The sequence below is a fragment of the Citrobacter sp. Cb023 genome (genome assembly GCF_030336805.1).
GTDB lineage: Bacteria > Pseudomonadota > Gammaproteobacteria > Enterobacterales > Enterobacteriaceae > Citrobacter > Citrobacter braakii.
Window position 1 is genome coordinate 57,672 of sequence record NZ_JAOWCV010000025.1, and the last position, 57,671, is coordinate 115,342.

54 protein-coding genes (1 of these 54 only partly in view) are annotated in these 57,671 nt (G+C 50.7%); 31 read left to right on the top strand and 23 right to left on the bottom strand.

The annotated features are described in order from the left end of the window. Both OGW44_RS01590 and fabI read right to left on the bottom strand, forming a co-directional pair. On the bottom strand, nt 1–592 hold the 5' portion of the coding sequence (locus OGW44_RS01590; RefSeq protein WP_049269480.1) for a carboxymuconolactone decarboxylase family protein. Its footprint begins 554 nt before the window's first position; only the first 592 of its 1,146 coding nucleotides appear in the window; the start codon lies at nt 590–592; its stop codon lies beyond the left edge, outside the window. A gap of 199 nt (nt 593–791) precedes the next feature. Further along, nucleotides 792–1,580 (bottom strand): enoyl-ACP reductase FabI, encoded by a 789-nt coding sequence (gene fabI, locus OGW44_RS01595; protein ID WP_047417281.1) that lies wholly within the window; start codon nt 1,578–1,580, stop codon nt 792–794. Nucleotides 1,581–2,021: 441 nt separating this feature from the next. Here fabI and OGW44_RS01600 point away from each other — a divergent pair, with 441 nt between their 5' ends. Further along, nucleotides 2,022–2,711 carry an EAL domain-containing protein gene (locus OGW44_RS01600; RefSeq protein WP_047500365.1) on the top strand — a complete coding sequence of 230 codons (690 nt, stop codon included), beginning with the start codon at nt 2,022–2,024 and terminating at the stop codon, nt 2,709–2,711. Between the two features lie 38 nt (nt 2,712–2,749). On the opposite strand, the gene sapF is transcribed toward OGW44_RS01600, so the two are convergent. From sapF to sapA, 5 genes are read right to left on the bottom strand one after another with little or no spacing between them, the layout of a single operon-like run. Next, entirely contained in the window at nt 2,750–3,556 is an 807-nt protein-coding gene (sapF, locus tag OGW44_RS01605; RefSeq protein WP_016153235.1) for a peptide ABC transporter ATP-binding protein SapF, read from the bottom strand. A gap of 1 nt (nt 3,557) precedes the next feature. Beyond that, the gene (sapD, locus tag OGW44_RS01610) at nt 3,558–4,550 is read right to left on the bottom strand and encodes a peptide ABC transporter ATP-binding protein SapD (RefSeq protein WP_016153234.1); all 993 of its coding nucleotides are present in this window, start codon (nt 4,548–4,550) and stop codon (nt 3,558–3,560) included. Beyond that, nucleotides 4,550–5,440 carry a peptide ABC transporter permease SapC gene (sapC, locus tag OGW44_RS01615; RefSeq protein ID WP_016156640.1) on the bottom strand — a complete coding sequence of 297 codons (891 nt, stop codon included), beginning with the start codon at nt 5,438–5,440 and terminating at the stop codon, nt 4,550–4,552. The genes sapD and sapC overlap by 1 nt, the downstream gene beginning before the upstream one ends. Continuing rightward, entirely contained in the window at nt 5,427–6,392 is a 966-nt protein-coding gene (gene sapB / locus OGW44_RS01620; RefSeq protein ID WP_003020545.1) for a peptide ABC transporter permease SapB, read from the bottom strand. The genes sapC and sapB overlap by 14 nt, the downstream gene beginning before the upstream one ends. After that, entirely contained in the window at nt 6,389–8,032 is a 1,644-nt protein-coding gene (sapA, locus tag OGW44_RS01625; protein WP_016153232.1) for an ABC transporter substrate-binding protein SapA, read from the bottom strand. Before sapA ends, sapB begins: the two co-directional genes overlap by 4 nt. 787 nt (nt 8,033–8,819) lie before the next feature. On the opposite strand from sapA, the gene OGW44_RS01630 reads away from it, so the two are divergent. After that, nucleotides 8,820–9,728: an SDR family oxidoreductase gene (locus OGW44_RS01630; RefSeq protein WP_049041200.1), complete on the top strand. Its 909-nt coding sequence runs from the start codon at nt 8,820–8,822 to the stop codon at nt 9,726–9,728. A gap of 105 nt (nt 9,729–9,833) precedes the next feature. Here OGW44_RS01630 and pspF read toward each other — a convergent pair whose 3' ends face one another. Beyond that, complete coding sequence (gene pspF / locus OGW44_RS01635) at nt 9,834–10,823, bottom strand: phage shock protein operon transcriptional activator (RefSeq protein ID WP_029139556.1); 990 nt, start codon at nt 10,821–10,823, stop codon at nt 9,834–9,836. Nucleotides 10,824–10,978: 155 nt separating this feature from the next. On the opposite strand from pspF, the gene pspA reads away from it, so the two are divergent. From pspA to OGW44_RS01710, 15 genes are all read left to right on the top strand, one after another. Beyond that, entirely contained in the window at nt 10,979–11,647 is a 669-nt protein-coding gene (pspA, locus tag OGW44_RS01640; RefSeq protein WP_016153228.1) for a phage shock protein PspA, read from the top strand. A gap of 54 nt (nt 11,648–11,701) precedes the next feature. Next, the gene (pspB, locus tag OGW44_RS01645) at nt 11,702–11,926 is read left to right on the top strand and encodes an envelope stress response membrane protein PspB (RefSeq protein WP_016153227.1); all 225 of its coding nucleotides are present in this window, start codon (nt 11,702–11,704) and stop codon (nt 11,924–11,926) included. Further along, on the top strand, nt 11,926–12,285 hold the full coding sequence (pspC, locus tag OGW44_RS01650) for an envelope stress response membrane protein PspC (protein WP_003020497.1): 360 nt from the start codon (nt 11,926–11,928) through the stop codon (nt 12,283–12,285). The genes pspB and pspC overlap by 1 nt, the downstream gene beginning before the upstream one ends. 8 nt (nt 12,286–12,293) lie before the next feature. Next, the gene (pspD, locus tag OGW44_RS01655; RefSeq protein ID WP_003833267.1) at nt 12,294–12,524 is read left to right on the top strand and encodes a phage shock protein PspD; all 231 of its coding nucleotides are present in this window, start codon (nt 12,294–12,296) and stop codon (nt 12,522–12,524) included. 164 nt (nt 12,525–12,688) lie between these two features. Then, on the top strand, nt 12,689–14,395 hold the full coding sequence (locus OGW44_RS01660) for a sugar phosphorylase (RefSeq protein WP_137352000.1): 1,707 nt from the start codon (nt 12,689–12,691) through the stop codon (nt 14,393–14,395). Nucleotides 14,396–14,411: 16 nt separating this feature from the next. Further along, a complete protein-coding gene (locus OGW44_RS01665) occupies nt 14,412–15,704 on the top strand; it encodes an ABC transporter substrate-binding protein (RefSeq protein ID WP_019076863.1) in 1,293 nt (430 codons plus the stop codon). A gap of 20 nt (nt 15,705–15,724) precedes the next feature. Further along, the gene (locus tag OGW44_RS01670; protein WP_003840754.1) at nt 15,725–16,606 is read left to right on the top strand and encodes a carbohydrate ABC transporter permease; all 882 of its coding nucleotides are present in this window, start codon (nt 15,725–15,727) and stop codon (nt 16,604–16,606) included. After that, on the top strand, nt 16,593–17,435 hold the full coding sequence (locus OGW44_RS01675) for a carbohydrate ABC transporter permease (RefSeq protein WP_003020474.1): 843 nt from the start codon (nt 16,593–16,595) through the stop codon (nt 17,433–17,435). Before OGW44_RS01670 ends, OGW44_RS01675 begins: the two co-directional genes overlap by 14 nt. A gap of 27 nt (nt 17,436–17,462) precedes the next feature. Beyond that, nucleotides 17,463–18,515, top strand: a complete 1,053-nt coding sequence (gene ycjQ / locus OGW44_RS01680; protein ID WP_016153224.1) for a D-guloside 3-dehydrogenase — start codon at nt 17,463–17,465, stop codon at nt 18,513–18,515. 16 nt (nt 18,516–18,531) lie between these two features. Further along, the gene (gene ycjR / locus OGW44_RS01685) at nt 18,532–19,320 is read left to right on the top strand and encodes a 3-dehydro-D-guloside 4-epimerase (RefSeq protein ID WP_016156634.1); all 789 of its coding nucleotides are present in this window, start codon (nt 18,532–18,534) and stop codon (nt 19,318–19,320) included. Between the two features lie 10 nt (nt 19,321–19,330). Next, on the top strand, nt 19,331–20,386 hold the full coding sequence (gene ycjS / locus OGW44_RS01690) for a D-glucoside 3-dehydrogenase (RefSeq protein ID WP_016156633.1): 1,056 nt from the start codon (nt 19,331–19,333) through the stop codon (nt 20,384–20,386). Next, the gene (locus OGW44_RS01695; RefSeq protein ID WP_185654648.1) at nt 20,383–22,659 is read left to right on the top strand and encodes a glycoside hydrolase family 65 protein; all 2,277 of its coding nucleotides are present in this window, start codon (nt 20,383–20,385) and stop codon (nt 22,657–22,659) included. The genes ycjS and OGW44_RS01695 overlap by 4 nt, the downstream gene beginning before the upstream one ends. Then, complete coding sequence (gene pgmB, locus OGW44_RS01700; RefSeq protein ID WP_181636646.1) at nt 22,656–23,324, top strand: beta-phosphoglucomutase; 669 nt, start codon at nt 22,656–22,658, stop codon at nt 23,322–23,324. Before OGW44_RS01695 ends, pgmB begins: the two co-directional genes overlap by 4 nt. Nucleotides 23,325–23,334: 10 nt before the next feature. Beyond that, nucleotides 23,335–24,417 carry an ABC transporter ATP-binding protein gene (locus OGW44_RS01705; RefSeq protein WP_016153219.1) on the top strand — a complete coding sequence of 361 codons (1,083 nt, stop codon included), beginning with the start codon at nt 23,335–23,337 and terminating at the stop codon, nt 24,415–24,417. Between the two features lie 68 nt (nt 24,418–24,485). Next, on the top strand, nt 24,486–25,391 hold the full coding sequence (locus OGW44_RS01710) for an OmpG family monomeric porin (RefSeq protein WP_185654647.1): 906 nt from the start codon (nt 24,486–24,488) through the stop codon (nt 25,389–25,391). A gap of 29 nt (nt 25,392–25,420) precedes the next feature. Here the strand turns inward: OGW44_RS01710 and OGW44_RS01715 are convergent, their stop codons facing one another. Further along, complete coding sequence (locus OGW44_RS01715; protein WP_185654717.1) at nt 25,421–26,431, bottom strand: LacI family DNA-binding transcriptional regulator; 1,011 nt, start codon at nt 26,429–26,431, stop codon at nt 25,421–25,423. 228 nt (nt 26,432–26,659) lie between these two features. On the opposite strand from OGW44_RS01715, the gene pspE reads away from it, so the two are divergent. The 4 genes from pspE to tyrR all read left to right on the top strand — a co-directional run bounded on the left by pspE (nt 26,660) and on the right by tyrR (nt 31,267). Continuing rightward, complete coding sequence (gene pspE / locus OGW44_RS01720; RefSeq protein WP_049040220.1) at nt 26,660–26,977, top strand: thiosulfate sulfurtransferase PspE; 318 nt, start codon at nt 26,660–26,662, stop codon at nt 26,975–26,977. A gap of 142 nt (nt 26,978–27,119) precedes the next feature. Next, nucleotides 27,120–28,517: a YcjX family GTP-binding protein gene (locus OGW44_RS01725; protein ID WP_185654646.1), complete on the top strand. Its 1,398-nt coding sequence runs from the start codon at nt 27,120–27,122 to the stop codon at nt 28,515–28,517. Next, entirely contained in the window at nt 28,514–29,575 is a 1,062-nt protein-coding gene (locus OGW44_RS01730) for a YcjF family protein (RefSeq protein ID WP_046274547.1), read from the top strand. Before OGW44_RS01725 ends, OGW44_RS01730 begins: the two co-directional genes overlap by 4 nt. Nucleotides 29,576–29,722: 147 nt before the next feature. Continuing rightward, the gene (gene tyrR / locus OGW44_RS01735) at nt 29,723–31,267 is read left to right on the top strand and encodes a transcriptional regulator TyrR (RefSeq protein WP_016153213.1); all 1,545 of its coding nucleotides are present in this window, start codon (nt 29,723–29,725) and stop codon (nt 31,265–31,267) included. A 53-nt stretch (nt 31,268–31,320) separates the two neighbouring features. Here the strand turns inward: tyrR and tpx are convergent, their stop codons facing one another. Continuing rightward, a complete protein-coding gene (gene tpx / locus OGW44_RS01740) occupies nt 31,321–31,827 on the bottom strand; it encodes a thiol peroxidase (protein WP_016153212.1) in 507 nt (168 codons plus the stop codon). 115 nt (nt 31,828–31,942) lie between these two features. Here tpx and ycjG point away from each other — a divergent pair, with 115 nt between their 5' ends. Beyond that, nucleotides 31,943–32,908, top strand: a complete 966-nt coding sequence (gene ycjG / locus OGW44_RS01745) for an L-Ala-D/L-Glu epimerase (protein WP_019076858.1) — start codon at nt 31,943–31,945, stop codon at nt 32,906–32,908. Here the strand turns inward: ycjG and mpaA are convergent. Beyond that, nucleotides 32,883–33,611: a murein tripeptide amidase MpaA gene (gene mpaA / locus OGW44_RS01750; RefSeq protein WP_016153210.1), complete on the bottom strand. Its 729-nt coding sequence runs from the start codon at nt 33,609–33,611 to the stop codon at nt 32,883–32,885. The genes ycjG and mpaA overlap by 26 nt on opposite strands. 184 nt (nt 33,612–33,795) lie before the next feature. On the opposite strand from mpaA, the gene mppA reads away from it, so the two are divergent. Continuing rightward, complete coding sequence (mppA, locus tag OGW44_RS01755; protein ID WP_185654645.1) at nt 33,796–35,409, top strand: murein tripeptide ABC transporter substrate-binding protein MppA; 1,614 nt, start codon at nt 33,796–33,798, stop codon at nt 35,407–35,409. A 107-nt stretch (nt 35,410–35,516) separates the two neighbouring features. On the opposite strand, the gene OGW44_RS01760 is transcribed toward mppA, so the two are convergent. Beyond that, entirely contained in the window at nt 35,517–36,287 is a 771-nt protein-coding gene (locus OGW44_RS01760; RefSeq protein ID WP_065554831.1) for a DeoR/GlpR family DNA-binding transcription regulator, read from the bottom strand. Nucleotides 36,288–36,404: 117 nt separating this feature from the next. Between OGW44_RS01760 and OGW44_RS01765 the strand changes: the two genes are divergently transcribed. Beyond that, on the top strand, nt 36,405–36,788 hold the full coding sequence (locus OGW44_RS01765) for a VOC family protein (protein ID WP_047417311.1): 384 nt from the start codon (nt 36,405–36,407) through the stop codon (nt 36,786–36,788). 215 nt (nt 36,789–37,003) lie between these two features. Continuing rightward, nucleotides 37,004–37,411, top strand: coding sequence for a cupin domain-containing protein (locus tag OGW44_RS01770; protein ID WP_185654644.1), 408 nt, complete (start codon nt 37,004–37,006; stop codon nt 37,409–37,411). Nucleotides 37,412–37,612: 201 nt separating this feature from the next. Here the strand turns inward: OGW44_RS01770 and OGW44_RS01775 are convergent, their stop codons facing one another. Further along, a complete protein-coding gene (locus tag OGW44_RS01775) occupies nt 37,613–38,644 on the bottom strand; it encodes a mechanosensitive ion channel family protein (RefSeq protein WP_185654643.1) in 1,032 nt (343 codons plus the stop codon). Between the two features lie 243 nt (nt 38,645–38,887). Here OGW44_RS01775 and OGW44_RS01780 point away from each other — a divergent pair, with 243 nt between their 5' ends. Continuing rightward, nucleotides 38,888–39,148, top strand: coding sequence for a DUF2534 family protein (locus tag OGW44_RS01780; protein WP_003020403.1), 261 nt, complete (start codon nt 38,888–38,890; stop codon nt 39,146–39,148). A 48-nt stretch (nt 39,149–39,196) separates the two neighbouring features. Here the strand turns inward: OGW44_RS01780 and uspE are convergent, their stop codons facing one another. From uspE to ogt, 3 genes are all read right to left on the bottom strand, one after another. After that, nucleotides 39,197–40,147: a universal stress protein UspE gene (gene uspE / locus OGW44_RS01785; RefSeq protein ID WP_016153204.1), complete on the bottom strand. Its 951-nt coding sequence runs from the start codon at nt 40,145–40,147 to the stop codon at nt 39,197–39,199. Nucleotides 40,148–40,298: 151 nt separating this feature from the next. Then, on the bottom strand, nt 40,299–41,051 hold the full coding sequence (fnr, locus tag OGW44_RS01790; protein WP_003020397.1) for a fumarate/nitrate reduction transcriptional regulator Fnr: 753 nt from the start codon (nt 41,049–41,051) through the stop codon (nt 40,299–40,301). A gap of 194 nt (nt 41,052–41,245) precedes the next feature. After that, nucleotides 41,246–41,761: a methylated-DNA--[protein]-cysteine S-methyltransferase gene (ogt, locus tag OGW44_RS01795; RefSeq protein ID WP_185654642.1), complete on the bottom strand. Its 516-nt coding sequence runs from the start codon at nt 41,759–41,761 to the stop codon at nt 41,246–41,248. Nucleotides 41,762–41,974: 213 nt separating this feature from the next. Here ogt and smrA point away from each other — a divergent pair, with 213 nt between their 5' ends. Further along, a complete protein-coding gene (gene smrA, locus OGW44_RS01800; protein ID WP_053388543.1) occupies nt 41,975–42,538 on the top strand; it encodes a DNA endonuclease SmrA in 564 nt (187 codons plus the stop codon). Between the two features lie 12 nt (nt 42,539–42,550). Here smrA and OGW44_RS01805 read toward each other — a convergent pair whose 3' ends face one another. Together OGW44_RS01805 and OGW44_RS01810 are read right to left on the bottom strand one after the other, a co-directional pair. Further along, on the bottom strand, nt 42,551–43,783 hold the full coding sequence (locus tag OGW44_RS01805; protein ID WP_016156622.1) for a GGDEF domain-containing protein: 1,233 nt from the start codon (nt 43,781–43,783) through the stop codon (nt 42,551–42,553). 67 nt (nt 43,784–43,850) lie between these two features. Further along, a complete protein-coding gene (locus OGW44_RS01810) occupies nt 43,851–45,965 on the bottom strand; it encodes a putative bifunctional diguanylate cyclase/phosphodiesterase (protein ID WP_141895304.1) in 2,115 nt (704 codons plus the stop codon). A gap of 410 nt (nt 45,966–46,375) precedes the next feature. Here OGW44_RS01810 and OGW44_RS01815 point away from each other — a divergent pair, with 410 nt between their 5' ends. From OGW44_RS01815 to dbpA, 4 genes are all read left to right on the top strand, one after another. Beyond that, nucleotides 46,376–47,485: a methyl-accepting chemotaxis protein gene (locus OGW44_RS01815; protein WP_016156620.1), complete on the top strand. Its 1,110-nt coding sequence runs from the start codon at nt 46,376–46,378 to the stop codon at nt 47,483–47,485. Between the two features lie 156 nt (nt 47,486–47,641). Continuing rightward, a complete protein-coding gene (gene zntB, locus OGW44_RS01820) occupies nt 47,642–48,625 on the top strand; it encodes a zinc transporter ZntB (RefSeq protein ID WP_016156619.1) in 984 nt (327 codons plus the stop codon). 275 nt (nt 48,626–48,900) lie between these two features. Beyond that, nucleotides 48,901–49,068 carry a proline-rich small protein YnaL gene (gene ynaL, locus OGW44_RS01825; RefSeq protein WP_016153197.1) on the top strand — a complete coding sequence of 56 codons (168 nt, stop codon included), beginning with the start codon at nt 48,901–48,903 and terminating at the stop codon, nt 49,066–49,068. A gap of 28 nt (nt 49,069–49,096) precedes the next feature. After that, nucleotides 49,097–50,470, top strand: a complete 1,374-nt coding sequence (dbpA, locus tag OGW44_RS01830) for an ATP-dependent RNA helicase DbpA (protein WP_131350867.1) — start codon at nt 49,097–49,099, stop codon at nt 50,468–50,470. Between the two features lie 49 nt (nt 50,471–50,519). On the opposite strand, the gene ttcA is transcribed toward dbpA, so the two are convergent. The 5 genes from ttcA to nifJ all read right to left on the bottom strand — a co-directional run bounded on the left by ttcA (nt 50,520) and on the right by nifJ (nt 57,552). After that, complete coding sequence (gene ttcA, locus OGW44_RS01835) at nt 50,520–51,455, bottom strand: tRNA 2-thiocytidine(32) synthetase TtcA (RefSeq protein ID WP_016156617.1); 936 nt, start codon at nt 51,453–51,455, stop codon at nt 50,520–50,522. A gap of 198 nt (nt 51,456–51,653) precedes the next feature. Then, entirely contained in the window at nt 51,654–52,088 is a 435-nt protein-coding gene (uspF, locus tag OGW44_RS01840) for a universal stress protein UspF (protein WP_016153190.1), read from the bottom strand. A gap of 81 nt (nt 52,089–52,169) precedes the next feature. Continuing rightward, nucleotides 52,170–52,382, bottom strand: a complete 213-nt coding sequence (locus tag OGW44_RS01845) for a KTSC domain-containing protein (protein ID WP_016153189.1) — start codon at nt 52,380–52,382, stop codon at nt 52,170–52,172. Between the two features lie 145 nt (nt 52,383–52,527). Next, nucleotides 52,528–53,661: a porin OmpC gene (ompC, locus tag OGW44_RS01850; RefSeq protein ID WP_016156616.1), complete on the bottom strand. Its 1,134-nt coding sequence runs from the start codon at nt 53,659–53,661 to the stop codon at nt 52,528–52,530. A gap of 366 nt (nt 53,662–54,027) precedes the next feature. Beyond that, entirely contained in the window at nt 54,028–57,552 is a 3,525-nt protein-coding gene (nifJ, locus tag OGW44_RS01855) for a pyruvate:ferredoxin (flavodoxin) oxidoreductase (RefSeq protein ID WP_185654641.1), read from the bottom strand. Nucleotides 57,553–57,671: the final 119 nt, after the last annotated feature.

Consider the following 57,671-nt stretch of genomic DNA (forward strand, 5'->3'; position numbering starts at 1 on the left):
GCTGTATATCCAGCCCCGGTATTCGGCGTACCGGATGTCCAAACCAGGCCTGAAACAGGGCCACGGTCCGGGCCTGAAAACCGACGAAGCCGATAATTTGATTCATCAAAATACTATCGCTGGTGGTCAGCCCGACCGCATCCAGATGCTGGCGATCGCGTGCGCCTATCACGTCAGGAGAGCTGGCAAGTTGGCGAGCATATTGGGTGATTTGCGCCAGCCGATGGTTACTTTCCCGTGACGAGTCAGGACCAGGAAGCGGTGTTAACCGCGCGGCATAGTGATTGCACAATCGCTGGACGCCATACACCTGAGCGACGGTTAGCGCCGTACTCATCCGCTCATAGGCGCTGAATGTGTGCATCTGATTCAGGTTTACGTGAACCGGGAAGAGAACCTGGGCAAGTTTACGGGCAGGGGTTAACCAGGATTGAAAAGGCAAAAGGGCGTCATCAGGTATCGCCAGATCCAGTAAAAAGCTGTCGTCGACATGAGCGGCTTCCGGCACCAGCGGCAGAATATCTTGCGGATGCTTGCTGGATTGCGTCTCATGATACCAGTGGCTTTTGCCTTCAATTCGGCGTTGTTCCATGGGCGGTCCTTGGTCTAAAAAGTGGCGACCCGGACACGTCGTCTACTACTACGCCGGATCGTTTGCGCTGCAATATCCTGACGTAAGCAGAAGAGGGGATGAAAGATTGTTCCGTGATAATAAATATCAGAAAAGTATATATGGCGGCGGGCAGAGGAGAGTCATGGGCGGGGCAAGACCGCCCATAGAAGACTTACGATTATTTCAGTTCCAGCTCGTTCATTGCCGCGATACTGAAGCCACCATCGACGTGAACGACTTCACCAGAGATGCCGGCAGCAAGATCGGAGCACAAAAATGCTGCGGAGTTGCCCACATCTTCAATGGTTACAGTGCGGCGAATCGGCGTAACCGCTTCACAATGCGCCAGCATTTTACGGAAATCTTTAATGCCGGAAGCGGCGAGTGTACGGATAGGACCGGCGGAAATAGCGTTCACACGCACGCCTTCAGGACCCATCGCATTAGCCATATAGCGGACGTTCGCTTCCAGTGAGGCTTTTGCCAGGCCCATCACGTTGTAGTTAGGGATGGCGCGCTCTGCGCCCAGATAGGATAGCGTCAGCAGCGCTGAGCCTGGGTTCAGCATGGAACGGCAGGCTTTTGCCATCGCCACAAAGCTGTAAGCACTGATGTCATGAGCAATTTTGAAGCCTTCGCGGGTGACTGCATTCACATAGTCGCCATCCAGTTGGTCTGCGGGCGCAAAACCAATGGAGTGCACGAAACCGTCGAATTTCGGCCAGGCTTTGCCCAGTTCGGTAAACATTGCATCAATGCTGGCGTCTTCCGCCACATCACACTGCAGTACGATGCTGGAACCCAGTTGAGCTGCAAATTCTTCGACGCGGCCTTTTAGTTTGTCATTCTGGTAGGTGAACGCCAGTTCAGCCCCTTCGCGATGCATGGCCTGAGCGATACCCCAGGCGATGGACAGTTTGCTGGCAAGACCCGTTACCAGAATGCGCTTACCGGAAAGAAAACCCATAGCTTTAATCCTTATGGTCATTGCTTATTTTTAGCAATCAATGAGTTATGATCACAATTTGAAGGTGTTTCGAAATGGGGCAGCAATTATATCCCACTCTTTGTGCCTTGTAGAATAGTTATCATCCCTTACTGATAATCACTTTTCATTACACATGAGGGTTATAACACTTTCGCTGGTTAAGTCTCATTCATTCTGCGAAGCGCGGGGGGATGGAGAAAATACAAGGCTTTAAAGGCATCTCAATGGTATTATTAACTGCTAGCTTATGTTTTAAAACATAGCAATGTAGGAACTTTCTTAAAACAAAAAATATGACGGTATTCAGTTCGTTATGATATATTGTTTTTATCGATCGATATTGATACATTGATCGTTATTATTGATTGATTGTGATTAAAAGTGCATTATCAGGAAGTTATGATCAATTGGAGTGGTCTTATGCACTATCATTTCATCGCGGAACCGATGAGAGACACAACTGATACGTTACTGGGTGTTGAGATGAGCGTCCGGTTTGCTTCAGATACGGTTTCGCCGATACATCCAGAGTTCATCATTTCAGCGTGGAATAGCGAACAAAAACGTAATTTCATGCTCGAGCAAATTCGATTAATTGCCGAAAAGCGTAATTGGTTTGAGAGCCACAACCTTTTCTGTACTCTGAACCTCATTGATGAAATGGCGCTGCTGGCAATTGGCGACCCGAGCGTTAAATCGGCGCTACATGCCATGCCTTTTGTCGCCCTGGAACTTTCAGAGCGTTTTCTGACGAATACCGTATGTCTGAATAATCTGCTGATTAATTCACTTTGCGACGGTCCAAACGCATTATGGCTGGGCGATCTGGGCTCCGGCAGCATTGGGGCCAGTCCGCTGGTTTGCGGTCGTTTTGATGTGGTGAAGTTGGATCGTGGTTTTTTCCTGGATCAGGCTGAAAAACCGATGTTCCCGGTGCTAATTAAAAACATCCGCGAATATTGCGACCGCATTGCGGTGGAGGGCGTGGAAACCAAACAGCTTATCGACGAAGTAGGCGCGGCTGGTGTTTGGGTGATGCAGGGATCCCTTTTCCCTTCGGTCGCGTTTAGCGAGGTTGATACACTGCTCTTACCAAATGTTTGTCACTGATTGCAAAATTGCCCTCCGGTTGAGGAGGGCTGCATCTGCTAGCGATCTTTACGCCATGCGTCAGCGGTAAGCGCTTCGCCGAAATGACCGGCGATCAGGCGACGGGTCAGCTCATGCAACGGCGAGGCCAGAACATCTGCTGTACTGCCGCGTTCAACCACTTCACCCTGGTGCATGACTAATACCTGATCGCTGATGTGCTTCATCATGCCGATGTGCTGAGTCACATAGATATATGAAATCCCCTGTTTTTCCTGTAATTCCAGCATCAGATTGATGAGCTGCGAACGCATCGACATGTCCAGAGAGGCCAGGGCTTCGTCGGCGATAATGACTTTGGGGCGCAAAATGAGCGCTCGGGCAAGGCCCAGACGCTGTTTTTGTCCCGGAGCCAGCATATGCGGGTAATAACTCACATGGTCAGGCAACAGACCGACCATCCGCATGGTCTCGATGATCTGTTTGCGGCGCTGTTCAGGCTCGAGGTCGGTGTTCAGACGTAGCGGAAAATCGAGGATCTGCGAAATACGTTGCCGTGGGTTAAGCGACGTTGACGGATCCTGGAAAATCATACGGATACGCTGACTACGGAATGAATAATCACCATATTTTAACGGGTGATCGTCAATCAGCAGCTCACCGCTGGTGGGCTCAATCATACCGGCCAGCATCTTCGCCAGCGTAGATTTACCGGAACCATTTTCACCTATGACGGCGAGCGTCTGACGCTCGCGCAGGGTAAAGCTCAGGGGCTTAACGGCCTCAACGGTCTGACGGCGGAATAAGCCCGTCCGGTAGCGAAAGGTTTTGCTCAGATTACGAACTTCGAGCAGGGTTTCTACCATCTCACTCTCTCTCCATGTTCAGCGGGAAATGACAGGCGTAGAGATGATTCTTTGCTCCGGTCAGTCTTGGGGTTTCGATACATTCGCGCTGAGCATAAGGGCAGCGCGGCCCCAGACGACAGCCGATAGGTAATTGTTCCAGCAATGGAATGGCTCCTGGCATGGTATTCAGGCGGCTTTTGTGCGGCATTGCGCTACCAAAATCAGGAATGGCGCGAATCAACGCTTGGGTATAAGGATGATGCGGAATAGTCACCAGCTCTTTACTGGGCGCAGTTTCCACCGTTTGCCCACAGTACATCACGTTAATTTTGTCAGCCCACTGGCTGAGCATTTGCAGGTCATGGCTGATCAGCAAAATGGTGGTATTGCTGTTTTGGTTCAGCCGGGTCAGCAGGCGGAAAATTTGCGCCTGAGTGGTTGGCTCCATCGCGTTCGTTGGTTCGTCGGCAATCAGTAAACGCGGCTGATTAGCCAGGGCGATTGCGATCATCACCTTCTGGCATTCGCCGTCGGTCAGTTCATACGGGAAGCTGCGCATCGCATCTTTATGATCTTTTATCCCGACGCGGTGCAGGAGTTCAATCGCGCGGCGTTTACGCCAGCCGATACGCTGCCACCAGCGGCCTTTATAAGTCCATGCCGGAATATTTTGCATCAGTTGTCGTCCAATGCGCTCAGACGGATCGAGACACGATTGCGGTTCCTGAAAGATCATGGAAACGTTATGGCCGACCAGCTTGCGTCGTTCACGCGCGGAAAGGCGCAACAGATCGATATCATCAAAGCGCATGCGGTCTGCGGTTACGCGCCAGTTATCTTTAGCGACGCCGCAAATGGCCTTGGCGATCAGGCTCTTGCCCGATCCAGATTCACCAACCAGTCCGCGGATTTCACCTTCATTGAGGGTCATGCTGACGCGGTCAACCGCCTTCACCCAGTCGTCGCCGGTTCTGAATTCAATGGTCAGGTTGCGGATATCCAGTAATGGCATTATTCCACCCCCGCAATAATTGCCCGGCGCACGCCATCTCCCAGCAGGTTAACCAGCAGCACGCTTATCATAATCGCCGCACCTGGCAGCATAACCGTCCAGGGTGCGACATAAATCAGCTCCAGCGCGTCGCCAAGCATGGCTCCCCATTCTGGTGACGGCAACTGTGCGCCAAGGTCGAGAAAACCCAGCGCGGCGATGTCCAGAATCGCCATCGACAGCGCACGGGTGATTTCAGTGATAAGTCCGGCGGTAATATTGGGCAGAACGGCGAACCACAGGATATTGAGCGTGGTTGCGCCGTCCAGGCGAGCGGCGATAACGTACTCTTTTTCCAGCTCGTCATGCACCATGCTGTAGACGGAGCGTACCATGCGCGGCAGCAGCGCCAGCCAGACGGCAAACATCGCGTGTGTCAGATGCGGTCCGGCAAAGGCCACCACAATAATTGCCAGCAGCAGCGAAGGGATCGAGAGCAGGGTGTCCAGAATGTGGTTCAGCACCGCGGAGCGCAAACCGTGCGTTGCACCGGCAACCACGCCCAGTAACAGGCCACATAGTGTGGCGGCGAGGGTAACGACAAACGCGCCGCCAACGGTCGGGGCCGCGCCGCTGAGCAGGCGACTTAACACGTCACGCCCGAGATCGTCAGTTCCGAGGAAAAATGAGACTTCGCCATAGCGCGACCATGACGGCGGTAAAAGCTGATAGCCGAGAAATTGCTGGTCGATGCCATAAGGGGCAAACCAACCACCAAAAATACACAGAATCGCCAATCCTGCGCAGCCATACAGGCCGATCATCGCAGTCGCATCGCCGTAAAAATTGCGCCATGCGGTGCGCAACGTACCCGGCGGGCGCTTTTCGCTGTAGACGCTATCGTAAGGCATACCATTCCTTATGTTTCAGAGGGTTAGCCATAGCACCCAAAATATCAGAGATGACGTTAACGATGATAACCAGTGAGCCAATCACCATGACGCCCGCCGAAATTGCCGCGTAATCCTGCTGGCGAATTGCGTTAATCAGCCAACGGCCAAGACCTGGCCAGCTAAAGACCATCTCGGTGATCATCGCCAGCGTCAGCATGGTGGAAAACTGTAAGCCCAGACGCGGGATCACCGGCGGAAGGGCGTTGTGCAGAACGTGACGGCGCAGAATGGTTAAGCGTGACAGACCGCGCGTGGCGGCCGCTTTAACATAGTTTTGATCAAAGACCTCAATGGTGCTGATTCGCATCAGGCGAATAACTTCCGTGGTAGGGGCGACGGAAAGCGTCAACACCGGAAGCACCATGTGACGGATTGCGCTGACCAGCATTTCATCGCGCCAGGGCGAGTCGGAGATCCACGCATCAATAATGGCAAATCCGGTAACGGGCTTCACTTCATAGAGAAGATCAAAGCGTCCCGAAACGGGAAGCCAGCCGAGAGTCAGTGAGAAGAGCAACGTTAGCAACAGCGCCAGCCAAAAAACCGGAATGGAAAAGCCCATCAACGCTAAGGCGCTGATGCAGCGGTCCTGCCATTTGTTCCGCGTGATCCCTGCCAGCATACCAACGGGGATCCCAACCATCAGCGCAAAACCAAAGGCCAGAATGCACAGTTCCATCGTCGCCGGGAACACCTCCTTCAACTGTTCTGAAATCAACTGGCCGTTAATACTGGATACACCAAAATCCCAGTGAATGAGGCCATTGAACCAGAATACCCAGGCGTTCCACAGCGATGCACCCTGTAACGGCGCATGAGGCGTGAAGTAGCTCAGGCTGAATCCAATAAAGGTCAGGAAGAAGAGGGTGACCAGCAGCAATAAAAAACGACGCAGGGTGAAGATAATCATGGCTTTTTCACCTCATCTTTCTTTTCCCTGGAAACCCCGGCAAAAGATGCATTGCCGAACGGACTCAGCACCAGTCCTTTGATATCGTAACGATAAGCCTGCAGACGCAGTGAAGAGGCCAGCGGCAGAATCGGTAACTCTTTCGCGAGAATATTTTGCGCTTCGTCATAGGCATCAATTCGCGATGAGAGTTGCTGCGAAGAGAGGGCCTTGCGCAGAACGCTGTCAAATTCCGGATTACACCAGTGGGCGAAGTTAGTCTGCGAGTTGATGGCGGCGCAGCTTAGCAACGGTCGGAAAAAACTGTCAGGATCGTTACTGTCCGTCGCCCAACCGGATAACGTTAGATCATGGTTCATATCCATTAATCGCGCCTCCTGAAAACGACCTTCTACCGGAATGATTTTAACTTTTACACCCACCTGAGCCATGTCAGCCTGAATCAGCTCGGCGGTTTTCAGTGGACTGGGGTTCCAGGCCTGAGAACTGGTGGGTACCCAAAGCTGTAATGTCAGGTTCTCCAGCCCCAATGCTTTTAACTGCTCGCGCGATTTTGCCGGATTGTACTCTGTAATTTTAGCTTCGTTGTCATAAGCCCACGAGGCGCGAGGCAAAATAGATGCTGCGGTTTCCGCCGTCCCGTAGTAGATGGACTGCATCAGCCGTTGGTTATTAATGGCCAGCGCCAGCGCATGCCGCACGGCGGGATTATCCATCGGTGGTTTATTGGTATTGAATGCCAGATAGGCGATGTTCATCCCCGGGCGCAGGGTCAGACGCAGGCGCGGGTCATCACGCAAAATGCTGAGCTGACTGGCGGCAGGCCAGGCCAGAACATCACACTCACCGGTCAGGAGTTTCGATAGACGTCCGGTGCCGCCAGAACCGAGGTCCACAACCACCTGCGGCATCAGAGGAGTACCACGCCAGAATTTTTCATGGCGCTGCAGTCGAACATATTGCCCTGCGCGATTCTCCGAAAGCTGGTACGGTCCGGTGCCGACGGGTTGTCTGTCGAGCAACTCCTGACGATCCTGTTTTGCCAATTTAGCCGCATATTCTGCTGACATCACGGAGGCATAATGCGTGGCGAGGTGCCACATGAAGGAGGCGTCGGGCTGAGTTAAGCGGAACTCAACGGTGTTGTTGTCCAGCTTGCGTACGCTTTGGACGTTATCGGCGAACTGTAGGCTGTCGAAGTAGGGGAAACTGCTACCGTTTACATTGTGCCACGGATGCTGGCGATCAAAGATGCGCTCGAAGGTAAACACCACGTCGTCTGCATTCAGTTTGCGGGTGGGGGTGAACCAGGCCGTCTTCTGAAACTGGACGTCACGACGCAGATGGAAGCGGTAGGTTGCGCCGTTATCCAGCACCTCCCAGCTTTCAGCCAGCTCAGGCACCAGTCGATAGGTGTACGGATCGACATCGAGTAGTCGGTCATACAGCTGGGCTGCCAGGGTGTCGACGATAAGACCGCTGCTCGCTTTTTGCGGGTTAAACGTATTGACCTGCCCGCTAACGCAATAGACAAAGCCGCTGTCACGAATATCAGCATGCGAAGCCTGTTCAGGCGCGGCAGCAGCCTGACCACTCAGAAATCCAGCCATCACGATCAGAGATGATAAAACCAGGCGCATAATTTTAAAGGATTATAAATAAAGAGGCTATCTTACTAATATTTAATGACATTTGCCATTACCGTTTGTGTTTGGGGACCGCACAGGTGATAACCGCGAATTCAACATCGCGACAGGGTCACCCTTCATACCCGCTATCCACTTTGAATTTACTCTGTTAACTATCTTAGCATTTTCATGACCCATCTGACTCGTTAAAACGCGGGATTCGCTGGCTGACAGAAAAATGTGAGGGGGACGTGGGGGAAAGTGACCATGACCGCCAGGAGAGAGCATCAGCAATATCGCGGGGAAAGTGAAATATAAAAAATAATCTCATAATGGCGGTATGGATAATTTCATTCGTTCTCCATTTCGATAGGGCTGAGATGTTAAATTTGGTTGCTATTTATTTATGCTGATTGTTGGATAATTCTTAAATGATAACGAGTATTGAATCATAACGTTGGTAAAATATAAGCGAGGCGACGTAGGTAGATGAATACAGGAAAAACAATTGCATAGGACTCTATTAACCTCTCGCTTCTGAGTGGTATCTCGTTACTCAATAAAATTGTCTGGCCTGTTAAGGTTTTATTTATATATCTCATTGATATATATGGATTTAAGTGCTATGGGTTAAGCAGGGGTTAATCTCATAAAATACTCGAAAGCGCGATACGGTGATTAGTGTATCGGTAGAGGTGATATTACGCGAAATATTAAATTGCGGTGAATTACAAAGGTCATGCCACTCATTTTGGTCTACGCTTAATAATCTTTGTGATAAAAAATGAGAGGTATTTAAATGGCTGACTTAAACAATGAAAAAAAGACCATCAATAAAACTCATTCTGCGCGTTTTCCGGCACCGCCTTTTCCACAGCAGAAGCAACCCTTCCCAGGGCTGGCCGGAAAAATGCAACCGCGTCCCGATCATGGAGAGGAGAGCTATCAGGGAAGCGGTCGATTGAATGGGCGCAAGGTATTAATTACCGGGGGGGATTCAGGGATTGGCCGTGCTGTTGCCATCGCTTATGCCCGTGAAGGCGCTGATGTTGCGATCAACTATTTACCTGATGAAGAAGACGATGCGCGTGAAGTGGTCGACTTGATAAAAAAAGCAGGCAGAAATGTCGTGGCTATCCCCGGAGATATTCGAGATGAAACTTTTTGCGGCCAACTGGTTAAACAGGCGGTAATAGGGCTGGGTGGGTTGGATATCCTCGTCAATAATGCGGGTCGTCAGCAATTTTGCGAGTCTATTGAGGCGCTCACCACAGAAGATTTCGATGCCACATTCAAGACTAATGTCTACGCTATGTTTTGGATCACCAAAGCGGCTATCCCCCATCTTTCACGAGACAGCGTGATAATTAATACCTCCTCGGTACAGGCTTATGAGCCTAGTGAAATCCTGCTTGACTATGCTCAGACCAAAGCGGCGATCGTGGCATTTACTAAATCGCTGGCGAAACAGCTGGCACCGAAAGGGATACGGGTTAATGCCGTAGCGCCAGGCCCATACTGGACTGTACTGCAATGCTGTGGCGGTCAGCCACAGGAAAAAGTGGAGAAGTTTGGGGCAAATGCACCGCTGGGTCGTCCGGGTCAACCAGTGGAAATTGCGCCGCTTTATGTCACTTTGGCCGCTGAAGAGAACAGTTATACATCCGGCCAGGTTTGGTGCTCTGATGGGGGGACAGGGACCCTCTGACGTTTATGCTCCGTGAGTCGAAAAGTCAGAGGGGAAAGTGACTTTAATGGACGAGTGCTGACAATAAAGCGTCAAACCCTCCAATATAACGTTGGCAGAGGCGCGCTAAATCTGGTGTTTCTTAAGCAACGCGCGTAGCTGATGGTAAGTCAGACCCAGTAACTCAGCGGCTTTTTTCTGATTAAATTTCGCCTGCTGCAAGCTGGTTTGTAGAAAGTCTTTCTCTTGTTGCTGCTGGAATTCACGCAGATCCAGCGGTAATGCTACAGATGTCTGCTTTGGTGGTGCTGCCTGTGGCTGCGCAACGTGGCGGCGGAAGGGGTCAATGATGATCTCATCCAGCGGGTAATCGCTGGTACCGTGCCGGTAAACGGAGCGCTCCACGACGTTTTTCAGTTCACGAATATTACCCGGCCAACGGTAATGGAGGAGGGTTTCTCTGGCCTCGGCGCTGAATCCCGGAAAAAGCGGTAACCCGATCTCGCGGCACATCTGAATGGCAAAGTGTTCGGCCATTAACATGATGTCGCTTTGACGCTCGCGTAGTGGGGGAAGTTGCACCACGTCAAAGGCCAGACGATCCAGCAGGTCCGCGCGGAAAGTGCCTTCGCTGACCATACGTGGCAGGTCGGCATTGGTCGCGCAGACCAGACGCACGTTAACCTGCAAGGGCTGGCTGCCGCCGACGCGTTCCAGCTCGCCATACTCAATTACGCGCAGCAGTTTTTCCTGTACCAACATTGGCGCGGTCGCCAGTTCATCAAGAAACAGCGTGCCGCCGTCGGCGCGTTCGAAACGTCCAGGATGGCGTTTTTGTGCACCGGTAAACGCACCGGCTTCGTGACCAAACAGTTCGGAATCAAGTAAGTTCTCGTTGAGGGCCGCGCAGTTAAGCGAAATAAATGGGCCCTGCCAACGGCTGGAGAGGTAGTGCAGGCGGTTGGCAATAAGCTCTTTCCCCGTACCTCGCTCACCGATAACCAGTACAGGTTTATCCAGCGGCGCCAGATGAGAAACCTGTTCCAGCACTTCAATAAAGCTGTTCGCTTCGCCCAGAATATTGTCTTTGTATCCTGCCATGATGAAATTCACCACTTGTTAGTGTTATTCACCAATTTACCCTAATTCTCCCGTCAGGTAAAATTGGATATTTACATTAAAATCAATTAGTTAAAAAGTTGGCACGCCAAGTGCATTACGAAAACAGCAGGGCATAGCCCGATATCAGAACAGTAAGTGAGGATTACATTATGGGTATTTTTTCTCGTTTTGCCGACATCGTGAACGCCAACATTAATGCGTTGCTGGAAAAGGCTGAAGATCCGCAGAAACTGGTGCGGTTAATGATCCAGGAAATGGAAGACACGCTGGTTGAGGTGCGCTCAAACTCCGCACGCGCTCTGGCAGAAAAGAAACAATTATCTCGCCGTATCGAACTGGCCAGCGCACAACAGGCAGAGTGGCAAGAAAAAGCCGAGCTGGCGCTGCGTAAAGAGAAAGAAGATTTGGCGCGTTCTGCCTTAATCGAAAAACAGAAACTGACTGATCTGATTGCTTCTCTGGAGCATGAGGTGACGCTGGTTGACGATACGCTGGCGCGAATGAAAAAAGAGATCGGTGAGCTGGAAAATAAACTCAGTGAAACCCGTGCTCGTCAGCAGGCATTGATGCTGCGCCATCAGGCTGCGAGCTCTTCGCGTGATGTTCGTCGTCAACTGGACAGCGGTAAGCTGGATGAAGCGATGGCACGCTTTGAATCTTTCGAGCGTCGTATCGATCAGATGGAAGCTGAGGCCGAAAGCCATAACTTCGGTAAACAGCAGTCTCTGGATCAGCAATTTGCTGACCTGAAAGCAGATGATGAAATCAGCGAGCAGCTGGCGCAACTTAAAGCCAAAATGCAGCAAGATAAGCAATAATAACATCTGGCGGCGCCCGAACGCGCCGCCGCTCATCACCTGTAAGGAGTACTCATGAGCGCGCTATTTCTGGCTATCCCATTAACCATCTTTGTGTTGTTCGTTTTACCGATTTGGCTCTGGCTGCATTACAGCAACCGTTCCAGTCGTGGCGAACTGGCGCAAAGTGAACAGCAACGTCTGGTAGAACTCAACGATGACGCACAGCGGATGCGCGAGCGCATTCAGGCGCTGGAAGACATCCTTGATGCTGAACATCCAAACTGGAGGGACCGCTAATGGGAGGCGTTAATCTGAACAAAAAACTGTGGCGTATTCCGCAACAGGGCATGGTGAAGGGGGTTTGCGCAGGTATTGCGCATTACCTCGATGTGCCTGTGAAGCTGGTACGGATCCTGGTGGTGTTGTCCGTCTTTTTTGGTCTGGCCTTTTTCACCTTCGTCGCTTACATCGTGCTGACGTTTGTGTTGGACCCGATGCCGGACAATGTGGTTTCCGGTGAGCAGCAGCCATCAAGCGGCGAGCTGTTGGATGCCGTCGATCGCGAGCTGGCGGCAAGTGAAAAGCGTTTGCGTGAAATGGAGCGTTATGTCACGTCTGATACCTTTTCATTGCGCAGCCGTTTCCGCCAATTGTGAGGATAGAAATGAACAATCGCTGGCAACGTGCCGGGCAAAGGGTTAAGCCGGGCTTTAAAATAGCAGGTAAGCTGGTGCTTTTAACTGCGCTTCGTTACGGCCCGGCGGGGGTAGCAGGGTGGGCGGTGAAGTCCGTCGCTCGACGCCCGCTTAAAATGCTGCTGGCGTTGGTCCTGGAGCCGGTTTTGAGTCGGGCAGCGGCAAAATTATCGAAACGCTATTCAGGTAATCAACCCTGATATCCGAATCAGCAAAAGCAAGCAACAATTAATCAACATTCCCTCTGTTAATTTGCGGCAGCTCACAAATACGATTTTTTGGCTGCCAAAATTCTTTTATTATCCCCCTCCTGGCCACCTCAGCCGATTGACAGCTTATTTCCCGCAGAGTAGTCTCTTGACTCATGGGACCGCTACCACGAGAATTGAAGGTGAACCAAAAAATCCAAAAATGCCTGGCAGAAGTTTATGGTGATACGTTTACTTCATGCCACTATGAAGCGCTGATTGCACGTTTAGAGAAATCACAGGGATTAATTAAAAAAATCCGTAAAGCGCATTGGGACGAGGGCGATGTAGTTCTTATTACCTACGCCGATCAATTCCACGGGGCAGGCAAAAAACCACTGCCGATGTTTAATCAATTTTATAATGAATGGCTTAAGTCGACATTTTCTCATGTGCATCTGTTGCCGTTTTATCCGTGGTCATCGGATGATGGTTTTTCCGTAATTAATTACCATCAGGTTGCTGAAGAAACCGGTGACTGGAATGATATTAAGCAATTGGGTAAATCCAGTCGACTGATGTTTGATTTTGTTTGTAACCATATGTCAGCGAAAAGCGAATGGTTTAATAACTATTTGCAACAGCTTGACGGTTATGAAGATTTCTTTATTGCGATGGATCCTGATACGGACCTGAGCAACGTAACGCGTCCACGCGCCTTACCGTTACTGACGCCTTTTACGCTGAAAGATAACACCGTACGCTATTTATGGACGACGTTCAGCGACGACCAGATCGATCTCAACTATGCCAACCCGATAGTGTTACTGGCGATGGTCGATGTGCTATTGAGTTATCTTGAGCAGGGCGCTGATTATGTCCGCCTGGATGCGGTTGGCTTTATGTGGAAAGAGCCTGGAACGACCTGTATTCACCTGGAAAAAACGCATCAGCTTATCAAACTATTTCGCGCTATTGCTGACTGCGCGGCGCCTGGTACGGCGATTATTACTGAAACAAACGTTCCGCATAAGGATAATGTGTCCTACTACGGAAATGGCCGTGATGAAGCGCATATGGTGTACCAGTTCTCGTTACCGCCGCTGGTGCTGCATGCGGTACAACGCCAGGATACCTCAACCTTGTGCCAGTGGGCGCAATCACTGGAACTGCCGTCCAGTGAGACCACCTGGTTTAATTTCCTCGCATCGCATGACGGTATTGGTCTCAACCCATTACGTGGTTTGTTACCTGAAGACGAGATCGTGCGCCTGGTGACGGAATTACAACAGGAAGGCGCGCTGGTTAACTGGAAAAATAACCCTGATGGTAGTCGCAGTCCGTATGAAATTAACGTCACATATATGGACGCACTAACGCCAGGCAATTGTAGTGATGCCGAACGTTTTTCCCGCTTTATTCTCGCACATGCCATTTTGCTGAGTTTTCCGGGTGTACCTGCGGTTTACATTCAAAGCATTCTTGGGTCACGCAATGATTATAAAGGTGTCGAGGTGCTAGGTTATAACCGTGCGATCAACCGCAAAAAATATCAAATAAGCCAAATCGAAACGGAGCTGGCAGATGAAACCAGTTTGCGCCACGCTATTTATCATGAATTATCCCGATTAATTGTAATACGTCGTAGTAATAAAGCATTTCACCCTGATAGTGATTTTCAGATTAGCAGTGTTACACCGGCTGTAATGCAAATTAAACGTACGGCGGAAACTGGCGAAAAAATTACCGGATTATTTAATGTCAGCGGTCATACGCAAACCATTAGTATTGATGTTGAAAATGGATTTGATTTGATTAGCGGTAAAACTATTTCAGGTAAAGAATTAACGTTGAACGCCTGGCAGGTCATGTGGGTTAAGTAATAAAAAGGAACATTTCATGCTTAAAACTAAAATTGTGCTGATTTCAGCACTGGTTTCCTGCGCCCTGGTTTCCGGGTGTAAGGATGATAAAACGTCCTCTGTTGCGATTGAATTTATGCACTCTTCTGTTGAACAGGAGCGGCAGGCGGTTATTGCAAAACTGATTGAGCGTTTTGAAAAAGAGAACCCGGGGATCAGTGTCAAACAGGTTCCTGTAGAAGAAGATGCGTACAACACCAAGGTCATTACCCTGGCGCGGAGCGGTTCACTGCCTGAAGTCATTGAAACCAGCCATGACTACGCGAAAGTTATGGATAAAGAATCACTTATCGATCGTAAAGCCGTTGCGCAGGTCATCAACGCTGTAGGTGAAGGTACTTTTTATGATGGCGTGCTGCGTATTGTGCGCACTGAAGACGGTACCGCCTGGACCGGGGTTCCGGTTAGCGCCTGGATTGGCGGGATCTGGTATCGCAAAGATGTGCTGGCAAAAGCTGGGCTGGAAGAGCCAAAAGACTGGCAACAACTGCTGAGCGTGGCGCAGAAGCTAAACAATCCTGGTAGTAAGAAATATGGTATTGCGCTACCCACGGCGGAAAGCGTTTTGACCGAACAGTCATTTTCCCAGTTCGCGCTCTCAAACCAGGCCAACGTTTTTGATGCGCAAGGAAAGATAACGCTCAACACACCTGAAATGGCGCAGGCGCTGCAGTATTACCGCCAATTGGCAATGAACACCATGCCGGGCTCAAACGACATCATGGAAGTCAAAGACGCGTTCATGAACGGCACGGCGCCGATGGCGATTTATTCCACCTATATCCTCCCGGCGGTGATTAAAGAGGGCGATCCTAAAAATGTGGGCTTTATGGTGCCGACGGAAAAAAACTCTGCTGTTTACGGCATGCTGACGTCGTTAACCATTACCGCGGGTCAAAAGTCTGAAGAGACAGAAGCGGCAGAGAAATTTGTCACCTTTATGGAGCAGGCCGACAACATCGCGGACTGGGTCATGATGTCGCCAGGGGCGGCGCTGCCGGTTAACAAAGCGGTGGTGAATACCCCGACGTGGAAAGATAACACTGTCATCAAAGCGCTGGGTGAATTACCCGATCAGCTAATTGCCGAACTGCCGAATATCCAGGTGTTTGGCGCCGTCGGCGATAAGAACTTCACCCGCATGGGTGACGTCACAGGCTCCGGTGTTGTGAGCTCAATGGTGCACAACGTGACGGTAGGCAAAGCCGACCTCGTCACCACGATTGAAGCGAGCCAGAAAAAACTGGATGACCTCGTTGAACAGCGCTAATGGGGAAATGGAAAGCCGTGATGAATAAGTTCTTTTCAGGTCGATCTGATATGCCATTCGCCATGCTGCTGCTGGCGCCCAGCTTGCTGTTGCTGGGCGGTTTAGTGGCGTGGCCGATGATATCAAACATCGAAATCAGCTTTATGCGACTGCCGCTGAATCCGCAAATTGAGTCTACGTTTGTCGGGCTAAGCAACTATATCCGTATCTTATCCGATCCCGGATTCTGGCATTCGCTGTGGATGACGGTCTGGTATACCGCGCTGGTTGTGGCAGGAAGCACGGTACTGGGGCTGGGCGTAGCGATGTTTTTTAACCGTGAGTTTCGTCTGCGGAAAACGGCGCGCTCACTGGTCATCCTCTCTTACGTGACGCCATCAATTTCGCTGGTGTTTGCCTGGAAATACATGTTCAACAACGGCTACGGCATTGTGAACTACCTCGGCGTGGATCTGTTGCATCTCTACGATCAGGCGCCGCTGTGGTTCGACAATCCCGGCAGTAGCTTCGCGCTGGTCGTGCTGTTCGCCATCTGGCGCTACTTCCCGTATGCCTTTATCTCGTTTCTGGCGATTTTACAGACGATTGATAAATCGTTGTATGAGGCGGCAGAAATGGACGGCGCGAATGCCTGGCAACGGTTTCGTATCGTCACGCTGCCAGCGATTATGCCGGTGCTGGCAACCGTGGTCACGCTGCGCACGATCTGGATGTTTTACATGTTCGCCGATGTTTATCTGCTGACCACTAAAGTCGATATTCTCGGGGTCTATCTCTATAAAACAGCGTTTGCATTTAACGACCTAGGCAAAGCGGCCGCTATTTCTGTCGTCCTCTTCGTCATTATTTTCGCTGTTATCCTGCTGACCAGAAAACGGGTGAACCTCAATGGCAACAAATAAGCGCACACTTGGCCGCATCGGCTTTTACTGTGGATTAATTGTCTTCCTGGGCATCACGCTATTCCCATTTTTTGTGATGCTGATGACCTCATTTAAAAGCGCCAAAGAGGCGATCTCGCTGCATCCGACGTTGTTACCGCAGCAATGGACGCTGGAACATTACATCGACATCTTCAACCCGATGATTTTCCCGTTTGTTGACTACTTCCGTAATAGCCTGGTGGTATCGGTCACTTCTTCGGTGGTGGCGGTATTTCTCGGCGTACTCGGAGCGTATGCGCTTTCCCGCCTGCGTTTTAAGGGGCGAATGACCATCAATGCCAGCTTTTACACGGTGTACATGTTTTCGGGGATCCTGCTGGTGGTGCCGCTATTCAAAATCATTACGGCACTTGGCATCTATGACACCGAAATGGCGTTGATTATCACCATGGTCACCCAGACGCTGCCGACCGCGGTGTTCATGCTGAAAAGCTACTTCGACACCATTCCGGATGAAATAGAAGAAGCCGCGATGATGGATGGATTGAACCGTCTGCAGATCATCTTTCGCATTACCGTGCCGTTGGCGATGTCCGGTCTGGTTTCGGTCTTTGTGTACTGCTTTATGGTGGCGTGGAATGACTATCTGTTTGCCTCGATTTTCCTCTCCAGCGCCAGCAATTTTACCTTACCGGTCGGTCTGAACGCGCTGTTCAGTACGCCTGACTATATCTGGGGACGCATGATGGCGGCATCGTTAGTCACCGCATTGCCGGTCGTCATTATGTATGCGCTTTCCGAACGTTTTATTAAAAGTGGTTTGACCGCAGGCGGCGTGAAAGGCTAAGCGGCCAGTTTAATTAAGGAGTTGTAAATGAAGAAGTTAGTTGCCACAGAACCGCGTGTTGCGGCGCTGGTGGAATATGAAGACAGAGCTGTATCCGCCAATGAAGTGAAAGTTCGCGTTCGCTTTGGTGCGCCAAAACATGGCACGGAAGTGGTCGATTTTCGCGCTGCCAGTCCGTTTATTGACGAAGATTTTAACGGCGAATGGCAAATGTTCATGCCGCGTCCGGAAGGGGCGCCGCGCGGGATTGAATTCGGCAAGTTCCAGCTTGGCAACATGGTGGTGGGCGATGTTATTGAGTGTGGCAGCGATGTGACCGAATACGCCGTTGGCGATTCAGTTTGCGGCTACGGCCCACTGGCAGAAACGGTTTTCTTTAATGCGGTAAACAACTACAAACTGCGCAAAATGCCGGAAGGTAGTTCGTGGAAAAATGCCGTGTGCTATGACCCGGCACAGTTCGCCATGAGTGGCGTGCGCGACGCCAATGTGCGTGTCGGCGACTTTGTTGTCATCGTCGGCTTAGGGGCGATTGGCCAGATTGCCGTCCAACTGGCTAAGAAAGCGGGAGCCTCGGTGGTCATTGGCGTGGATCCGATTGCCCATCGTTGCGATATCGCGCGTCGCCATGGCGCGGATTTCTGTCTGAATCCTATTGGCACCGATGTCGGCATGGAAATTAAGAAGCTGACCGGCAAGCAGGGCGCGGATGTGATTATCGAAACCAGCGGCTATGCGGATGCGTTGCAATCGGCGTTACGCGGTCTGGCCTATGGTGGAACCATCTCCTATGTCGCTTTCGCGAAACCTTTTGCTGAAGGCTTCAACCTGGGGCGTGAAGCGCACTTCAACAACGCCAAAATTGTCTTCTCCCGTGCCTGCAGTGAGCCAAATCCAGATTATCCGCGCTGGAGTCGCAAGCGTATTGAGGAGACCTGTTGGGAACTGTTGATGAACGGTTACCTGAACTGTGAAGAACTTATTGACCCGGTAGTGACATTTGCCAGCAGCCCGGAAAGCTATATGCAGTATGTCGATCGCCATCCGGAAAAGAGCATCAAAATGGGCGTGACGTTTTAATTAAGGAATGCAGAAGATGAAAATTGGAACACAGAACCAGGCTTTTTTTCCGGAAAATATTCTCGAGAAATTCCGTTACATCAAAGAGATGGGGTTTGACGGTTTTGAAATTGACGGCAAGCTGCTGGTTAACAACCTGGCAGAAGTGAAAGCGGCAATCAAAGAAACAGGCCTGCCCGTCACCACCGCCTGTGGAGGATATGACGGTTGGATCGGTGATTTTATCGAAGAGCGTCGTTTGAATGGCTTACAGCAGATTACCCGCATTCTCGAAGCGCTGGCCGAAGTCGGTGGGCAGGGCATTATTGTACCCGCTGCATGGGGCATGTTTACCTTCCGCTTACCGCCGATGACCTCTCCGCGCAGCCTGGCAGGCGATCGTAAAGCAGTAAGTGATTCATTGATTTATCTCGATAAAGTTGCCGAGCGTACGGGGACGGTGGTGTATCTGGAGCCGCTTAATCGCTATCAGGATCATATGATCAACACCCTGGCGGATGCCCGTCGCTATATCGTGGAAAACAACCTGAAGCATGTGCAAATCATTGGTGATTTTTACCATATGAATATCGAAGAAGACGATATGGCTCAGGCGCTGCATGACAATCGCGATCTGCTGGGACACGTCCATATTGCGGATAACCATCGTTATCAGCCGGGGAGCGGTACGCTGGATTTCACTGCGCTGTTTGATCAGTTGCGTGAAGATAATTATCAGGGTTACGTCGTGTACGAAGGGCGTGTACGGGCAGAGAACCTGCCGGAAGCGTACCGTCAGTCACTGGCCTGGCTGCGTACCTGCTAAGAGGATTTCTGTGAAAAGTGCACTGACAAGCTCTCCGCTACGCATCGCCATTATCGGCGCCGGGCAGGTGGCGGATAAAGTTCATGCTTCGTACTACTGCACCCGCAACGATCTGGAACTGGTGGCTGTCTGTGACAGCCGCCTGTCACAGGCGCAGGCGTTGGCAGAGAAATACGGCAATCCGCAGGTTTGGGACGATCCTCAGACGATGCTACGCGAGGCTAAGCCAGATATCGTCAGCATCTGTTCACCCAATCGTTTTCATTATGAACACACTATGTTGGCGCTGAACGCCGGATGCCATGTGATGTGTGAGAAACCTCCGGCGATGACGCCAGCCGAGGCGCTGGAAATGTGTAACACGGCGCGTCGAATGGGGAAAGTTCTGGCTTATGATTTTCATCATCGTTTCGCACTGGATACGCAGCTGCTTCGTGAGCAGGTGATGGCCGGCGTGCTGGGTGAAATCTATGTCACCAATGTCCGCGCTTTGCGCCGCTGCGGCGTGCCCGGCTGGGGGGTATTTACCAACAAAGAACTGCAGGGCGGCGGGCCGCTGATTGATCTCGGCATCCATATGCTTGATGCCGCCATGTATGTGCTGGGGTTTCCGGCAGTAAAGCGTGTTAACGCACACAGTTATCAACGCATTGGCACGCGTAAAAACAGCGGCCAGTTTGGGAAATGGGATCCCGAGACGTATACCGTGGAGGATTCTCTGTTCGGGACGATTGAATTTCATAACGGCGGTATCCTGCGACTGGAAACCTCTTTCGCGCTGAATATCCCGGAACAATCGATTATGAACGTAAATTTCTGCGGCGATCTGGCTGGGGCGACGTTATTCCCAGCCCAAGTTTATACCGATCGTGAGGGTACGCTTGACGTACTGCTTCAGCGCGAAATGGCCGATGACAATCGTCATTATCGCAGCATGGAAGCTTTTGTGAATCATGTCCAGGGCGAGCCTGTCACTATTGCCGACGCAGAGCAAGGCGTCGTTATTCAACAACTGGTTGCCGCACTGTATCAATCGGCTGAAACAGGGACCTACGTAGACTTATGACGAGGCCAGTAATGCTAACTGAACCGGCTTTTTGCCCACACAACCTGAATAAATATGCGTCCCTCATGACGACCGGTAACGGTTATATGGGGATTCGCGCCAGCCACGAGGAAGCCTACACCTTACAAACTCGCGGCATGTACCTTGCTGGACTGTATCACCGGGCAGGGAAAGGCGAGATTAATGAACTGGTTAATCTGCCTGATGTGGTGGGGGTGGAGATTTCACTCAATGGTGAGATTTTCTCGCTCACCAGCGGCGTTATCGAAAGCTGGCAACGTGAACTGGATTTTGCCAGTGGGGAATTACGCCGTGCGCTTACCTGGCGTGCGTCTGGCGGAGCGCGTTTTGCCATTGAGAGCCGGCGATTTGTCTCGGCACAAAAACTGCCGCTGTTTGCGATGGAAGTTGTCGTCACGCCACTGGATGGCGATGCCAGCATTGGTATCTCGACCGGAATTGACGCCACGATGACCAATCATGGTCGTCAGCATTTGGATGAAACGCAGGTCCGGGTCTTTGGCCAGCATCTTATGCAAGGGATTTACACCACCCAGGACAACCGCAATGATATCGCTATCACCACGTATTGCGATGTAGACGGTGCAGCGCAGCGCTGCTTCACCGCGAAAGAACGTCGGCTGTTACAACACAACAGCATGCAGGCGAAAGCCGGACAGCGCGTCACGCTGACAAAAATTAGCTGGGTAGACTGGGCGAGCGAACGCAGCCTGTCGCTTGAGACCTGGGGACGCCAGTCGCTGCGCAACCTGGAAATGTGCGCGCAGCAAGGCTATGACGTTCTGCTTGCTGAGTCGGCTGCTAACTGGCATGCCTGGTGGCAAAATCGTCGCGTTCAGGTCACCAGCACTGATGCCAGCGATCAGCGAGCGCTGGACTATGCGCTCTATCATCTGCGTGTGATGACTCCTGACCACGATGAGCGCAGCAGTATTGCGGCCAAAGGTCTGACGGGGGAAGGGTATAAAGGCCACATATTCTGGGATACCGAGGTCTTTCTGTTACCGTTTCATCTCTTTACCGAGCCGAAAACCGCGAGAAGTTTGTTGCGTTACCGCTGGCATAATCTGTCGGGGGCGCGTGAGAAAGCCCGCCGTAACGGTTGGCAGGGAGCGCTTTTCCCGTGGGAAAGCGCTCGCAGCGGTGATGAGGAAACGCCTGAATTTGCGGCGATCAACATCCGTACCGGACTGCGTCAGAAAGTGGCCTCGGCGCAGGCTGAACATCACCTCGTGGCGGATATTGCCTGGGCGGTAATCAATTACTGGCATGCCTCAGGGGATCTAAACTTCATGTCCCGTGAGGGAATGACGTTGCTGCTGGAAACGGCGAAGTTCTGGATCAGCAGGGCGGTCATGGTTAATGATCGTTTAGAGATCCACGATGTGATTGGCCCGGATGAATACACTGAGCATGTGAACAACAACGCGTTCACTAACTACATGGCCTGGTACAACGTGGAACAGGCGCTGGGTTTTGCCCGTCGGTTGGGCTGCGGTGATGAGACGTTTATTCACCGCGCAGAGTATTTTTTACAGCATCTCTGGCGACCGGAAGTTCAGCCCGATGGCGTGCTACCTCAGGACGATACCTTCCTGAGCAAACCGGCTATCGATCTGTCGCAGTACAAAGCCAAAGCGGGCAAGCAGACGATTTTGCTCGATTACTCCCGTGCAGAAGTCAATGAGATGCAAATTCTCAAACAGGCCGATGTGGTGATGCTGACCTACATGTTACCGGAGCAATTTTGCCCGCAAACCTGTCTGGCAAACCTGCGCTTTTACGAGCCGCGCACAATTCATGACTCCTCGTTGAGTAAAGCGATCCACGGGATTGTGGCAGCGCGTTGCGGTGATCCGGCACAGGGCTATCGGTTCTGGCGTGAAGGATCGCTTATCGATCTCGGGGAGGACCCACATAGCTGCGATGACGGCATTCATGCTGCGGCAACGGGCGCCATCTGGCTGGGTGCAATCCAGGGTTTTGCCGGCGTGAATATTCGCCACGGGGAGTTACACCTTGCTCCTGCCTTACCGACTCATTGGCAAACGCTGTCTTTCCCGCTGCGCTGGCAGGGCATCGATATGCAGGTAATCATTAATGCGGCTGAAATCCGTATTAACAGCACTGAGCAGATTGTCCTTTGGGTCAATGGTGAAAAGGTCTCCGTGCAGGGGGAAACCGTAATCCGCAATGACGCCATTATTTCGCCCACTTATGGGACCGCTACCACAGAAGGGGGCGATGAATGATACTCAAACCACAGGCCATCATTTTTGATTTGGATGGCGTGATTACCGATACCGCGCATCTGCATTTTCTGGCCTGGCGGCAGGTAGCCGATGAAATAGGGATTGTGATCGACGAAGTATTTAATGACAGCCTGAAAGGGATTAGTCGCGGCGAATCACTACAGCGTATTTTGCACCATGGTGGGAAGGCGGGGGCGTTTTCTCCCGAGGCCTGCGCACAATTGGCCGAGAGAAAAAACAGACTGTATGTCCATTCTTTGCGCCAGCTGACGGTTAACTCGGTATTACCGGGAATACGTGAGCTGTTGATGACGTTGCGGGAAGAACGGATTCCGGTGGGGTTGGCCTCTGTGTCGCGCAATGCCCCGGCTATTTTACAAGCGCTTAATCTTAGCTCTTGCTTTGATTTTTGTGCGGATGCGGCATTGATCACCCGCTCGAAACCGGATCCGGAAATTTTCCTGGCAGCCTGCGCGGGTCTTGGCGTTGACCCGCAACAATGTATTGGCATAGAAGATGCACAAGCGGGAATTGATGCAATCAACGCCTGCGGCATGCTTTCTGTCGGCATCGGTAAAGGGCTGAATGGGGCAGACTTGCTGCTTCCGGCAACCGAATTTCTGACGTGGCCGTGCTTATCGGCTTTCTGGCAACACGACAAGTAAAGGATTCAACATGGCACAGCTTTCGTTGCAACACATTCAAAAAATTTACGACAACCAGGTACACGTCGTTAAAGACTTCAATCTGGAAATTGAAGATAAAGAGTTTATTGTTTTTGTTGGACCTTCCGGCTGCGGGAAGTCAACTACGTTGCGCATGATCGCCGGTCTGGAGGAGATCAGCGGCGGCGATCTGCTGATTGACGGTAAACGGATGAACGATGTGCCGGCGAAATCACGCAACATTGCGATGGTTTTTCAGAACTACGCGTTGTACCCACACATGACCGTCTATGACAACATGGCGTTTGGTCTGAAAATGCAGAAAATAGCGCCTGCTGTGATTGAGGAGCGCGTCAACTGGGCGGCGCAGATCCTTGGCCTGCGCGATTATCTGCAGCGTAAACCCGGCGCGTTATCCGGTGGTCAGCGTCAGCGTGTGGCGCTGGGGCGTGCGATTGTACGTGAAGCGGGGGTCTTCCTGATGGATGAACCCTTATCGAATCTCGATGCCAAACTTCGCGTTCAGATGCGGGCTGAAATTAGCAAACTGCATCAGAAACTCAATACCACCATGATCTATGTTACCCACGACCAAACCGAAGCCATGACTATGGCGACGCGTATTGTGATTATGAAAGATGGCATCGTTCAGCAGGTTGGTGCGCCGAAAACGGTTTATAACCACCCGGCTAATATGTTTGTCGCCGGATTTATTGGCTCACCGGCCATGAACTTTATTCGTGGCGCGATTGATGGTGATAAGTTTGTTACTGAAACACTGAAATTAACGATTCCACAAAATAAATTAGCACAATTAAAAGCGCAGGGTTATGAACATCAGGCGGTCACTCTGGGAATTCGTCCTGAAGATATACACCCGCAGCTTAATAACGAAAATAGTATATCGGCAAAAATTAGCGTTGCAGAATTAACCGGCGCTGAATTTATGCTTTATACCATTGTTGGGGGGCATGAGTTGGTGGTCCGTGCTGGGGCAGTGAATGATTATCATGCAGGAGAAAATATCACTATTCATTTTGATATGGCGAAATGCCATTTCTTTGATGCTGAAACTGAAGTGGCTATTCAATAAAATTCCGGGGGGATAAATCCCCCCCAAGCCTTGGGGCATTTTTGCGAGTATTTTAACAAGGAATAATAATGAAAACCCTACTGTCCGCTACTGCGCTGATTATGAGCGCAGGAATGGCCTGCGCGCAGGCTGCTGAAAATAATGACTGGCACTTTAATATTGGTGCTATGTACGAAATAGAAAACGTTGAAGGTCAGGGCGAAGATATGGATGGACTGGCTGAGCCGTCCGTCTATTTCAACGCATCTAATGGGCCATGGAAAATATCGCTGGCCTATTATCAGGAAGGACCGGTTGATTACAGCGATGGTAAGCGTGGTACCTGGTTTGATCGCCCAGAACTGGAAGTCCGCTATCAATTCATGGAAAGTGAAGATGTTAATTTCGGTTTGACCGGTGGCTTCCGTAATTACGGTTATCACTATGTCAATGAACCAGGAAACGACACCGCTAATATGCAGCGCTGGAAAGTTCAGCCGGACTGGGATGTTAAACTGACCGACGACCTGCGCTTTAGCGGTTGGCTGTCGATGTATCAATTCGTTAATGATTTGAATACTACTGGCTACTCCGATAGTCGTGTCGAAAGCGAGACCGGTCTGAATTACAGGTTTAACGAAACGGTGGGCTTAACGGTCAACTATTACCTTGAGCGCGGCTTTAATTTGGCTGATTCGCGCAATAATGGTGAGTTCTCAACCCAGGAAATTCGTGCATATTTACCGTTGTCTTTAGGCAATACCACCCTGACGCCGTATACCCGTCTGGGGCTTGATCGCTGGTCAAACTGGGACTGGCGAGATGATCCGGAACGTGAAGGCCATAATTTCAATCGTCTCGGTTTACTGTATGCATATGATTTCCAGAATGGTTTATCAATGTCACTGGAGTATGCCTATGAGTGGGAAGATCACGACGAAGGCGAAAGCGACAGATTCCATTATGCTGGTATAGGCGTGAACTACGCATTCTAAAATATACTGGGGCATTTATGCCCCAGTTTTTACACCAGTGAGTCGGCCAGCGATATTTGTGTGCTCACCGTGATATTTTGTAATCCTTTCTCGCCCGCAATCAGGTTAAATAATAAATTACAGCTTTGTTCACCCAACTGCTGGGTAGGCACATCAATTCCCCCAGGAACGGGCGTGAGCATAAAAGACAACAGCTCATTACTGTAGCCCACAACGGCAAGTTGTTGCGGGATGGTTATATTTTTCTCAGCCGCCACGCGATATAAGCTCATTAATTTCAAGCTGTCGGTGGCAAATACGGCGTCGGGTAACTGCTGCTGACTCAGTAATTTTCGCGAAGCAAGCAGGGCTGTTTCATGGGTATAGCCCCCGTCAACAATCCATTCATCGCGCATTTTAATATTATGCGCCTGAAGGCTGGCTTTATATCCGTTAACGCGATCGATAGAAACATGAACATCAAGCGGCGCGTGCAAACAGGCTATATTACGGTGTCCACTCTCAATCAGCGCATCAGTTAGCGTAATGCTGTCGCGATAATTATCTGTGTCTACAGAATAGACATTGGCGTAGTCGCCTTCAACCTTTCCAATAACCACGACCGGTACGTTGTATTTATCCAGCCTTGCAAAAAAAGATTCATCGGCGGGAGAGCTCAGCATAATGATACCTTTGATCAATTTCTGCTTAATTTTGCTCTCACATTTTTGTAAATCATCTTCAGTGCTTCGCGAAGTCTGTAATATGACATCAAAACCGACCTCTTCAGCCTTGGCAGTAATAGCATGCAGCACTTCAGAGAAAAACGGATTACCGGCAGTTGTTTTTGCTGAACGGGTAGATATCACCATTATTGCATCAAACCCGGAAGAGGTGAGTGCGCGAGCAAGTTTATTGGGCTGGTACTGTAACTCATCAATAGCACGCAGCACTTTTTCAAGCGCTTCCGGCGAGATATTGGTTTGCTTATTAAGCACGCGCGATACCGTGGATTTTGATACGCCAGCGGCTCGTGCAATATCATAAATGGTAGGAGACATAGATCCCAAGCTCCGTCCGAGAGTCAATGGCGAACATATTATGGAGTTAATTGGCGAATGACAACAATATCGGAATGCGGGCAGAAAAATCAAAAAACTAACCGCAGTATGCGCAACCAGAGGAAGAGTCGTCCACGGGTGCAGAGGGTGATAATGCGATCGCAATATTTTCTTAAGAACTGGCGTATAGTGTGTTGGTTAAATCCAACTATCAGTCAGGAAGATATTATGTTCAAAAAAGGCGTATTAGCGTTGGCACTGGTCATCGGCATGCCGGTTTTTGCAGCCGAGCACTGGATTGATGTTCGCGTTCCTGAACAGTATCAACAGCAGCATATTCAGGGGGCGGTCAACATTCCATTAAAAGAGATGAAGGCGCGTATCGCTGCTGAAGTTCCTGATAAGACCGACACCGTGAAGCTGTACTGCAACTCCGGGCGTCAATCGGGGCAGGCGAAGGATATGTTGACGGAAATGGGCTACACGCAGGTGACCAACGAAGGTGGCATCAATCAAATAGCGCTTCCTAAAGTAGAGAATCAATAAACCGCTCGCATTCCTTCTGCTCCAGGCGGTAAGAATAATGCCGCCTGTTACAGCTCAGGTAGTTGATAAGTAAGAATTGACCCCTATCTTTACTTCCTGTTTGTTATAATTTCTTCGGTTCCTTCAGCAAAACGGGATGGCGATGAAGCGACTTAAAAATGAACTCAATTCGCTGGTTAATCGCGGCGTAGACCGGCATTTGCGCCTGGCTGTCACCGGACTTAGCCGTAGCGGTAAGACGGCGTTTATCACCGCGATGGTAAACCAGTTACTCAATATTCATGCCGGTGCGCGTCTGCCGTTGCTCAGTTGCGTGCGCGAAGAGCGTCTGCTCGGCGTTAAACGGGTTCCACAACGCGATTTTGGTATTCCGCGCTTTACCTATGATGAGGGACTGGCGCAGCTGTATGGCTCACCGCCGACCTGGCCGACACCTACGCGCGGCGTGAGTGAAATACGCCTCGCGCTGCGCTACAAATCCAATGATTCATTGCTGCGCCACTTTAAAGAAACCTCCACGCTGTACCTGGAAATCGTCGATTATCCGGGGGAGTGGCTGCTCGATTTACCGATGCTGGCCCAGGATTATCTCAGCTGGTCGCGGCAAATGACCGGATTATTACAGGGACAGCGGGGCGAATGGTCGGCAAGATGGCGGCAGTTATGCCAGGGGTTGGATCCGCTGGCGCCTGCTGATGAAAACCGTCTGGCGGAAATCGCTGCCGCCTGGACGGAGTATCTGCACCAGTGCAAGCAGCAGGGACTGCATTTTATTCAGCCGGGCCGTTTTGTTCTGCCCGGAGATATGGCGGGCGCGCCTGCGCTGCAGTTCTTCCCGTGGCCGGACGTTGATGCCTGGGGGGAATCGAAGCTGGCGCAGGCAGACAAACACACCAATGCGGGCATGCTGCGCGACAGGTTTAATTATTACTGTGAAAAAGTCGTGAAGGGATTTTATAAGAATCACTTCCTGCGCTTTGACCGTCAGATTGTGCTGGTCGATTGTTTGCAACCGCTCAACAGCGGGCCACAGGCGTTTAACGACATGCGTCTGGCACTCACCCAACTGATGCAAAGTTTCCATTATGGACAGCGCACGCTGTTTCGTCGGCTGTTTTCCCCGGTGATCGACAAACTGCTGTTTGCCGCCACCAAAGCCGACCACGTCACGGTCGATCAGCACGCCAATATGGTGTCGTTATTGCAGCAGTTGATCCAGGACGCCTGGCAAAACGCTGCGTTCGAAGGTATCAGCATGGATTGTCTGGGACTGGCATCAGTACAGGCAACCACCAGCGGCCTGATCGATGTGAAAGGCGAAAAGATCCCGGCGCTGCGTGGTCATCGTCTGAGCGATGGTGAACCATTAACCGTTTATCCGGGGGAAGTGCCCGCGCGTTTACCTGGACAAGCATTCTGGGACAGCCAGGGCTTTCAGTTTGAGGCGTTTCGCCCGCAGGTTATGGATGTCGATAAACCCTTACCGCATATTCGTCTTGATGCCGCGATGGAGTTTTTAATAGGAGATAAATTGCGATGAGCGAGCCGTTAAAACCGCGTATCGATTTCTCAGGTCCGCTGGACGTGGAACAAAACGCGGCGTTTAAAGCGCAGCAGATGTTCAACGAAACGGAGGCGCAGACTTTTTCTCCGGCGACAGTGGATGAACCTCTGCAAGACGAAGGTCAGGCAGAAGCCGTCATTGATGCGGCCCTACGCCCCAAACGCAGTTTGTGGCGCAAAATGGTGATGGGCGGGTTGGCGCTGTTTGGCGCGAGCGTTGTCGCTCAGGGCGTACAATGGACTATGAACGCCTGGCAGACTCAGGACTGGGTCGCGCTGGGAGGATGTGCCGCTGGCGCATTGATTATCGGCGCAGGTATCGGATCGGTTGCGACCGAGTGGCGTCGGCTATGGCGTTTGCGCCAGCGTGCGCACGAGCGCGATGAAGCGCGAGATCTGCTCCACAGCCATGGAACCGGAAAAGGTCGTGCATTTTGTGAAAAGCTGGCGCAGCAGGCGGGTATCGATCAGTCCCATCCGGCGCTACAGCGCTGGTATGCCTCAATTCATGAAACGCAGAACGATCGCGAAGTCGTCAGCCTGTATGCCCATCTTGTGCAGCCGGTGCTGGACGCGCAGGCCCGACGTGAGATTAGCCGTTCAGCGGCGGAGTCCACGCTGATGATTGCCGTCAGTCCGCTGGCATTGGTGGATATGGCGTTTATTGCCTGGCGAAACCTGCGGCTGATTAATCGCATCGCATCGCTGTATGGCATTGAACTCGGTTATTACAGCCGCCTGCGTTTGTTCCGCCTGGTGCTACTAAATATCGCTTTTGCCGGGGCCAGTGAGCTGGTGCGGGAAGTGGGAATGGACTGGATGTCGCAGGATTTAGCCGCTCGCTTATCGACGCGTGCCGCGCAGGGTATTGGCGCGGGATTATTAACGGCGCGTCTGGGTATTAAAGCCATGGAACTTTGCCGACCGCTGCCGTGGATCGATGACGATAAGCCACGACTGGGCGATTTTCGCCGTCAACTGATTGGTCAGGTGAAAGAAACCTTACAAAAGAACAAATCACCGCGCGAAAGTTAGCTAAAAATTGGGCGCCAGTCGTTTAACTTTACGTCCCGGCGCCTGATTTTCCAGCGAGCTGTCAATATTTGTTGACAGAGTTCTTCCTGCAAACCCAATACTGTCTTATCATTTAATACATAATCCCTTGTCCAGGTGAAGGTTCCTATGCGTTTGGAAGTCTTTTGTGAAGACCGACTTGGTCTGACCCGCGAATTACTCGATTTACTGGTGCTGAGAAGCATTGATTTACGCGGTATCGAGATTGACCCCATCGGGCGGATTTACCTCAATTTTGCGGAACTGGAGTTCACCAACTTCAGCAGCCTGATGGCTGAAATCCGCCGTATTTCAGGGGTTACGGATGTGCGTACCGTGCCCTGGATGCCTTCCGAACGAGAACATCTTGCGCTGAGTGCGCTGCTTGAGGCGTTACCAGAACCGGTCCTTTCTCTGGATATGAAAAGCAAAATCGAGATGGCGAACCCTGCGAGCTGTCAGCTTTTCGCGCACACTCAGGATCGGATGCGCAATCATACCGCCGCCCAGTTAATCAATGGGTTTAACTTCCAGCGCTGGCTCGAAAGCAATCCGCAGGATTCTCATAGCGAGCATGTCGTAATTAACGGACAGAACTTCCTGATGGAGATTACGCCTGTCCATTTGCAGGGTGAAAATCAGGAGCAGATGCTGACTGGTGCTGTTGTCATGCTGCGCTCCACCATCCGAATGGGGCGTCAGCTGCAAAATATGACTACGCAGGATCTGAGCGCGTTTAGCCAGATTATTGCCGTCAGCGCCAAAATGAAACACGTAGTGGAACAGGCGCGTAAGCTGGCGACACTGAGTGCGCCGCTGCTGATTACTGGTAATACCGGCACCGGCAAAGATCTCTTTGCCCATGCCTGCCACCTGGCAAGCCCGCGTGCGTCGAAGCCGTATCTGGCGCTGAACTGTGCGTCAATTCCTGAGGATGCGGTCGAAAGTGAGCTGTTTGGCCATGCCCCGGAAGGTAAAAAAGGCTTCTTTGAGCAGGCGAATGGCGGCTCGGTTCTGTTAGATGAAATTGGTGAAATGTCGCCGCGTATGCAGACCAAATTGCTGCGTTTTCTCAATGACGGCACGTTCCGCCGCGTGGGAGAAGATCACGAAGTTCATGTTGATGTCCGCGTGATTTGCGCAACGCAAAAGAACCTTGTGGAAATGGTGCAGAAAGGGCTTTTCCGTGAAGATCTCTATTATCGACTGAATGTACTGACGCTAAATCTGCCGCCGCTACGCGATTGCCCGCAGGATATTATGCCGCTTACCGAACTGTTTGTGGCGCGCTTCGCCGACGAGCAGGGCGTGCCGCGTCCGAAGCTGTCTGCCGATCTCAGCACGGTGTTAACCCGCTACGGTTGGCCGGGCAACGTGCGTCAGCTTAAAAATGCCATCTACCGGGCGCTGACCCAGCTTGAAGGCTATGAGCTGCGGCCGCAGGATATTTTACTGCCGGATTACGATGCGGCAACGGTTGCGGTCGGAGAAGAGGTGATGGAAGGATCGCTGGATGAAATTACCAGCCGCTTTGAACGCTCTGTGCTGACGCAGCTTTATATGAATTATCCCAGCACGCGCAAACTGGCCAAACGCCTTGGCGTTTCGCACACCGCGATTGCCAACAAATTGCGTGAATACGGCCTGAGCCAGCAGAAAAAAAGCGAAGAGTAACACGGTAAATGAAAATGCCTCCCTGCGGAGGCATTTTTGTATGCAGACGTGGCTTAAGCTTTCAGTACGTCCAGCGCAGCAGTGTAGTCTGGCTCGTTGGTGATTTCATTGACCAGTTGGCTGAAAACGACGTTGTCATTTTCATCAATAACGACCACGGCACGTGCGGCCAGACCTTTCAGTGGGCCTTCAGCGATTTCTACGCCGTAGTTTTTCAGAAATTCTGCGTTGCGCAGGGTGGACAGCGTGATAACGTTGCTCAGACCTTCCGCGCCGCAAAAACGTGAATGGGCGAATGGCAGGTCGGCCGAAATGCACAGTACGACGGTATTGTCGATTTCTGTCGCCAGTTGGTTAAACTTACGTACCGATGCCGCACAAACGCCGGTATCGATGCTTGGGAAAATATTCAGCACTTTGCGCTTGCCTGCGAACTGGCCCAGCGTAACGTCAGACAGGTCTTTAGCCACAAGGGTAAAAGCCTGAGCTTTGCTTCCAGCCTGAGGAATTGAGCCGGCAACTGTAACCGGGTTGCCCTGGAAATGAACGGTTTGTGACATGGTTATCTTCCTGTTTACATATAGTTAACGTCGAGGCTAGTTTATGCCATCAGCAGTTAACACGGCAAACGCTATTTGCGGATATCCGCTTCAGGGACTGCATTAAGGAAAGCAAATGAGAACAGTTAAGGTGTATGAGGAAGCCTGGCCGCTGCACACTCCCTTTGTTATTGCCCGTGGGAGCAGAACCGAAGCGCATGTGGTGGTGGTTGAAGTGGCAGAAAACGGCGTCACGGGTATCGGCGAGTGCACACCGTATCCGCGCTATGGTGAAAGCGATGCCTCAGTGCTGGCGCAAATTATGAGCATTGCCCCACAACTGGAAAATGGACTGACGCGTGAAGAGCTGCAAAAGCTGCTGCCAGCGGGAGCCGCGCGTAATGCTGTGGACTGCGCGTTGTGGGATCTGAGTGCGCGTCAACAGCAACTGTCACTGGCAGAGTTGGTGGGAAGTGAACTGGCGGAAGTGGTGACGACGGCGCAAACCGTGGTAATTGGCACGCCGGAACAAATGGCGGTGAGTGCGGCTGCACTGTGGGAAAATGGCGCGAAACTGCTAAAAGTTAAACTGGATGCGCGCTTGATTAGCGAGCGGATGGTTGCTATTCGTGCCGCAGTCCCTGATGCCACGATTATTGTCGACGCCAATGAATCCTGGCGGGCAGAAGGTCTGGCGGCACGCTGCCAGCTTCTGGCTGATTTAGGGGTGGCGATGCTGGAGCAGCCGCTGCCAGCGCAGGACGATGCCGCGTTGGAAAATTTTGTGCATCCGCTGCCGATCTGCGCAGATGAAAGCTGCCACACCCGCAGCAGCCTGAAAGCGCTGCACGGGCGCTATGAAATGGTCAATATCAAACTGGATAAAACAGGCGGCCTGACGGAGGCGCTGGCGCTGGCAACCGAAGCCCGCGAGCAGGGATTTGCGCTAATGCTGGGCTGCATGTTGTGTACTTCCCGGGCGATTGGGGCGGCGTTACCGCTTACGCCGCAGGTTAACTTTGCCGATCTTGATGGCCCTACCTGGCTTGCCAGCGACGCGGAGCCGGGCCTGCATTTTACGACCGGACAACTTCATCTCTAGGGTGCCAGCGCAGGAGATTGGACATGGCCAGCAGGTATTTCTCGCTCGCTTCATCTGAAGAGATGGGCGGAAATTCGGCGGTTATACAGTGTAAGTTCAGGTCTGCGCACCAGCTTCCAAATGAGCCGGGCGTTTCATAACCTACGCTGGTGACGAGGGGTAATTCAAACGACTGCGCCAGCCATGCGCCTAATTCGCTGCGCCTGGGATCTTCAATACAGGCCAGCGGATCGTGAAAAGAGACCACCCACGCAGGATGAATTCGGTGAATAAGCTGGCACAGCGCCTGGGTTTCTGGTTCTGAGCCTGGATTTTCGCCGGTCAACAACACCACATCGCGTTCTTCTGCGCTGCTGTTCCAGCGATACACCGTTTCACCCGCTTTCCAGTTGGCAGCGGGAAAGTTACGGTTTAGATCCACTCCGTTCGCATTTGCGCGCAGCCCGAGCTGGCAACCGTCAGGGTTAACCGCCAGCACCACATGGTGACGACGTAAGGAAGGATTAAGCGTACGCAATGCGCAGGAAAGGGTGACGACCGATGCGTTTTCGTCGCCGTGCGTTCCTGCCAGTATCAGACCGCTTTCACGATCGGCCGCCATTGCGGGAAACCAGATTAGCGGCGCGCCTAATAATGAACGTCCGTAATGTTCGGTTCCAGGTGGGAATGCGCCGCGCTCGGCACGGGGTCGGGTAACGGTCATAGTCATCTCTGAATACGTGGATTGTTACTCGCAGTGTTGTGCAAAATGTATGGATAATCAAATCGTTTTCACACACTTATCTTTTCAGATGTAATATTATTTCCTTGTCGAAAGTTAATTGCATTTCCTGCTGGCGATACAAATAATTACACATTCACTTAGTAGCCGGAATTGAGGGTATTTTATGCAGCATTCTGTTTCAGTAACCTGTTGTGCGCTATTGGTAAGCAGCATTTCATTATCCTGGGCTGCTGATGTTCCCAGCGGAACGGTACTGGCAGAAAAGCAAGAACTGGTGCGTCATATCAAAGACGAACCGGCGTCATTGGATCCGGCAAAGGCCGTCGGGCTTCCTGAAATTCAGGTTATTCGTGATTTATTTGAAGGGCTGGTCAACCAGAATGAGAAGGGCGAGATTGTGCCCGGTGTTGCCACTCAGTGGAAAAGTAACGATAACCGTATCTGGACGTTTACGCTGCGCGACAATGCGCAATGGGCAGATGGTACGCCGGTAACGGCGCAGGATTTTGTCTATAGCTGGCAGCGTCTGGTTGACCCGAAAACTCTGTCGCCGTTTGCCTGGTTTGCTGCGCTGGCGGGTATTAACAACGCACAGCCGATCATCGATGGAAAAGCCTCGCCAGATAAGCTCGGCGTTAGCGCGATCGATGCGCGTACATTGAAGGTCCAACTGGATAAACCGCTGCCATGGTTTGCCAATCTGACGGCGAGTTTTGCTTTCTATCCGGTACAAAAAGCTAATGTTGAGAGCGGTAAAGATTGGACCAAACCGGGTAATCTAATTGGTAACGGCGCTTATGTGCTCAAAGATCGCGTGGTGAACGAAAAACTGGACGTTGTGCCGAACACGCATTATTGGGACAACGCCAAAACGGTGCTGCAAAAAGTCACCTTCCTGCCTATTAACCAGGAATCGGCAGCGACCAAGCGCTATCTTGCTGGTGATATCGATATTACCGAGTCGTTCCCGAAAAACATGTATCAGAAACTGTTGAAGGACATCCCGGGCCAGGTTTACACCCCGCCGCAGCTTGGCACTTACTACTATGCCTTTAATACCCAGAAGGGACCGACTGCCGACTCACGCGTGCGCCTGGCGCTCAGCATGACTATCGATCGTCGCCTGATGGCGGAGAAAGTTCTGGGTACCGGCGAAAAGCCCGCATGGCATTTTACGCCGGATGTAACGGCAGGGTTTGTGCCGGAACCTTCACCGTTTGAGCAAATGAGTCAGGAAGAGCTGAACGCGCAGGCGAAAACGCTGCTGCGTGCGGCGGGCTATGGTCCACAGAAACCACTTAAACTGACGCTGCTGTATAACACCTCTGAAAATCATCAGAAGATTGCTATTGCTGTCGCGTCTATGTGGAAGAAAAATCTCGGCGTTGACGTGAAACTGCAAAACCAGGAGTGGAAAACTTATATCGATAGCCGCAATACCGGTAATTTTGATGTGATCCGCGCCTCGTGGGTGGGCGATTACAATGAGCCATCTACGTTCCTGTCGCTATTAACATCAACCCATACGGGCAATATCTCCCGCTTTAATAATCCGGCGTACGATAAAGTGTTGACCCAGGCAACCCTGGAGAATACGCAGAAAGCGCGCAATGCTGATTATAACGCCGCGGAGAACATTCTGATGGAACAGGCTCCCATTGCGCCGATTTATCAGTACACCAACGGGCGTTTAATTAAACCGTGGCTGAAAGGGTATCCGATTACTAACCCTGAAGATGTGGCTTATAGCCGCACAATGTATATTGTGAAGCACTGATATAGCTGGCCTGTTCGGGACATTGCATTGGCGATTTCCCGAACAGACAAGGCTGTAGGGAAGGTGGGTCATGAAAGCAATGGAAAAGTATCACCCAATAGAATGGGTTACACTGTATAAATACGAATGTCGTGCGCCTGAAACGCCGTGGCATACTCTTTGCTGATATTTTCCTCGACGACAATTACATCGATATTGCTGCTTTCGGTAACAACATAACGGGCGACGGCCGGGATCTTTTCAGCCGTCAGCGCGACAATAGTTTCATTACACTGTTTGATCACCGCTTTTTTGAACTCACAATCCGCGTAATCAAATCCGGTTAAGCCGGATTCTGGCGACATCGCGCAGCCGCCAATAAATCCCTGATCGAATAAAATGCCCTGCACCTGCGAGATAGCGGTGGCACCCACACACCCTCCAGAAGATCGTTGCACCGCGCCGCCCAGCATAATGACATCAAACAGTGGTTTTTTTAGTAAAACGGCGGCAATCTCCGGGGAATTTGTTACCACGGTTAACGCCAGCTCGGCGGGTAGGGCTTCAGCCATCGCCAGATTAGTACTGCCTGTGTCGATAAAAATGCAGCTTCCGGATTTGACCATCCGGGCGCATCTCTGCGCGATATTGCTCTTTTTCGCCACATTAATACTCTTGCGCACGGTGATGTCTTCGGATTCAGGGAGTGCAATGACCGCGCCGCCATAGACTTTTTTACACACGCCATCTTTACTCAGTTCATGCAGATCGCGGCGGATTGTATGTTCCGAAACGCCTAACCTACTGGCGAGTTCGGAACAGATGACTCTGCCGTTTTCCTGCAGGATCTGATAGATAAGCGCCTGGCGCTGTTCAGGGAATGCTGCGTAATCGAGCATCAATACTCCAGTGAAATAAACATCGAGCAATAACAAGCATAATTGTGCATTATGGTTCACGATGTCAACATCCCTTTAGGGAACCTATTGTTTGGATACAACAAGAAGAGGTTAGCTATGAAGGTTGCGCATATGGCGTTATGGACACGGGATCTTGAGCAACAAGCTCAATTCTGGGTCACGTTTTTTGACGCAAAGATCAACGAAAAATACTGCAGTAAAACCAATCCTGGATTTGAATCCTATTTTGTCAAAATTGGTGAGGATATCGCGATTGAGTTAATGACTAAGCCTGGACTGACAAAACATGCTCCCAACAATAACACCTCAGGCTGGGTGCATCTCGCCATTTCAGTTGGCGGCAGTGAAAACGTTGATGCCATGGCGATGCGTGCAAAAGAACAGGGGATATTAGTTTCTGACCCGCGCACCACCGGTGATGGCTATTACGAAGCGGTGATACGCGATCCTGACGGCAACTTGATTGAAATTGTGGCCTAAGGCTTCACGCCATCTCCAGTAGAAATGTTGTACCTGTTACCGACTATTGATGAGCATGATTCATAAGGTTGTCCTTCTTTTCACCTCTAATCACCCGCCTGTCGAGTCTCTATAATTTTTATAGTTTTCAGCATCGGTGGCGCGTGCTGCCACCGTTTTGGAGAGTCGAAATGCAAAATCAACGGAATACCGTCTCCAGCGCCGGCGCGGAGATTATGAGTCAACAATTTGATGGTAACAGCGTCTTTCCTCGCGGAGAGAAAAATGAAGCGTATGCGAAATATTTCACTGGCGACAGCTATCTGACTATGCTCTCCATGGAAGGCGTGGTCATTGGTAACGTAGCATTTGAGCCGGGCTGTCGTAACTTCTGGCATATCCATCATCAAGGGGGACAAATCTTGCTGGTGACCGGCGGCAGAGGCTGGTATCAGGCGTGGAATCAACCGGCGCGCGAACTGAAAACTGGTGATGTCGTACACATCCCGGCGGGAATGAAACACTGGCACGGTGCCGCGCGTGATAGCTGGTTTGCCCATATCGCTGTGGAAATCCCGGCAGTTAGCGCATCGAACGAGTGGATTGAACCGGTAAGCGACGCTGAGTACAACCTGCTCCCCTGAGCTGTGCGGGGCACACGTACTGCAGGTAAAGAATCCGATGCCCGAAGTGAATCAGTTTGACCTGATTATTGATACAGTTCCGTATCTACATGACCTGAATCCGTATATTCCAACGCTGGCGCTGGTACTGCTTTGTCATTGATATTGCCTCATTGAAATAAGTGCAGAAAAAAGACGCGGATTTCCGCGCCTTTTCTTTTGTTAGTGTGTCGATGGCGATGCTTCAGGATTATCCATATACAGCGTCTGGCTGGGGAACGCAAAGTCGGCGTCGTGTGCCTTGACTATCGAAATAATCTTTAAATAAACGTCCTGCTGTACCGCAAGCCATTTCTCCCACACGGTGGTTTTCGTGAAGCAATACACCATGATATTCAGCGATGAATCGGCGAATTCATTAAAATAAACCAGCAGGGTTTGTTTCTGGTCTATTCCCGGATGGTTTTGCAGCATTTCTCTGACCGACTCGACAACGGCACTGACTTTATCAGCATCTTCATATCGTAACCCGATCACCGTTTTGATGCGGCGGTTCGTCATCCTTCCTGGGTTTTCTACGCTGATAGAGGAGAAAATCGAGTTTGGGACATATAACGGACGATGATCGAAGGTGTTTATTTTGGTCATTCGCCAGCCGATTTCCGTAACTGTACCTTCAATATTGCGGTCCGGGGAGCGGATCCAGTCGCCGATGCTAAAGGGTCTGTCGAAGTAGAGCATAATCCCTGAGAAAAAGTTGCTCAGAATGTCTTTGCCTGCCATACCTACAGCGATACCGCCGATGCCGCCGAAGGTTAACAGGCCGGATAAGCTCATTCCGAAATGTTCGCCATACAGCAAAATGATGGCAACCACGATGGTAATTTTGATGATGCGCGACAGGATCCTCGCGCTGGTGATATCTCTGCCTTTATTAATCTGCGTCTTTTCAAACTGATTAATTACCAGAAAAAGTTTGATGGTAAGGATCAGCGCAATCAACGAGGTGCAGATAAAGTCGACCACGCTGGAGGAGATAAATTTCAGGCTGTAATTTTCGATAACGTTATTAGCAATACTGCCTAACGTCCCGATGATAATGGCATAGACAAGAAATTGCGCGGCATGAAATATGAACCCTTTGCAGCGACGCTCTCCACGATGATACCAGACGCTCATCAGAACCAGCGTGGCACAGCAGCTGAGAATTACCGTCAAATTAAACGCATTATTTATAAACAGTTCAGCGATCATGATTCTTCCAACAGCTCCGTGGTAGTGAAATATCTTCTGATATCCTAATCCTCGAATATTTTACTCAGTTCTGGCGGTCAGATCATTAATCCATAGGGGAGATATATAATGCAATTAGCGCTATTTTCGGCGAAATAGCGCTGGTATCCACCCTGAAAGCGGTTTATGTAGCAGACAGTCAGTTGATGTCATGGTATTGTTAGCGCAAAGTAACAAGGTTTTCATCTGCAAAAGGACAGTACTATGATCATGGCTAAGCTGAAGACAGCGAAGGGACGGAAGTTTCTGTTGTGCCTGCTTGGGGTGTTTATTATCGCAGCGTCGGTCGTGACGCGAGCGACGATCGGTGGTGTGATTGAACAGTATGACATTCCGCTATCCGACTGGACCGCTTCAATGTACGCTATTCAATCGGCAATGATTTGTGTCTACAGCATGGTGTTTACGATTCTGTTGGCTATCCCGCTGGGTATCTATTTCCTCGGCGGCGAAGAGCAACACTAAGCGTTTGTTATGCCGGATGAGATCGCCATCCGGCATTGAGTTGTATAGTTAATCGTCTTCTTCGTCATCCAGTTCAACAGGCGTCTGATATTCATCCGGCTTGATGACCAACAGGTCGCAGCGTAGGTGATCGATAACCTGTTCAGCGGTGTTACCAAGGAACGCGGCAGAAATACCGGTACGACCGACGGTACCCAGTACCACAATACCCGCCTGCAAGTGCTCGGCTAAATCAGGAATGACCTCTTCAGGCAATCCTTTTTCAACGTGCGTCACTTTCTCATCGATACTGAATTTCTGGCGCAACGCCTTCATGGCCAGCAGATGCTGTCCACGGATCGCGTCGTTATAAACGCTGGGGTCAAACTCTGGTAGTTCAATTGCGATATTGATTGGCGTAACAGGGTAGGCGCCAACCAGATGCACTTCAGTATGGTTAACCTGTTCTGCCAGTTGCAGCGTCTCTTTGACCAGTTTTTCATTGAGCGCGTTGTGATAAGGCTCTTCACTGGCGAGGTTCACGGCAACCAGCGCTTTACCCTCTTCAGGCCATGGCTGGTCTTTAACCATCCATACCGGGCTTGGACATTTGCGCAATAAATGCCAGTCGGTAGGGGTGAAAATTACGGCTTCGAGGCGGTCGTGTTGGTGTGCCATTTTGAGGACCAGGTCATGCTGAGCGCTAATGACTTCCTGGATGATGGCTTCAAAGGGACGGTTGTGCCATACCACTTTAATTTCAAGAGGGATCCCTGCTTCGATGTAGTATTTTGCTTGTTCACGGATCCAGGCTGTTCGCTGGCTGATGACCCCCTGACGCATTGCCGTACGCTCATCGGGCGACAGCAGGGTAGTCATCTCGTAGGAAAAGTCATAGATTGGCAAAAAGGCTTTAATTTTGCCACCAATCCGTTGATGCAAATAAACAGCTCGCCGTAATGCTGGTTGATCGTCCTGGTTTGGATCGATGACGACCAGCATATTTTTATACATAGCCATACAGGGTCTCCTTACAACTGTCATCGCAGTTTGTAATTAAAAGAGTAACCCAATAATGTGGATTGAAACAGGGGAGAACCTCCTGCCAGATCAATAAATCGGGAAAATTTAGCGATTTGACAGAAGGATAACAGAAATGCTTGCGGAAAGATTACGCTACGTTACGCGTGTGGCCAGCAAGAACTGCCAGCGCGTCGCTATTCTCAATAGTTATGTATTTGCCTTTCACTGCCAGCATACCGCTTTTCTGGAAACGACCCAACAGGCGGCTGATGGTTTCAACCGTCAGACCCAGGTAGTTACCGATGTCGCCGCGGGTCATGGTCAGGCGGAACTCACGAGGCGAGAATCCGCGCTGGGCAAAGCGGCGAGACAAGTTGTAGATAAAGGCCGCCAGGCGCTCTTCTGCATTTTTCTTCGACAACAGCAGGATCATATCCTGGTCGCCTTTGATTTCGCCACTCATCAGACGCATCATCTGCTGACGCAGATTCGGCATTTTTCCGGACAGGTCATCAAGGGTTTCGAAAGGAATTTCGCAAACCATTGAGGTTTCCAGCGCCTGGGCAAAGCTCGGGTGATGTCCGCTGCCAATCGCGTCAAAACCGACCAGATCACCCGCCAGATGGAAGCCGGTAATTTGCTCATCGCCTTGTTCGGTAATGGTATAGCTTTTAATCGTTCCGGAGCGGATAGCGTAGAGTGATTTAAGTTCATCACCTGCTTTAAAGAGCGTTTGCCCCTTTTGGATAGGCTTTTTGCGCTCGATGATGTTATCGAGCTGGTCAAGCTCATGCTCGTTAAGTGTGAACGGGATGCAAAGCTGGCTGATGCTGCAATCCTGGCAATGGATAGCACAACCGCCAGACTGAATGCGCCGTATAATTCGCTTTTCCGGGATCATAGGTCTGCTCAAGCCGTAATTGATATTTGTCAATTTTAACATCTTTTTGGTGAGCACGTAAGCCTGAGCTACTCCCAATAGAGAATAATTCAGGTATAACCGGAATGAATGTTTGTAACTCCTTGATTAACCGCATTAAATTTGTGGTCACATTATGCGAAAGTGTGACGAATAAGGCATTAATTGCCTGGAATCTAGAGTAGCAAATAACCTTCGTGACGCAATAACCACTCTTTTCGCTGCACGCCGCCAGCATATCCAGTCATGGTGCCGTTACGCCCAATGACGCGATGGCAGGGGACCACAATGCTTAACGGGTTGGCGCCATTGGCCGCACCGACGGCTCTTGCAGCACCGGCGCGCCCTAACTGTTCGGCCAGTTGACCATAGTGCATGACCTGCCCACACGGGATAGTGCGTAATGCTTGCCAGACTTCACGCTGGAAAGGCGTGCCAGCCGTTGCTGTTTCCAGCGTGTCAATAATGCTGAGATTCCCGGCAAAATACTCCGACAGTTTATCGCTTAATCCGCCAGGGTTTTTGGCTGTAATACGCTGATAACCTTCTGTGCGGTAATGAATATCCAGCAATTGTTCCATGCGATCGCGGTGCTGATCCCATTCCACCGCGCGCAGGCGAAATTGCTCATCACAAATAACCCACAGCGGGCCTAGCGGCGTGTCGATGGTGTCTTCCAGTAAGTTCAGCATCCGTTTCTCTCATTACAGCGTTCAGGCGAGGTTACACATTATCACGCCAGCAACAGTTGCAGCTATACCCCTAAAAACGGATATCTGTATGTCGTGAGTAGATCTTTTCAGCGGAGCGAGCCGGGTGAATTATTGGAAATAATCGTAAACCGTTGTCGGTATAATAGTGCGCGGTTATGATAATGCTCGTCGTAATTCGCTGGAGGAAGAAACATGAACCTTGATGATGCTTCGCTGTTTCTGGATGCTATGGGGGATGTCCAACCACTGAAGGGCTGCGCCGATGTACACTGGCAGCCAACGCGTAATATCCGCACTCCGGCGCGTATCGATACGCTTCAACTGGATAACTTTCTCACGACGGGGTTTCTCGATATTATCCCGTTGAACGAGCCGCTTGAGTTTCGTCGCGAAGGTTTACAGCACGGCGTGACTGACAAACTGCGAACCGGAAGATATCCGCAGCAGGCGAGCCTTAATCTCATCCGCCAGCCCGTAGAAACATGCCGCCAGATGCTATTCAGTTTTATTCTGCAGGCACAGCAAGATGGATTACGTAACGTGTTGGTGATACACGGTAAGGGGCGTGACGATAACGCTCATGCCAATATTGTTCGCAGCTATGTGGCGCGCTGGCTGACAGAATTTGACGACGTCCAGGCCTACTGCGCCGCTTTGCCGCATCACGGCGGCAGCGGGGCATGCTATGTGGCATTACGTAAAACCGCGCAGGCAAAACAGGAAAACTGGGAGCGTCACGCTAAGCGCAGCCGCTGATCAACGTATTCATCAGGCGGCCAATACTCTGTTCCTGCCTTCGTGCTTGGCTTTGTACAACGCGTCGTCCACGCGTTTGAATAATTCATCAATACTTTCGTTCGTTTCGTGCCGCGCAACGCCAATGCTGACGGTAAAGCGGGGAAGACCAGGGAGAGTAACCTTGGCTACCGTCGCGCGGATCACTTCTGCAAGATTGAGGGCGACATCCAGCGAGGTTCGCGGCAGCAGCAGCACAAATTCTTCACCACCCCAGCGAAAAATAAGATCGTCTTTTCGTGCACAGGATTCCAGTGTGCGGGCCAGAGCGCAAAGCACTTCATCGCCTTTTAAATGACCGAAGAGATCGTTAATGCTTTTAAAACGATCGGTGTCGATCAATAAAAGGCTGTAGTCCTGCGTCAATGATACCGCATGCGTCTGCTCCGGCTCGGTTACCTGATAAAAATGTCGGCGATTAAGTAATCCCGTTAAAGGGTCACGCAGAGCGGCATGCTCAAGCTCCTGTTCCAGCCGTTTTTGTTCGGTAATGTCATGAATAATGCACAACATGAGTTTATTACCGTAAATTTCAATCGGTCCGGCGTAGGTTTGTACATGACGTGAGGTGCCGTCTGCCAGTTTATGGACAAAGTGCAAAGGCTTATGGCCGCCGGGCAGATGGGCGATTTCATGCATTACCGGCAATATATGGCGGCCCAGCATGTTGATCTCCCAGGTATGTTTCTGGCACATCACATCAAGGTTGTAACCATAAAAATTCAGGGCACTGAGGTTTGCATCAACGATCAGGCCATCGCGGGACGGATCAATCAGTAACATTGGCGCGGAGTTGGTCTGGAAAAAACGCGCATAAAAGCCCTGTTTTTTTCGTTGATAAGTTGCTGAACGGCTGGCTTTCAGACCTTGCGCAGTAGGCGTTTCAATGCCTTCGAAAAGGATAACATCCCCCACGCCCGGCAGAGATTTAATGGACAGGCGGCTAGCCAACGCGATTTCCTCACCATCGCGGTAAACCGTGAGGATCTCAACAACGTGATGATGATTGCTCAAGTCACTGAGATACATGGTTAAATCATTTTGAGAATGTGTTGAGAATATGCCCTTGCGCAGTGGGGAAAAACAGAGATCCTGCATTAGCTCACGTGCAACGATATTAGCGAACACCAGTTCTTCGGTTTGTGGCGAAACAATCCACACCGGAAAGGTTAACAAATCCAGTGAATGCAGCTCGGTTGTGCTCATCGATAATCCCGTTATCTTTATCTGCTGTGTTGCCCGTTTAATGGCGAATATTTTAGATATTACAGTCTCACAAAGTTATTGATTGTCGGTGAGACAAGGGTTGTACGACTGGCTTTTGTTTGATGCTGTTTTCTGATTGGATCAGTTCATGAATCTTATGCGCTGGCAGCGGTTTTGCAAACAGGAAACCTTGCAGCATGCTACATCCCATCTGGGTAAGAAGTAATTCCTGCTCCTGGGTTTCTATTCCTTCAGCCACCACGCGCATATTCATGGAGTGAGCTATGTCAATAATGGTAGACACAATTTTTGTATTTTTACTGTTCTCGCTAATATCTTTGACAAATATCCTGTCGATTTTTAATTCCCGTGCCGGAAGTGACTTCAACATCAATATATTTGAATAACCAGTGCCGAAATCATCAATAGAAACGGTGATCCCCAAAGCCGAAAAAGCATTCAGGATTTCAATACTGCGTTTTAAATTTTTAAGTGCAGTGCTCTCCGTGAGCTCCAGCGTGAGACAGGCAGGTGAAAGTTGGTATTGCGCCAGGGCGTTACAAACAACATCAATAATATCATGCTGTTCAAACTGAGCGGGGGAGAGGTTAACGGCGAGCGTCCATTCTGTATTCCCTTGTAATGTCCACTGATGCAACTGCAAACATGCCTGTTGGATAACCCATTTGCCGACGGGAATAATCAGGCCCGTTTCTTCCAGCGCAGGCAGAAATTCAGCCGGTAGCAGCATGCCGCGCTCCGGATGATGCCAGCGTAATAACGCTTCAAAACCAGTCAGGGAATGATCTCCGGCGGTATATTTAGGCTGATACCATAGCTCAAACTGGTTGCGTTCAAGCGCTTGTGAAAGTTCCTGTAGAAATGTCGGCGGCGTATCAGCGATAGCTTCCATCTGGGGACTATAAATAGCCCAGCCGTTTCTGCCCGCCTGTTTGACATGATACATCGCCATATCGGCCTTCACTTTTAGCTCATGCAGAGTCGAGCCATGTTCGGGATAAATACAGCTTCCCGCACTTAACGAAACCCGAATGGTATGACCGAATAAGGTAAAGGGGTCACCGATCGCATCTGAGATTCGCGCAAGCAAGGCGGAGATAGCCTGCTGGTTGCAGTCTGGAACCAGCAGGATAAATTCATCTCCCCCCAGTCTTGCCAGCGTCATTGAATCATCAAGGCAACTGTAGATACGCTGTGTACTAGCAATCAGCAGTTGATCGCCGATGTGATGCCCCCAGGTATCGTTAACGACTTTAAAACGATCGAGGTCGATAAATACCAACGCGAAATGCTGTTGATGCAATTTGGAATGCCGCAGGCAGGCTTGTAAGCGGGTATCTATTTGCGTTCGATTAGCAAGTCCCGTCAGCGCGTCGAAGTGGACCTGATGTTCAAGCTGGCAGTTCAACTGATGCAGGTTGTCAGCCAGTCGGGAAGTGCGCAGTTGTGAATCCACCATCGAGACGACCAGCATGATACCCAAAATAATCAGCGTGACGGCGCAGACCCAGACAGAGAGTTCCAGCGTACTGAGGCCATCGTGCGCAGTGTGTCCAAAATGGGTGAACGTTGCCGCTCCCATACCGGTGTAATGCATAGAAGCAATTGCCAGCGCCATAATAAGGGCAGCAATAAGTCGGTTAATCAGCACGCGACGGGTGTTTTGGCGTAAATGGAAGGCCAGCCATAAACCTACGCCAGACGCAACGACGGCAATAATCACAGAGAGCAAAATCAGCGAGCGATCCCATGAAATGGCCACATGTTCGATAATGGCATACATGCCAACGTAGTGCATCGTGACAACGCCGGCACTCAATATGCTGGTGGCAATGACCAGTCGTTTTGTTGATAACGTATTACCGGAAATAGCGATATTGATGGCGAGGGTTGCAGAAATGAGCGCAATAAAGAACGAAAACGCGGTGAGTGATAGGTGATAATTGATCGGCATAGTCATTTTCATGGCCAGCATACCGATAAAATGCATCGACCAGATCCCCATACCCAGCGTAGCGCCGCCAGATAGCCGCCAGAAGGTAGATTCACGTTTGCTGGAGATTGCTACCTTACCCGCACTGTCGAGGGCAATAAAGGAGGCAATAAACGCGACAACAAAGGAAATCCCAATCAATACAGGGTCCCACGACACGTGCAACATCTTACTACCTATCGAAAAAAAGCCGTGATGATAAATCTAGCAGGTTTTGTCCAGTTAACCTGATAAAACCAGGAATGTTCTTGTGTTTTTACAATGAGTATTAGAGCGAAGAGCAAGATATTGAAAATGATAATCCATTACTTATATAACCATTCATAAAAATTATGTTTCTGTGTGTTTTATGCTCGTCACGTGCTCGCCATCACAATAATCTGATGGTGGGGAACATTACCGCCATTGGCGGGATAAAGTGCTGAGCTATTATGAATGGCTAGTGTAATTTATTGACTTAAGTAAAAGGTCTGCTGGCTCTCATTGAAAGTTCAGCTTTCGTCACAGAGCAATGGAAATCTGTATTGCAGATGCTATAAAAATAACATCCACGTTATTTCTTGGTGCACAGGGTTAAAATGTTAAATGATATTAGCGTCAGAACCTTTATTGTTTTATTTCTGCTCATTACAGCGGTTGCGCTCAATGTTGTTGAAATGATTTTTTCGGCTACCCCAGAAATTATTATTGGCACTAATGCGGTAAGCATTATTTCTATATTATGTTTGTGGTGGTACATGACGAAATATCTGGTCATGCCGATTAATACGGTTAAAAGAAGCATTGAAGAAGTAACATCCGGGAATCTGGCAATCAGTATTCCCGAATTTGGTAATAACTGTGCGGGTAGACTAATTCCTGGCATCAATAGTTTATCAAGTAATATTTCAGCACTCGTTAATGAGATCAGAACATCCTCGCAAACGGCGATGGCGCTTTCTGAACAGCTGGCGGAACGCAGCGCCGAGCTTTCAGTGAAAACAGAACAGCAATCCGGAGCATTAATGCAGACGGCTGCCAACATGGATGAAATAGCGGTTAATACGCGGAATAATGCTGATAACACGCAAATAGCCAGCGCCCAGGCAACAATTGCCACGCAATGCGCACGTCAGGGTGGCGAATTAATGGTGCAGGTTGCGACAAATATGCGTTCAATTACCGAATGCGCACAGCAAATGACAGAAATTATTACGCTGATAGATGGTATTGCATTCCAGACCAATATTCTGGCATTGAATGCTGCTGTGGAAGCTGCAAGGGCCGGTGAACATGGCAAAGGTTTTTCTGTGGTGGCCGGTGAGGTAAGAATGCTTGCACACCGCAGTGCAGATGCAGCTAAGAATATTAAGCAACTGATTGCCCAAACCCATCAAAATGTTCAGCAAGGCGCTGCTATTGTGCGTGAAGCTGAGAAAAACATGCATGATATTGTCGGGGGGGCCGGGCAATTAAACCAACTGATGGGCGAGATATTAACCACTACGCAGGAGCAGGAGAAAGGAATAATCAGAATTACCCATGCTCTGGCCGAACTGGAGAACGTCACCCAAAGTAATGCCATTATGGTTGATGAGCTTTCTGACTCCTCAGGTATCCTGAAAAACCAGGTGATTGACCTTCAATCGCGAACGCATAAATTTCGCTTAAGTCATGCGCTTGAATCAGAGAGACGCCAGCGGGCCTGAGACGGTCATCTCGTAACCAGCGCCGCATTCGTCGGCGCTTTTCTTATTATCAGATACTTTTTATGAATCATTTCAGCACAATGGGACAATGAGATATTGCTTAACATATTCTGACAGCTAGACTAACGAAAAAAGCTGAATGTTTGTGGAGGCGCTGTGGAAGCCATTAAGGGAACGGATGTTAATGTGCCGGATGCCGTGTTTGCCTGGCTGTTGGATGGCCGTGGTGGGGTGAAACCACTGGAAGATAACGATGTTATCGACAGTCAACATCCCTGCTGGCTGCATCTTAATTATACCCATTCTGAAAGCGCGCAATGGCTGGCGACAACGCCTTTACTTCCCAATAACGTGCGTGATGCGCTGGCGGGTGAAAGCACGCGCCCACGCGTAAGCCGGGTAGGGGAAGGTACGTTGATTACGCTGCGCTGTATTAACGGCAGCACCGACGAGCGACCTGACCAACTGGTTGCGATGCGCTTATATATGGATGAACGTCTGATTGTCTCAACGCGTCAGCGTAAAGTCTTGGCGCTGGATGATGTGGTCAGCGATCTCCAGGAAGGCACGGGAGCGGCTGATTGTGGTAGTTGGCTGGTGGATGTTTGCGATGCACTAACCGATCATGCCAGTGAGTTTATCGAACAACTGCACGATAAGATTATCGATCTGGAAGATAACCTGCTCGATCAGCAAATTCCGCCGCGTGGTTTCCTGGCATTGCTGCGTAAGCAGTTAATTGTGATGCGCCGCTATATGGCGCCTCAACGCGATGTCTATTCCCGGCTGGCGAGCGAACGTTTTTCCTGGATGACCGACGACCATCGGCGGCGGATGCAGGATATCGCTGACAGGCTAGGGAGAGGGCTGGATGAAATAGATGCCTGTATTGCCAGGACCGGTATTATGGCGGATGAAATTGCGCAGGTTATGCAGGAGTCTCTGGCTCGCCGAACGTATACAATGTCATTGATGGCAATGGTTTTTCTTCCCAGCACATTTTTAACCGGGCTGTTTGGCGTTAACCTCGGCGGTATCCCTGGCGGTGGCTGGCAGTTTGGCTTCTCACTTTTTTGTATTCTGTTAGTGGTCCTGATTGGTGGTGTTACTTTATGGTTGCATCGTAGTAAATGGTTGTAACAACAACGTTTTTTAGTGACTTTTGCGCATGAAAACGTCCTGGTTTTTGAGCGAAGTCAATAAACCATCTACCTATTCGGGGCAATATCTCTCTCGCAGGTGAATGCAACGTCAAGCGATGGGCGTTGCGCTCCATATTGTCTTACTTCCTTTTTTGAATTACTGCATAGCACAATTGATTCGTACGACGCCGACTTAGATTAGTCGGCTTTTTTTTGCCTGCAGGAAATCAGCGTCTACCCTAAAAGAGCCAACCTGAATAACTGGAGGGGTATATGAACTGTCTGATTGCAACGCCGCACACTGATTCGCTACCGACCGACCCGGTTCCCATTCCCGATCCCATACCTCGTCCGCAGCCAATGCCGGATCCCCCACCGGATGAAGAGCCGATTAAATTGTCGCATCGCGGGCGCAGATCTGCGAGGATACGCGCCTGCTGATTGTGAGTTTTTACCGCGAGATTAAATTGTGACCGCTTTTTCAACCCTGAATGTTTTACCTGCTGCCCAACTCGAGAATCTTAACGAGCTGGGTTATCTTGAAATGACGCCTGTTCAGGCTGCTGCGTTACCGGCAATTCTGGCGGGGAAAGATGTTCGCGTGCAGGCTAAAACCGGCAGTGGCAAAACGGCGGCTTTTGGTCTTGGATTATTACAGCATGTTGATGTCGCGCTGTTTCAGACGCAGTCCCTGGTGCTGTGCCCAACGCGCGAGCTTGCTGACCAGGTGGCGGGTGAGCTGCGTCGCTTAGCGCGCTTTCTGCCTAACACCAAGATCTTAACGTTGTGCGGTGGGCAGCCCTTTGGCGCACAGCGTGACTCCCTGCAGCATGCGCCACATATTATTGTCGCAACGCCGGGGCGTTTACTCGACCATCTGCAAAAAGGCACTGTTTCTCTGGATGCCCTGAATACGCTGGTGATGGATGAAGCCGATCGCATGCTGGATATGGGCTTTAGCGATGCGATTGATGATGTCATTCGCTTTGCGCCGGCTTCGCGTCAGACCTTACTGTTTTCTGCGACCTGGCCGGAAGCCATTGCCGCCATTAGTGGCCGGGTGCAACAAAATCCATTAACGATCGAAATTGATACCGTTGACGCGCTGCCGGCGATTGAGCAGCAGTTTTTCGAAACTTCCAGCCACGGCAAAATTCCGCTGCTGCAAAAATTGCTCAGTCAGCATCAACCTGCATCATGCGTAGTTTTTTGTAATACCAAAAAAGATTGTCAGGCCGTGTGTGACGCACTGAATGCGGCGGGGCAAAGCGCGCTCTCACTGCATGGCGATCTTGAGCAGCGCGATCGCGATCAGACGCTGGTGCGTTTTGCCAACGGCAGCGCGCGCGTTCTGGTTGCTACCGATGTGGCCGCGCGTGGTCTGGATATTAAATCACTTGAGCTGGTGGTTAACTTCGAACTGGCGTGGGATCCGGAAGTCCACGTCCATCGTATCGGACGTACCGCGCGTGCCGGCAACAGTGGTCTGGCGATTAGCTTCTGTGCACCGGAAGAAGCGCAGCGAGCCAATATTCTTTCTGAAATGCTGCAACTGAAGCTGAACTGGCTGCCAGCCCCAGCTAACGGCCCAATCCTGCCGCTGGAAGCTGAGATGGCGACGTTATGCATTGATGGCGGTAAAAAGGCTAAAATGCGTCCCGGCGATGTTCTCGGCGCGCTGACCGGTGATATTGGTCTGGAAGGCGCCGATATCGGCAAAATTGCCGTTCATCCGGCGCATGTCTATGTCGCTGTTCGCCAGACTGTAGCGCATAAGGCATGGAAGCAATTGCAAAACGGTAAGATAAAAGGCAAGACTTGCCGGGTTCGGTTATTGAAATAACCACTCGTCGGAGCGCCTGATGGCGCTCCGCTTATCCGGAACTATCGACTTACTTCACTTCCACGACGTTCAGGCGCAGCTCATCCAGTTGAGCATCGTCTTCTTCTGGCTGCCAGCCCGCAGGCTGCAACGGGATCTCTTCACGATCGAACGCTAAATCACCGCCGTCCACAACCTCTGAACCGTGCCTGATGCCTTTAAAATCGAACAGATTGATATCGCTCAGATGTGAAGGTACAACGTTCTGCATTGCGCTGAACATGGTTTCAATACGCCCTGGATAGCGTTTGTCCCAGTCGCGCAGCATATCGGCAATGACCTGACGCTGCAGGTTAGGCTGTGAGCCGCACAGATTACATGGAATAATCGGGAAACCTTTCGCTTCGGAGAAACGCTCGATATCTTTCTCACGGCAGTAAGCCAGCGGACGGATAACGATATGTTTACCGTCATCGCTCATCAGTTTCGGCGGCATACCTTTCATCTTCCCGCCGTAGAACATGTTTAAAAACAGTGTTTGCAGGATGTCGTCGCGATGGTGGCCGAGCGCAATCTTGGTGGCGCCTAACTCAGTTGCCGTGCGGTACAGAATGCCGCGACGCAGGCGAGAGCAGAGCGAGCAGGTCGTTTTGCCTTCAGGGATTTTATCTTTGACAATCCCGTAGGTGTTTTCTTCGACAATTTTATACTCCACGCCCAGTTGCTCCAGATACTCCGGCAGAATGTGCTCCGGGAAGCCAGGTTGTTTCTGATCGAGGTTAACCGCAACTAAGGAAAAACTGATCGGGGCGCTTTGCTGCAAATTACGCAGGATCTCCAGCATGGTATAGCTGTCTTTCCCCCCGGAAAGGCACACCATAATACGATCGCCGTCTTCGATCATATTGAAGTCGGCAATGGCTTCGCCCACGTTACGGCGCAGACGTTTTTGCAATTTGTTCAGGTTGTATTGTTCTTTCTTGCTAATATCTTGATTTTGCGACATTTAATAGAGGCTCAATTCATAGTGTGGCATCAGAAGAGTATGCATCACGCCGGATAGTCCGGCAAAAGAAGTCTGATATAAAAACTGTGGCGTGTATGGTACGGATAAGCGGGAAAAATGTCAGCACATTTAGGACAGGAATCGTGGGGTATAAGAGGTAGAAACAAAAAGCCCGCAGCGATGTGCGGGCCAGACAGCTTAGCGGACTACCAGTACCGAACACTCCGCATGACGCACCACGGCTGCGGCGTTAGACCCCAGCAGGTAGGTGGTGATGTCAGGTCGATGTGAGGCAATAATGACCATATCAGCCGGTAATTTTTTGGCCATCTCCAGAATCTTATCTTTTGGCGCACCTTCTGTGACATGAACGTGCACTCTGTCCGTTGGGATATTGAACTTCTTGATAATCTCTTCCAGTTGAGATTTTGCTTCGGCTTTCAGATCTTCCATGGCCGGTAACTCTGCCGAGTAGGCCAATCCCAGGGAAGCATAATAGGGCAGTGACGGAATTACGGTCAAAAAATGAACCTGTGCATCGTCAATTTTTGCCTCTGCTTCAACATGGGCAATAACACGTTGAGTTAATTCTGAGTCTGAAATATCGATGGGTACAAGAATCGTTCTGTTCATAAAACCTCCTGTTTAAGTATCCACCCAAAGCTTACCGCGTAATGGCACTTTATGTACAATGACAAAGATCACATTTTGGCATCACTTTATTTTTATTTCAGGAAACTTTCCTTTTATTACTCCATCGTAAAATCGACCTTTAGAAACGACGCTCAGGAAATCACGAAAAATACGAGCAGGGACATGCTGATATTGCAGAGTAGACAACTGGTGAAAGCGAATTTCTAGCGTGCGGGAGGATTCGTCATAGCCGACGGATGCAATACGGGATGATTTTACAGGATGATGATTCATTGCAGGTATCCTCTACTACAGGTCTTAATGCAAGATATCATCTATCAGAGATGTGTTTTAGCGCAACAGATATAATGTTTTGATCTGGATAAAACAGAATTGTTAGAACATAAAGAGAGCCCGCTGTTGCCAGCGGGCTGACGGATTAGAACTGGTAAACCATACCCAGTGCTACTACGTCATCGGTAGAGATGTCGTTTTGGCTGTAGAAGTTTTTATCTTCATCCAGCAGGTTGATTTTGTAATCAACGTAGGTGGAGAAGTTTTTGTTGAAGTAGTAAGTAGCGCCAACGGATGCGTATTTCACCAGATCCTGGTCGCCATCAGATCCGTTTACACCCAGATCCTTACCTTTAGACATCAGGAAAGAAACTTCCGGACGCAGACCGAAGTCGAACTGGTATTGCGCAGTCACTTCAAAGTTCTGAGTTTTGTTGGCAATCGTATTATCACTACCGTTTGAGCCACCATAAGGGGTCATGTTGCGGGTTTCGGAGTACATGGTTGCCAGGTAGATGTTGTTCGCGTCGTATTTCAGACCGACTGTCCACGCGTCAGCTTTATCACCGCCCGCGGTAGAATCGTTAACCTGCTCGTTAGTACGGTCAGAAGAGGTGTATGCTGCACCGAAGCTTACACCCATACCCAAATCGTAGGTCGAGGAGATACCGAAGCCGTCACCGTTGGAGTTCTTCATGTTACGATCGTCGCCACCGTTATTGGTGCCTTCCTGCTCTGGTGACTGATTTTCGTTCGCGCCCTGGTACTGCAACGCCACGTTCAGACCGTCAACCAGACCAAAGAAGTCGGTATTACGGTAGGTCGCCACGCCGTTCGCACGACCGGTCATGAAGTTGTCTGCTTTGGTGTAAGAGTCGCCACCGAATTCCGGCAGCATATCGGTCCAGCCTTCAACGTCGTACATTACGCCGTAGTTACGGCCGTAGTCGAATGAGCCGTAGTCGCCGACTTTAATACCTGCGAATGCCAGACGAGTCCAGGAGTCGCCTTTATCACCTTCGGTGCCGTTAGCCTGAACCTGATATTCCCACTGGCCGTAACCGGTGATCATATCGTTAACCTGAGTTTCGCCTTTGAAGCCCATACGCATATAAGTCTGATCGCCATCACTGTTAGCGTCATCAGAGAAATAATGCAGGCCGTCTACTTTGCCATAGAGATCTAATTTGTTGCCGTCTTTATTATAAACTTCAGCCGCGTGAGCAGCGCCTGCAGCCAGCAGGGCAGGAATTACGAGAGCCAGTACTTTTCTGTTCATTGAAATAATCCTTTAGTTTTTTTATTAACCTGTGACTACCCATGTAGGGAGTAAAAGCATGCTAAAGGAGAAGTTCCGTAAAGGGATAAATATGAATTGTTACGCCTTAAGTAAAACCTTAAAGAAATAATTCTACGGAAATGATGATAATTGTGGTGAATGTATGGATGGTAAATATATAAAATAAAAATTATACAAGTGAAGTGTGTTGGGCTATTCTGCGCCTGTTATATGCCTTTATTGTCACGTTTTATTTTTCGTTGACGTATTGATAGCTATTATTAATTAGCCAGCGAATAAATTGACAAGCCCGAACAACTGTTCGGGCTTTTTTTTGGGTTCCAGGTTAATACTGAGATAAACGCATTACTCGATACCGCTCTTTTCCGCTTTTCCTGCCAACTGCGCAAGGAAGTCGTAGCGTTTTTGCAGATCGGCTGCGGCGTCTTTCCAGAGCTGTTCTGCGACTTCTGGCTGTTGGGCATTCAGGCGACGGAAGCGCTGCTCGTTAAGCAATGTTTCGGCCAGGGCGTCAGACGGTGGGCGAGAGTCCAGCGCCAGCGGCAGCTTACCTTCATCTGCTCGACGTGGATCAAAGCGGTACAGCGGCCAGAACCCGGTTGCCGTGAGCTGACGCATCTGATCATGGCTTAGTGCGAGATCGTAACCATGCTCTTCACATGGGCTATAGGCGATAATCAGCGACGGACCTGGATAGGCCTCCGCTTCCTGGATAGCTTTCACCGTCTGGTTCAACTGCGCGCCCAGAGAGATTTGTGCAACATACACGTGCCCGTACATCATCATACTGACGCCAAGATCTTTGCGAGCTTTGCGTTTGCCATGCTCACCAAATTTAGTGACAGCCCCGAGCGGCGTAGCTTTCGACGCTTGTCCGCCTGTATTGGAGTAACACTGGGTATCCAGTACCAAAATATTGACGTTCTCGGTCAGGCTCAGGACGTGATCCAGTCCCCCAAAACCAATATCGTAAGCCCAGCCATCACCGCCAATCAGCCAGATAGATTTCTCGACCAGCGCATCGGCATCGGTTAACAACTGCTGTGCGCCGTCGACATCTTTCAGGTGCTGGCGCAGTGCTGCAACTTGCTCACGGCGCACCTCTGGCGTAGCTTCAGCGTGCAGGGCGTCATTCAGTTCAGCCGGAATGTTATCGGCAAACTGTTCCACTAAACGCATGACGCGTACACGGTGCTGATCCACCGTCAGGCGGAAGCCCAGCCCAAACTCGGCGTTATCCTCAAACAGGGAGTTTGCCCACGCAGGCCCGCGACCATTGGCGTCGGTAGTATAAGGCGTTGAGGGCAGGTTACCGCCATAAATTGATGAACAGCCGGTCGCATTGGCGATCAGCATGCGGTCGCCGTACAACTGCGTAAGCAATTTAATATACGGCGTTTCACCACAGCCAGAACAGGCACCAGAGTACTCAAACAGCGGCGTTATCAACTGCGAGGTACGAATATCAATGCGTTCCAGTTTAGTGCGATCGATTTCCGGCAGATTGAGGAAGTAGTCATAGTTAACTTTTTCTTCTTCCACGTGCTCAAGGCGCGACATCATATTGATGGCCTTGATCTCCGGGTTCTGGCGATCTTTCGCCGGGCATACTTCGACGCACAGATTACACCCGGTGCAATCCTCTGGCGCAACCTGCAGGACATATTTCTGACCGCGCATATCGCGTGATTTCACATCCAGAGAATGCAGGCTGGCAGGGGCATTTTCCATCGCTTCTGGTGAAACCACTTTGGCGCGGATAGCCGAGTGCGGACAAGCGGCTACGCAGTGGTTACACTGGGTACACAGCTCTTCTTTCCAGATGGGGATCTCTTCAGCGATATTGCGTTTTTCCCAACGCGTGGTGCCCATCGGCCAAGTGCCGTCTGGCGGCAGCGCTGAAACGGGGAGGGCATCGCCCAGACCGGCGAGCATCGCCGCGGTGACGGTTTTCACGAAATCAGGTGCGGCATCAGAAACCACCGGTGGGCGATTAGCGCTATGTGGATCAACTGGCTGAAGCGCCACTTCGGCGACGGATTCACGCGCCAGGGCCAGCGCCTGCCAGTTACGTTCAACCAGATCCTGCCCTTTGCTGCTATAGCTTTTCGCAATCGCACCCTGCAATTCAGCCAGAGCGCTGTCGCCTGGTAAGATTTGCGTCAGATGGAAGAACGCCATCTGCATAACGGTGTTAATACGTGCAGCCAGACCGCACTCGCGGGCGATTTTGGCCGCATTAATCACGTAGAAACGCGCTTTCTTCTGATTCAGAACAGCCTGAACTTCCTGCGGCAGACGTGTCCAGACTTCATCCACACTGTACGGGGTATTAAGCAGGAATATACCGCCAGGTTTCAGGCGCTCAGCCATCTGATACTTATCGATAAATTGCAACTGGTGACAACCAACAAAATCGGCTTGCGACACCAGATACGCTGAGCGAATAGGTTGTTCACTAACGCGCAGGTGAGAAACCGTCAGACCGCCTGCTTTTTTCGAGTCATAGACGAAATAACCCTGCGCATACCACGGCGTAGAGTTACCGATAATCTTGATGTTATTTTTAGTGGCCGACACGCTACCGTCACTGCCCAGCCCGTAAAACAGCGCCTCGAGCTTCGCGGTACCGGGCAGGGTGTTTTCCGGTAACGGTAGCGACAAGTTGGTGACATCATCATAGATACCGACCGTAAAGCGAGATTTCGGCTTCGCGCTACTCAGCTCATTAAAGACCGCCATGACGCAGTCCGGGCCAAACTCTTTGGAAGAAAGGCCATAACGCCCGCCAATCACGCGCGGTAGCGTTTCTCGTTCGCCGCAGTTAAAGGCTTCCGCCAGCGCAGTCATTACATCCAGATACAACGGTTCAGCTTGCGCGCCGGGCTCTTTGGTGCGATCCAGGACGGCGATGCTCCGTACCGTTTCCGGCAGGGCGCGCAGTAAATGTCTGGCAGAGAATGGGCGGAACAGACGCACTTTCAGAACGCCTACTTTCTCGCCGCGTGCCAGCAGCTCTTCGACGACTTCTTCACTGGTTCCAATCGCCGAGCCCATCAAAATAATGACGCGTTCTGCCTGCGGATGACCGTAGTATTCAAATGGCTGGTACTGACGGCCCGTCGCAGCAGCGAAATCGTTCATCGCCTGTTCTACGTGATCGTAAACCGCGTTGTACCACGGGTTTGTTGCTTCGCGTGACTGGAAGTAGGTGTCCGGGTTCGCAGACGTACCGCGAATAACCGGATGCTCCGGGTTGAGCGCGCGCGCGCGATGAGCATCGATTTCCGCCTGCGGCATCAGCCCGAGGATTGTGTCATCGGCCAGCGGCACTATTTTATTGATTTCATGCGATGTGCGGAAACCATCAAAGAAATGAATAAACGGGACCCGGCTTTTCAGGGTGGCCATTTGCGAAATTAGCGCAAAGTCTTGTGCTTCCTGAACGCTGCTGGCGCACAGCATTGCGCATCCCGTCTGGCGCACCGCCATCACGTCGGAATGATCGCCAAAGATGGATAATGCGTGAGTGGCAATCGTACGCGCCGCAACGTGCAGCACAAACGGAGTCAACTGACCGGCCAGTTTGTACAGCGTCGGGATCATCAGCAACAGGCCCTGCGATGAAGTAAACGACGTAGAGAGCGCACCGGTCTGCAACGCGCCGTGAACGGTCGCTATCGCACCGCCTTCCGACTGCATTTCTACGACACGAGGGGTATCCCCCCACACGTTTTTAAGCCCGTTCCCGGCCCAGGCATCCGCCTGTTCAGCCATCGTCGAACTGGGCGTAATCGGGTAGATGGCGATAACCTCGCTGGTACGAAATGCGACCGAAGCAACCGCACCATTACCGTCAATTGTGATCATACTGACACCCTTACATTGCGCAAAAAAAGGGACACGCGTAACAGCGGCGAATCCTGTAGTTATCCTTTTAGTTTAGCAAAAGCGCTAAAGACAGATTTTCGCTTTTGTGTCCCCCGAAT

Coding starts and splice junctions, on each gene's coding strand:
- OGW44_RS01770 (WP_185654644.1), top strand. CDS start 37,004: ATGAGTCAACAATTTGATGGTAACAGCGTCTTTCCTCGCGGAGAGAAA.
- uspF (WP_016153190.1), bottom strand. CDS start 52,088: ATGAACAGAACGATTCTTGTACCCATCGATATTTCAGACTCAGAATTA.
- sapC (WP_016156640.1), bottom strand. CDS start 5,440: ATGCCTTACGATAGCGTCTACAGCGAAAAGCGCCCGCCGGGTACGTTG.
- uspE (WP_016153204.1), bottom strand. CDS start 40,147: ATGGCTATGTATAAAAATATGCTGGTCGTCATCGATCCAAACCAGGAC.
- mppA (WP_185654645.1), top strand. CDS start 33,796: ATGCAGCATTCTGTTTCAGTAACCTGTTGTGCGCTATTGGTAAGCAGC.
- nifJ (WP_185654641.1), bottom strand. CDS start 57,552: ATGATCACAATTGACGGTAATGGTGCGGTTGCTTCGGTCGCATTTCGT.
- pspE (WP_049040220.1), top strand. CDS start 26,660: ATGTTCAAAAAAGGCGTATTAGCGTTGGCACTGGTCATCGGCATGCCG.
- OGW44_RS01760 (WP_065554831.1), bottom strand. CDS start 36,287: ATGCTCGATTACGCAGCATTCCCTGAACAGCGCCAGGCGCTTATCTAT.
- fnr (WP_003020397.1), bottom strand. CDS start 41,051: ATGATCCCGGAAAAGCGAATTATACGGCGCATTCAGTCTGGCGGTTGT.
- OGW44_RS01725 (WP_185654646.1), top strand. CDS start 27,120: ATGAAGCGACTTAAAAATGAACTCAATTCGCTGGTTAATCGCGGCGTA.
- ycjQ (WP_016153224.1), top strand. CDS start 17,463: ATGAAGAAGTTAGTTGCCACAGAACCGCGTGTTGCGGCGCTGGTGGAA.
- pspB (WP_016153227.1), top strand. CDS start 11,702: ATGAGCGCGCTATTTCTGGCTATCCCATTAACCATCTTTGTGTTGTTC.
- OGW44_RS01805 (WP_016156622.1), bottom strand. CDS start 43,783: ATGAGCACAACCGAGCTGCATTCACTGGATTTGTTAACCTTTCCGGTG.
- OGW44_RS01670 (WP_003840754.1), top strand. CDS start 15,725: ATGAATAAGTTCTTTTCAGGTCGATCTGATATGCCATTCGCCATGCTG.
- OGW44_RS01780 (WP_003020403.1), top strand. CDS start 38,888: ATGATCATGGCTAAGCTGAAGACAGCGAAGGGACGGAAGTTTCTGTTG.
- OGW44_RS01630 (WP_049041200.1), top strand. CDS start 8,820: ATGGCTGACTTAAACAATGAAAAAAAGACCATCAATAAAACTCATTCT.
- OGW44_RS01660 (WP_137352000.1), top strand. CDS start 12,689: ATGGGACCGCTACCACGAGAATTGAAGGTGAACCAAAAAATCCAAAAA.
- OGW44_RS01815 (WP_016156620.1), top strand. CDS start 46,376: ATGTTAAATGATATTAGCGTCAGAACCTTTATTGTTTTATTTCTGCTC.
- pgmB (WP_181636646.1), top strand. CDS start 22,656: ATGATACTCAAACCACAGGCCATCATTTTTGATTTGGATGGCGTGATT.
- OGW44_RS01710 (WP_185654647.1), top strand. CDS start 24,486: ATGAAAACCCTACTGTCCGCTACTGCGCTGATTATGAGCGCAGGAATG.
- tpx (WP_016153212.1), bottom strand. CDS start 31,827: ATGTCACAAACCGTTCATTTCCAGGGCAACCCGGTTACAGTTGCCGGC.
- tyrR (WP_016153213.1), top strand. CDS start 29,723: ATGCGTTTGGAAGTCTTTTGTGAAGACCGACTTGGTCTGACCCGCGAA.
- OGW44_RS01715 (WP_185654717.1), bottom strand. CDS start 26,431: ATGTCTCCTACCATTTATGATATTGCACGAGCCGCTGGCGTATCAAAA.
- OGW44_RS01845 (WP_016153189.1), bottom strand. CDS start 52,382: ATGAATCATCATCCTGTAAAATCATCCCGTATTGCATCCGTCGGCTAT.
- OGW44_RS01730 (WP_046274547.1), top strand. CDS start 28,514: ATGAGCGAGCCGTTAAAACCGCGTATCGATTTCTCAGGTCCGCTGGAC.
- OGW44_RS01600 (WP_047500365.1), top strand. CDS start 2,022: ATGCACTATCATTTCATCGCGGAACCGATGAGAGACACAACTGATACG.
- fabI (WP_047417281.1), bottom strand. CDS start 1,580: ATGGGTTTTCTTTCCGGTAAGCGCATTCTGGTAACGGGTCTTGCCAGC.
- OGW44_RS01675 (WP_003020474.1), top strand. CDS start 16,593: ATGGCAACAAATAAGCGCACACTTGGCCGCATCGGCTTTTACTGTGGA.
- ogt (WP_185654642.1), bottom strand. CDS start 41,761: ATGCTGAACTTACTGGAAGACACCATCGACACGCCGCTAGGCCCGCTG.
- sapD (WP_016153234.1), bottom strand. CDS start 4,550: ATGCCATTACTGGATATCCGCAACCTGACCATTGAATTCAGAACCGGC.
- OGW44_RS01695 (WP_185654648.1), top strand. CDS start 20,383: ATGACGAGGCCAGTAATGCTAACTGAACCGGCTTTTTGCCCACACAAC.
- smrA (WP_053388543.1), top strand. CDS start 41,975: ATGAACCTTGATGATGCTTCGCTGTTTCTGGATGCTATGGGGGATGTC.
- sapF (WP_016153235.1), bottom strand. CDS start 3,556: ATGGTAGAAACCCTGCTCGAAGTTCGTAATCTGAGCAAAACCTTTCGC.
- OGW44_RS01810 (WP_141895304.1), bottom strand. CDS start 45,965: ATGTTGCACGTGTCGTGGGACCCTGTATTGATTGGGATTTCCTTTGTT.
- OGW44_RS01665 (WP_019076863.1), top strand. CDS start 14,412: ATGCTTAAAACTAAAATTGTGCTGATTTCAGCACTGGTTTCCTGCGCC.
- pspC (WP_003020497.1), top strand. CDS start 11,926: ATGGGAGGCGTTAATCTGAACAAAAAACTGTGGCGTATTCCGCAACAG.
- OGW44_RS01765 (WP_047417311.1), top strand. CDS start 36,405: ATGAAGGTTGCGCATATGGCGTTATGGACACGGGATCTTGAGCAACAA.
- OGW44_RS01775 (WP_185654643.1), bottom strand. CDS start 38,644: ATGATCGCTGAACTGTTTATAAATAATGCGTTTAATTTGACGGTAATT.
- ompC (WP_016156616.1), bottom strand. CDS start 53,661: ATGAACAGAAAAGTACTGGCTCTCGTAATTCCTGCCCTGCTGGCTGCA.
- sapA (WP_016153232.1), bottom strand. CDS start 8,032: ATGCGCCTGGTTTTATCATCTCTGATCGTGATGGCTGGATTTCTGAGT.
- ynaL (WP_016153197.1), top strand. CDS start 48,901: ATGAACTGTCTGATTGCAACGCCGCACACTGATTCGCTACCGACCGAC.
- pspA (WP_016153228.1), top strand. CDS start 10,979: ATGGGTATTTTTTCTCGTTTTGCCGACATCGTGAACGCCAACATTAAT.
- pspD (WP_003833267.1), top strand. CDS start 12,294: ATGAACAATCGCTGGCAACGTGCCGGGCAAAGGGTTAAGCCGGGCTTT.
- OGW44_RS01705 (WP_016153219.1), top strand. CDS start 23,335: ATGGCACAGCTTTCGTTGCAACACATTCAAAAAATTTACGACAACCAG.
- ttcA (WP_016156617.1), bottom strand. CDS start 51,455: ATGTCGCAAAATCAAGATATTAGCAAGAAAGAACAATACAACCTGAAC.
- ycjR (WP_016156634.1), top strand. CDS start 18,532: ATGAAAATTGGAACACAGAACCAGGCTTTTTTTCCGGAAAATATTCTC.
- sapB (WP_003020545.1), bottom strand. CDS start 6,392: ATGATTATCTTCACCCTGCGTCGTTTTTTATTGCTGCTGGTCACCCTC.
- ycjG (WP_019076858.1), top strand. CDS start 31,943: ATGAGAACAGTTAAGGTGTATGAGGAAGCCTGGCCGCTGCACACTCCC.
- mpaA (WP_016153210.1), bottom strand. CDS start 33,611: ATGACCGTTACCCGACCCCGTGCCGAGCGCGGCGCATTCCCACCTGGA.